57 protein-coding genes and 2 pseudogenes (1 of these 59 running past the window's edge) are annotated in these 55391 nt (G+C 69.0%); 22 read left to right on the forward strand and 37 right to left on the reverse strand.

From position 1 onward, the window contains the following. Positions 1–50: 50 nt before the first annotated feature. The 14 genes and pseudogenes from ACFQ9K_RS29560 to ACFQ9K_RS29625 all read right to left on the reverse strand — a co-directional run bounded on the left by ACFQ9K_RS29560 (position 51) and on the right by ACFQ9K_RS29625 (position 16126). Positions 51–809, reverse strand: coding sequence for an SDR family NAD(P)-dependent oxidoreductase (locus ACFQ9K_RS29560; RefSeq protein ID WP_378726512.1), 759 nt, complete (start codon positions 807–809; stop codon positions 51–53). Between the two features lie 177 nt (positions 810–986). Further along, a complete protein-coding gene (locus tag ACFQ9K_RS29565) occupies positions 987–1637 on the reverse strand; it encodes a DUF305 domain-containing protein (RefSeq protein ID WP_378726514.1) in 651 nt (216 codons plus the stop codon). 2 nt (positions 1638–1639) lie between these two features. Further along, positions 1640–3214, reverse strand: coding sequence for an LVIVD repeat-containing protein (locus ACFQ9K_RS29570; RefSeq protein ID WP_378726516.1), 1575 nt, complete (start codon positions 3212–3214; stop codon positions 1640–1642). A gap of 182 nt (positions 3215–3396) precedes the next feature. Continuing rightward, positions 3397–4308: a 3-methyladenine DNA glycosylase gene (locus ACFQ9K_RS29575; RefSeq protein WP_378726518.1), complete on the reverse strand. Its 912-nt coding sequence runs from the start codon at positions 4306–4308 to the stop codon at positions 3397–3399. Further along, positions 4305–5369 (reverse strand): hemolysin family protein, encoded by a 1065-nt coding sequence (locus tag ACFQ9K_RS29580; protein ID WP_378726520.1) that lies wholly within the window; start codon positions 5367–5369, stop codon positions 4305–4307. Before ACFQ9K_RS29580 ends, ACFQ9K_RS29575 begins: the two co-directional genes overlap by 4 nt. Beyond that, entirely contained in the window at positions 5362–6768 is a 1407-nt protein-coding gene (locus tag ACFQ9K_RS29585) for a hemolysin family protein (protein ID WP_378726522.1), read from the reverse strand. The genes ACFQ9K_RS29580 and ACFQ9K_RS29585 overlap by 8 nt, the downstream gene beginning before the upstream one ends. Before the next feature lie 352 nt (positions 6769–7120). After that, a complete protein-coding gene (locus tag ACFQ9K_RS29590) occupies positions 7121–8560 on the reverse strand; it encodes a GuaB1 family IMP dehydrogenase-related protein (RefSeq protein WP_378725676.1) in 1440 nt (479 codons plus the stop codon). Between the two features lie 374 nt (positions 8561–8934). Continuing rightward, complete coding sequence (locus ACFQ9K_RS29595) at positions 8935–9780, reverse strand: DMT family transporter (protein WP_378725677.1); 846 nt, start codon at positions 9778–9780, stop codon at positions 8935–8937. Positions 9781–10154: 374 nt separating this feature from the next. Further along, a pseudogene (locus tag ACFQ9K_RS29600) lies at positions 10155–11474 on the reverse strand (DEAD/DEAH box helicase); the annotation flags it as partial. A 216-nt stretch (positions 11475–11690) separates the two neighbouring features. Further along, the gene (locus ACFQ9K_RS29605) at positions 11691–12629 is read right to left on the reverse strand and encodes a M48 family metalloprotease (RefSeq protein ID WP_378725679.1); all 939 of its coding nucleotides are present in this window, start codon (positions 12627–12629) and stop codon (positions 11691–11693) included. Between the two features lie 40 nt (positions 12630–12669). Then, on the reverse strand, positions 12670–13059 hold the full coding sequence (locus ACFQ9K_RS29610; RefSeq protein ID WP_378725681.1) for a BlaI/MecI/CopY family transcriptional regulator: 390 nt from the start codon (positions 13057–13059) through the stop codon (positions 12670–12672). 78 nt (positions 13060–13137) lie between these two features. Further along, a complete protein-coding gene (locus tag ACFQ9K_RS29615) occupies positions 13138–14010 on the reverse strand; it encodes an ABC transporter ATP-binding protein (RefSeq protein WP_378725683.1) in 873 nt (290 codons plus the stop codon). Continuing rightward, positions 14007–15089: a FecCD family ABC transporter permease gene (locus ACFQ9K_RS29620; protein WP_378725685.1), complete on the reverse strand. Its 1083-nt coding sequence runs from the start codon at positions 15087–15089 to the stop codon at positions 14007–14009. Before ACFQ9K_RS29620 ends, ACFQ9K_RS29615 begins: the two co-directional genes overlap by 4 nt. Continuing rightward, positions 15086–16126, reverse strand: coding sequence for a FecCD family ABC transporter permease (locus tag ACFQ9K_RS29625; protein ID WP_378725689.1), 1041 nt, complete (start codon positions 16124–16126; stop codon positions 15086–15088). Before ACFQ9K_RS29625 ends, ACFQ9K_RS29620 begins: the two co-directional genes overlap by 4 nt. Before the next feature lie 113 nt (positions 16127–16239). Between ACFQ9K_RS29625 and ACFQ9K_RS29630 the strand changes: the two genes are divergently transcribed. The 5 genes from ACFQ9K_RS29630 to ACFQ9K_RS29650 all read left to right on the forward strand — a co-directional run bounded on the left by ACFQ9K_RS29630 (position 16240) and on the right by ACFQ9K_RS29650 (position 20186). Further along, entirely contained in the window at positions 16240–16950 is a 711-nt protein-coding gene (locus ACFQ9K_RS29630; RefSeq protein WP_378725687.1) for a hypothetical protein, read from the forward strand. A gap of 185 nt (positions 16951–17135) precedes the next feature. Next, positions 17136–17582 (forward strand): PaaI family thioesterase, encoded by a 447-nt coding sequence (locus tag ACFQ9K_RS29635; protein ID WP_378720132.1) that lies wholly within the window; start codon positions 17136–17138, stop codon positions 17580–17582. 81 nt (positions 17583–17663) lie between these two features. After that, on the forward strand, positions 17664–17966 hold the full coding sequence (locus ACFQ9K_RS29640) for an urease subunit gamma (protein WP_107656465.1): 303 nt from the start codon (positions 17664–17666) through the stop codon (positions 17964–17966). 78 nt (positions 17967–18044) lie between these two features. Continuing rightward, positions 18045–18362 carry an urease subunit beta gene (locus tag ACFQ9K_RS29645; protein WP_378720141.1) on the forward strand — a complete coding sequence of 106 codons (318 nt, stop codon included), beginning with the start codon at positions 18045–18047 and terminating at the stop codon, positions 18360–18362. A 102-nt stretch (positions 18363–18464) separates the two neighbouring features. Then, positions 18465–20186 carry an urease subunit alpha gene (locus ACFQ9K_RS29650; RefSeq protein WP_378720129.1) on the forward strand — a complete coding sequence of 574 codons (1722 nt, stop codon included), beginning with the start codon at positions 18465–18467 and terminating at the stop codon, positions 20184–20186. A 3-nt stretch (positions 20187–20189) separates the two neighbouring features. On the opposite strand, the gene ACFQ9K_RS29655 is transcribed toward ACFQ9K_RS29650, so the two are convergent. Then, positions 20190–20720, reverse strand: coding sequence for a DUF3558 family protein (locus ACFQ9K_RS29655; protein ID WP_378720127.1), 531 nt, complete (start codon positions 20718–20720; stop codon positions 20190–20192). 93 nt (positions 20721–20813) lie between these two features. Then, positions 20814–21152, reverse strand: coding sequence for an ArsR/SmtB family transcription factor (locus ACFQ9K_RS29660; RefSeq protein ID WP_378720125.1), 339 nt, complete (start codon positions 21150–21152; stop codon positions 20814–20816). Between the two features lie 494 nt (positions 21153–21646). Here ACFQ9K_RS29660 and ACFQ9K_RS29665 point away from each other — a divergent pair, with 494 nt between their 5' ends. Genes ACFQ9K_RS29665 through ACFQ9K_RS29675 form a run of 3 tightly spaced genes read left to right on the forward strand, consistent with a single transcriptional unit; the run spans position 21647 to position 23562 of the window. After that, positions 21647–21835, forward strand: coding sequence for a hypothetical protein (locus ACFQ9K_RS29665; protein ID WP_378720123.1), 189 nt, complete (start codon positions 21647–21649; stop codon positions 21833–21835). A 2-nt stretch (positions 21836–21837) separates the two neighbouring features. Continuing rightward, positions 21838–22776 (forward strand): magnesium transporter CorA family protein, encoded by a 939-nt coding sequence (locus tag ACFQ9K_RS29670; RefSeq protein ID WP_378720121.1) that lies wholly within the window; start codon positions 21838–21840, stop codon positions 22774–22776. A 57-nt stretch (positions 22777–22833) separates the two neighbouring features. Further along, positions 22834–23562 (forward strand): TetR/AcrR family transcriptional regulator, encoded by a 729-nt coding sequence (locus tag ACFQ9K_RS29675; RefSeq protein ID WP_378720119.1) that lies wholly within the window; start codon positions 22834–22836, stop codon positions 23560–23562. Here ACFQ9K_RS29675 and ACFQ9K_RS29680 read toward each other — a convergent pair whose 3' ends face one another. From ACFQ9K_RS29680 to ACFQ9K_RS29705, 6 genes are all read right to left on the reverse strand, one after another. Next, positions 23563–24606, reverse strand: coding sequence for a 2Fe-2S iron-sulfur cluster-binding protein (locus ACFQ9K_RS29680; RefSeq protein WP_378720117.1), 1044 nt, complete (start codon positions 24604–24606; stop codon positions 23563–23565). 11 nt (positions 24607–24617) lie between these two features. Continuing rightward, positions 24618–25559: an SDR family NAD(P)-dependent oxidoreductase gene (locus ACFQ9K_RS29685; protein ID WP_378720115.1), complete on the reverse strand. Its 942-nt coding sequence runs from the start codon at positions 25557–25559 to the stop codon at positions 24618–24620. Beyond that, positions 25556–27094, reverse strand: coding sequence for a flavin-containing monooxygenase (locus ACFQ9K_RS29690; protein WP_378720113.1), 1539 nt, complete (start codon positions 27092–27094; stop codon positions 25556–25558). The genes ACFQ9K_RS29685 and ACFQ9K_RS29690 overlap by 4 nt, the downstream gene beginning before the upstream one ends. After that, positions 27091–27954: a metal-dependent hydrolase gene (locus ACFQ9K_RS29695; RefSeq protein WP_378720111.1), complete on the reverse strand. Its 864-nt coding sequence runs from the start codon at positions 27952–27954 to the stop codon at positions 27091–27093. The genes ACFQ9K_RS29690 and ACFQ9K_RS29695 overlap by 4 nt, the downstream gene beginning before the upstream one ends. Before the next feature lie 42 nt (positions 27955–27996). Beyond that, on the reverse strand, positions 27997–28875 hold the full coding sequence (locus ACFQ9K_RS29700; RefSeq protein ID WP_378720109.1) for a metal-dependent hydrolase: 879 nt from the start codon (positions 28873–28875) through the stop codon (positions 27997–27999). Between the two features lie 124 nt (positions 28876–28999). Beyond that, positions 29000–29824: an amino acid-binding protein gene (locus ACFQ9K_RS29705; protein ID WP_378720107.1), complete on the reverse strand. Its 825-nt coding sequence runs from the start codon at positions 29822–29824 to the stop codon at positions 29000–29002. Between the two features lie 167 nt (positions 29825–29991). Here ACFQ9K_RS29705 and ACFQ9K_RS29710 point away from each other — a divergent pair, with 167 nt between their 5' ends. From ACFQ9K_RS29710 to ACFQ9K_RS29720, 3 genes are all read left to right on the forward strand, one after another. Next, positions 29992–30372, forward strand: coding sequence for a VOC family protein (locus tag ACFQ9K_RS29710; RefSeq protein ID WP_378720105.1), 381 nt, complete (start codon positions 29992–29994; stop codon positions 30370–30372). A gap of 224 nt (positions 30373–30596) precedes the next feature. Further along, on the forward strand, positions 30597–30881 hold the full coding sequence (locus tag ACFQ9K_RS29715; RefSeq protein ID WP_378720103.1) for a hypothetical protein: 285 nt from the start codon (positions 30597–30599) through the stop codon (positions 30879–30881). Positions 30882–31057: 176 nt separating this feature from the next. Then, complete coding sequence (locus ACFQ9K_RS29720) at positions 31058–31960, forward strand: S1C family serine protease (protein ID WP_378720138.1); 903 nt, start codon at positions 31058–31060, stop codon at positions 31958–31960. A gap of 84 nt (positions 31961–32044) precedes the next feature. On the opposite strand, the gene ACFQ9K_RS29725 is transcribed toward ACFQ9K_RS29720, so the two are convergent. Then, positions 32045–32725 carry a TVP38/TMEM64 family protein gene (locus ACFQ9K_RS29725; RefSeq protein ID WP_378720101.1) on the reverse strand — a complete coding sequence of 227 codons (681 nt, stop codon included), beginning with the start codon at positions 32723–32725 and terminating at the stop codon, positions 32045–32047. Positions 32726–32906: 181 nt separating this feature from the next. On the opposite strand from ACFQ9K_RS29725, the gene ACFQ9K_RS29730 reads away from it, so the two are divergent. The 3 genes from ACFQ9K_RS29730 to meaB are packed head-to-tail and all read left to right on the forward strand — an operon-like array spanning position 32907 to position 38184. Continuing rightward, positions 32907–34784: a methylmalonyl-CoA mutase family protein gene (locus tag ACFQ9K_RS29730; RefSeq protein WP_378720099.1), complete on the forward strand. Its 1878-nt coding sequence runs from the start codon at positions 32907–32909 to the stop codon at positions 34782–34784. Then, the gene (scpA, locus tag ACFQ9K_RS29735) at positions 34784–37078 is read left to right on the forward strand and encodes a methylmalonyl-CoA mutase (protein ID WP_378720097.1); all 2295 of its coding nucleotides are present in this window, start codon (positions 34784–34786) and stop codon (positions 37076–37078) included. The genes ACFQ9K_RS29730 and scpA overlap by 1 nt, the downstream gene beginning before the upstream one ends. After that, positions 37075–38184, forward strand: a complete 1110-nt coding sequence (meaB, locus tag ACFQ9K_RS29740; RefSeq protein ID WP_378720096.1) for a methylmalonyl Co-A mutase-associated GTPase MeaB — start codon at positions 37075–37077, stop codon at positions 38182–38184. The genes scpA and meaB overlap by 4 nt, the downstream gene beginning before the upstream one ends. Positions 38185–38194: 10 nt before the next feature. Here the strand turns inward: meaB and ACFQ9K_RS29745 are convergent, their stop codons facing one another. After that, a complete protein-coding gene (locus tag ACFQ9K_RS29745) occupies positions 38195–38545 on the reverse strand; it encodes a hypothetical protein (protein ID WP_378720095.1) in 351 nt (116 codons plus the stop codon). 277 nt (positions 38546–38822) lie between these two features. On the opposite strand from ACFQ9K_RS29745, the gene ACFQ9K_RS29750 reads away from it, so the two are divergent. After that, the gene (locus ACFQ9K_RS29750; protein WP_378720094.1) at positions 38823–39278 is read left to right on the forward strand and encodes a hypothetical protein; all 456 of its coding nucleotides are present in this window, start codon (positions 38823–38825) and stop codon (positions 39276–39278) included. 67 nt (positions 39279–39345) lie between these two features. Here the strand turns inward: ACFQ9K_RS29750 and ACFQ9K_RS29755 are convergent, their stop codons facing one another. Beyond that, on the reverse strand, positions 39346–39840 hold the full coding sequence (locus ACFQ9K_RS29755; protein WP_378720092.1) for a MarR family winged helix-turn-helix transcriptional regulator: 495 nt from the start codon (positions 39838–39840) through the stop codon (positions 39346–39348). A 117-nt stretch (positions 39841–39957) separates the two neighbouring features. Between ACFQ9K_RS29755 and ACFQ9K_RS29760 the strand changes: the two genes are divergently transcribed. After that, positions 39958–40599, forward strand: coding sequence for an NAD(P)-dependent oxidoreductase (locus tag ACFQ9K_RS29760; RefSeq protein WP_378720091.1), 642 nt, complete (start codon positions 39958–39960; stop codon positions 40597–40599). 31 nt (positions 40600–40630) lie between these two features. Next, on the forward strand, positions 40631–40915 hold the full coding sequence (locus ACFQ9K_RS29765) for a hypothetical protein (protein WP_378720090.1): 285 nt from the start codon (positions 40631–40633) through the stop codon (positions 40913–40915). On the opposite strand, the gene ACFQ9K_RS29770 is transcribed toward ACFQ9K_RS29765, so the two are convergent. From ACFQ9K_RS29770 to ACFQ9K_RS29780, 3 genes are all read right to left on the reverse strand, one after another. Further along, positions 40912–41826, reverse strand: coding sequence for an amidohydrolase family protein (locus tag ACFQ9K_RS29770; protein WP_378720088.1), 915 nt, complete (start codon positions 41824–41826; stop codon positions 40912–40914). The genes ACFQ9K_RS29765 and ACFQ9K_RS29770 overlap by 4 nt on opposite strands. Beyond that, complete coding sequence (locus ACFQ9K_RS29775) at positions 41819–42841, reverse strand: nucleoside hydrolase (protein ID WP_378720136.1); 1023 nt, start codon at positions 42839–42841, stop codon at positions 41819–41821. Before ACFQ9K_RS29775 ends, ACFQ9K_RS29770 begins: the two co-directional genes overlap by 8 nt. Positions 42842–42903: 62 nt before the next feature. After that, positions 42904–44250: a CoA transferase gene (locus tag ACFQ9K_RS29780; RefSeq protein ID WP_378720087.1), complete on the reverse strand. Its 1347-nt coding sequence runs from the start codon at positions 44248–44250 to the stop codon at positions 42904–42906. A gap of 40 nt (positions 44251–44290) precedes the next feature. On the opposite strand from ACFQ9K_RS29780, the gene ACFQ9K_RS29785 reads away from it, so the two are divergent. After that, entirely contained in the window at positions 44291–45064 is a 774-nt protein-coding gene (locus ACFQ9K_RS29785; protein ID WP_378720085.1) for a thioesterase II family protein, read from the forward strand. A 34-nt stretch (positions 45065–45098) separates the two neighbouring features. Here ACFQ9K_RS29785 and ACFQ9K_RS29790 read toward each other — a convergent pair whose 3' ends face one another. From ACFQ9K_RS29790 to ACFQ9K_RS29820, 7 genes and pseudogenes are all read right to left on the reverse strand, one after another. Further along, positions 45099–45488, reverse strand: a complete 390-nt coding sequence (locus tag ACFQ9K_RS29790) for a DUF2784 domain-containing protein (protein WP_378720083.1) — start codon at positions 45486–45488, stop codon at positions 45099–45101. A gap of 16 nt (positions 45489–45504) precedes the next feature. Further along, positions 45505–45888: pseudogene (locus ACFQ9K_RS29795) on the reverse strand (O-methyltransferase); the annotation flags it as partial. Between the two features lie 119 nt (positions 45889–46007). Continuing rightward, positions 46008–47438 (reverse strand): SDR family NAD(P)-dependent oxidoreductase, encoded by a 1431-nt coding sequence (locus ACFQ9K_RS29800; RefSeq protein ID WP_378720081.1) that lies wholly within the window; start codon positions 47436–47438, stop codon positions 46008–46010. 95 nt (positions 47439–47533) lie between these two features. Further along, entirely contained in the window at positions 47534–48244 is a 711-nt protein-coding gene (locus tag ACFQ9K_RS29805; protein WP_378720080.1) for a hypothetical protein, read from the reverse strand. A gap of 126 nt (positions 48245–48370) precedes the next feature. Beyond that, complete coding sequence (locus tag ACFQ9K_RS29810) at positions 48371–49894, reverse strand: hypothetical protein (RefSeq protein ID WP_378720078.1); 1524 nt, start codon at positions 49892–49894, stop codon at positions 48371–48373. Further along, on the reverse strand, positions 49891–50106 hold the full coding sequence (locus ACFQ9K_RS29815) for a hypothetical protein (protein ID WP_378720076.1): 216 nt from the start codon (positions 50104–50106) through the stop codon (positions 49891–49893). Before ACFQ9K_RS29815 ends, ACFQ9K_RS29810 begins: the two co-directional genes overlap by 4 nt. 27 nt (positions 50107–50133) lie before the next feature. After that, positions 50134–51063 carry an alpha/beta fold hydrolase gene (locus ACFQ9K_RS29820; protein WP_378720074.1) on the reverse strand — a complete coding sequence of 310 codons (930 nt, stop codon included), beginning with the start codon at positions 51061–51063 and terminating at the stop codon, positions 50134–50136. A gap of 218 nt (positions 51064–51281) precedes the next feature. Between ACFQ9K_RS29820 and ACFQ9K_RS29825 the strand changes: the two genes are divergently transcribed. The 3 genes from ACFQ9K_RS29825 (at position 51282) to ACFQ9K_RS29835 (ending at position 53935) form a co-directional block, all read left to right on the forward strand. Next, the gene (locus ACFQ9K_RS29825; protein ID WP_378720073.1) at positions 51282–51971 is read left to right on the forward strand and encodes a TetR/AcrR family transcriptional regulator; all 690 of its coding nucleotides are present in this window, start codon (positions 51282–51284) and stop codon (positions 51969–51971) included. A gap of 133 nt (positions 51972–52104) precedes the next feature. After that, positions 52105–53250, forward strand: coding sequence for an acyl-CoA dehydrogenase family protein (locus ACFQ9K_RS29830; RefSeq protein WP_378720072.1), 1146 nt, complete (start codon positions 52105–52107; stop codon positions 53248–53250). Continuing rightward, positions 53234–53935 (forward strand): TetR/AcrR family transcriptional regulator, encoded by a 702-nt coding sequence (locus ACFQ9K_RS29835; RefSeq protein ID WP_378720070.1) that lies wholly within the window; start codon positions 53234–53236, stop codon positions 53933–53935. The genes ACFQ9K_RS29830 and ACFQ9K_RS29835 overlap by 17 nt, the downstream gene beginning before the upstream one ends. A 21-nt stretch (positions 53936–53956) precedes the next feature. Here ACFQ9K_RS29835 and ACFQ9K_RS29840 read toward each other — a convergent pair whose 3' ends face one another. After that, positions 53957–54310: a hypothetical protein gene (locus ACFQ9K_RS29840; RefSeq protein ID WP_378720069.1), complete on the reverse strand. Its 354-nt coding sequence runs from the start codon at positions 54308–54310 to the stop codon at positions 53957–53959. Between the two features lie 195 nt (positions 54311–54505). Between ACFQ9K_RS29840 and ACFQ9K_RS29845 the strand changes: the two genes are divergently transcribed. Beyond that, positions 54506–55270: a hypothetical protein gene (locus ACFQ9K_RS29845; RefSeq protein ID WP_378720067.1), complete on the forward strand. Its 765-nt coding sequence runs from the start codon at positions 54506–54508 to the stop codon at positions 55268–55270. A gap of 5 nt (positions 55271–55275) precedes the next feature. On the opposite strand, the gene ligD is transcribed toward ACFQ9K_RS29845, so the two are convergent. Further along, positions 55276–55391, reverse strand: partial view of a non-homologous end-joining DNA ligase gene (ligD, locus tag ACFQ9K_RS29850; RefSeq protein ID WP_378720066.1) — the 3' end only. The gene runs 886 nt beyond the window's last position; 116 of the gene's 1002 nt are visible here — the last part of the coding sequence; its start codon lies off the right edge, out of view; the stop codon is at positions 55276–55278.

A 55391-nucleotide genomic window follows, 5' to 3' on the forward strand; every position in this document is an offset into this window, starting at 1 on the left:
CCCTCGAGGTGACGGCCGGCCCGTCATCGGTCGGTCGCGTCGAGATCGGATCAGGCGACCAGCATGCCGCCGTCTACGACGATGATCTCGCCGGTTACCCAGGAGCTGGCGGGTTCGGCCAGGCGGGTTATCCAGGGGATTACGTCGGAGACCTGACCGATGCGACCGGCGGGGGCCTTGCCGGCATAGCCGGTGCGCCATTCGTCGATGTCCTCGGGGGAGACCCCGCCGGTGGCGAGAATGGGGGTTTGCACGTTGCCGGGCGCCACGCCGTTCACCCGGATCCCCTTGGGGCCCAGTTCTACCGCGGCACTGCGGACGAAGCTGTCGATGGCGGCCTTGCTGGCGCCGTAGACGGCTTGATGCGGATTGGCCAGACGGGCCGAGATGCTGGAGACCACGACGATGTTGCCGCCGGGGGAACGCAGGTGCGGAAGTAACTTGGCGGTCAACAGGATCGGGCCGAAGACGTTGACTTCGAACTGGTGGCGGACGGCCGCGGGGTCGAGGTCGTCGAGTGGGGTGGTACTGAAGACGCCGGCGTTGTGGACGAGGACGTCGAGTTTGTCACCACGCGCCCGCACGGCCGCGGCGATGGCGTCGGTGCCCGCCTCGGTGGCGACGTCGGCGACCAGCGGAATCACCGCGGGATGCAGCGCGGCGACCGCATCGAGCGGCTCGGGGCGCCGACCGGTGATGATCACGCCGGCCGCGCCCTGCTCGGCGAACGCCAGCGCCGCCGCCCGCCCGATTCCGGTCCCGCCGCCGGTGACGACGATGTGCTGGTCCGCGAACGTTTTGTCCGACACTGGCCTGCCTCTCTGTCGCGGCCGGATCCTGCTCACCGACCCTCGTTGTCGGCAACACGGCATAGCCGCCGCGCATTCCGGCCGGCCGACGCTCCCCGGTCGGAGCCGGGTTCGCGGAAGTGCGCTCGGCGGACGGCCGGGAGTGGGCGGGGGCGACGGACTTGGGCGGCAGGTCGGCTAGGGGAGCGGTGCGGCGCCACGCTGGGTGAGCAGGATGCCCATGAGCCCGGCCTCCTGGCCCTGGGCATGGATCATCGAACGCGCCGTCTCCTTGACCGGGCCCGACGGCAGCAGCCGGTCGGCCTCCTGCGCCATGGCGATCCCACCCTGGTGGTGCCGGAACATGAGCTGGAGGAACCGGATCTCGGCATCGCGACCACGGGCGGCGGCGAGGGCATCGAGTTCCGCCATCGTCGCCATTCCCGGCATCGAGGTCCCCGTCGTCGGCTGACTCGGTTGCGCGACCGAATGGTCGTGTGGCGCAGCGTCTCCGGTGTGCATCCAGGCCATCGGACGGGCGGGCACCGGCGACGCGTCGGCCAGCCGCAACCACCCGAGCATGGTGCCGATCTCTAGCCGCTGCGTGTCGTCGAGTTGCTGGGCCAGCAGCAGCACCCCGGGGTCGACGTTGCGGTCGAGCCGCTGCACCATGATCAACGCCTGCTGGTGGTGCGCGGTCATGTCCTGCACGAAACCGATCTCGACCGGGTTGAGAATCGGTGTGGCCGTGTGCGTTTCCGGCAGGACGAGCGGGCGTAGCGCCGCACCGAGCACCAGCAGGGCGAAGCCGAGGGAGACGAGCGCGCCGCCGCGGAACCAACGAGGCATGGTCAGGACCCGACGATCGATTCTTGGTCCGCCGGCGGCGAATACACGTCGTTGTCCAGCTGCAGCACCATGAATCCGTTGTCCGAGCACGTGACATACAGTTGCGAGCCACGCCACTCCGGCGGCGACAGGCACCAGTCGGTGGAGACGTCACCGAAGGCCAGCCTGCCGGTGCGCGGGGTGAGCGCGTCCAACGGGTTGAACTGTCCCTCCAGCACCGAGCGGATCGCCGGCGGCGCGCTCATCAGCGGCACCCCGATGATCGATGCCAGCGCGTGCGGCGAGTTCCACAGGCTCAGGTTCTGGCCGGTTCGGGCGGGCGGGTTGTAGTAGGCGATCTCGTGGATGGCGAACGGGTCCCGCACGTCGAAAACCCTTATGCCGGAAGAGATCCAGCCGCAGGCGAGCGCCGTCGGGTTGTCCCTGCGGTCGGCGGTGCAGTAGTGCGACTCGTAGGCGAACGCCGAACCGCCCATGGACGAACCGATATTGCTGTCGATGTGCTGCGGCAGATTGATCTCCAGCTTGATCTTCGCCGCCACCTTCGGGTTGGTGTCGTCGGCGATATCGATGAGTTTCACTCCGCCGGATCCGCCTTCGTCGACGGTGTACAGGTAGGGCTTGCCGTCGTAGGTCACCGGGATGCTGTGCTGAGTCGCCCAGCCGTCGGTCCAGAAGACGCGGCCGATGTGCAGCACCTGTGGGTTCGGATCGCGACGCTGCACCGCGCTGATGTCGAGCACGGTGAAACCGCCGAGCGCGGACAGGTACATGCGGTTGCCGTCCGCGCTCACGCCGAACCCGTGTGCCTCGATGCCGGTCAGTCCCTGCCAGATGACGTGCGGATTGGCCGGATCGGTGAGATCGACGGCGCTGACGAAGCCGGGCGCGATGCCCGAGGCCCAATACGTGTTGCCGTCGGGGGAGAAGCCGCCCTCGTGCGTCGTGATCGGCAGCGGCATCAGCATATTCGTGCCCGGACCTGGATTGAGCAGGCGCGGATGCGCGCAGTCGGAGATGTCGTAGACCGACAGGTAGCCGACGCCGGTGCCGACCGGGACGCCGGTGCCGACCAGCAGCTTGCGCGCGGTGTTGACCTTCAGGCTCTCCCAGGTGCCGGCGAGCATCGCGGGTTCGGTGAGCGTGGCGGTCGGGCGCGGGTTCGCCGGGTCCGACACGTCCAGGACCTGGACGCCGCGGCCCTCGCTGATCAGGTCGCCGGGGAAGAAGGAACCCATGTACGAGCAATGCTCGAAGCTGGTCGAGGTGATGCCCGCGCCGCGGCCGGCGAACCCGCCGACGAACGACATGTTGCAGCGGTAACCCTGGGTGCTGCGGCCACTGTCTCGGTCGGCGGCGGTGACGTCGCCCTGCATGCCGTTCTCCGGCATCGAGCCGGGTCCGCAGTCGGCGCGTGGAACCGAGGTGCGGCCGACGTCGAGGAATTCCCGCACGGCGTTCTGGAGGTCGGACTGTAGATCGGCCGATGCGCTGCTCGGCAGCATCAGCACGGCGGCGAGGCCGACCGTGACCAGGGCCAGCGGTTTGAAACGGCGCAAGCTCGTCAATGAGCGCATCGTCGGTTCCCCAACCTTCATCATTAGTTGATCCGTCATCCCTTCGCTGACTGGGACAGCTAAGGGAACTGACTGCATGGTAGTAACAGCCGTTAACTTATGTGAAGGGTTTCGCGGAAATCCGATCAAGTCGGCAGTTCAGTGGCAGTGCACGTGGAAGATCTACGCCTCGCCCGGCGTGGTCAGGCGGGGGATCGCGCCGCGTCGACGGCGAGCAGCCCGGTGCAGGCGTCGAGCAGAATGCGCCGTAACTCCGCCGAACGCTCGGCCAGCGCGGACTGCGCGCGTACGTATTCCGCACGTCCGGAGGGCGTTTCGATCGGCACCGGTGCGTACCCGTACTCGGACAGATCGTAGGGACTGGCCCGCATGTCGAGTTCGCGTGCGGCGCAGGCCAGTTCGAAGCAGTCCAGGATGAGCGCCGAGGGGATCAGCGGAACCAGCTTGAAACTCCACTTGTAGAGGTCCATGTTGGCGTGCAGGCAGCCCGGCTGTTCCCGGGCGACCTGATCGGCGCGGGTCAGCGGCTCGGCGTTGCGGCCGACCGCGTCGGGGGTGAAGAAGCGGAACGCGTCGAAGTGGGTGCAGCGCAGCGACATCGACTCGACCACCGCGTCGGTGCCGGTCCGGCCCAGGCGCAGCGGAACCTGCTGGTGCCGGACATCGTCGGTGCGATACACCATCGCCCACTCGTGCAACCCGAAGCAGGACAGCTGCGCGGGGCGGGACGCGGTGGCGCGCAACAGTTTCGCCACGAACTCGACGGTGTCGCGCCGGCGAGCGAGGTAGGCCGGGTCCGCGGTGTAACCGGCGACCGAGTCCGCATCGGCCGGGATCCGGTGGTATCCGCGCGCACCGTCGTATTCGCGCGCGCCGGCCATCCCGATCCCGAACCCGGGATGCCAGCGCCGCAACTGAGCGGGCTTGTGCCCGTAATAGGTGAACAGGAAATCGATCACCGGATGCGTCGAACCCGCGGCTCGCCGTTCGACATACGGCCCGACCAGCCGATCGACCCGCGCCAGGTGCTCGGCCGCCGCTGCCCGCCACCGCTGTTCGGGCAGCACGGTGACCGCGGCGCCGTACTCGTTCATTCGATGATCCGGTGCGTCCCGTCGCGGACGGTGCCGACGAACTCTTCCACCAGATCCTCCAACGCCACGATGCCCGTGGTGTTGCCGCGGGTATCCACGACGCGACCAAGATGGCTGTTGGTCCGCCGCAGCCGCGCCAGCGCCTCGTACAGCGGTGTGTGCATGCTGACGGTCGGCAACGGGCGAATATCGGTGCGCGGGATGGGCGTTCCCGGACCGGCGCTGTCGTCGGCGACCTTGTCGAGCACGTCCTTCACATGCAGGTAGCCGACCAGCGACCCGTCGCTCGCCTGCACCGGATAACGCGAGAAACCGGTTTCGGCGACGGCGGTTTCGATGTCGCCGAGGGTGGTTCCGTTGCCGCGCAACGGAACTGTGCGCGTCGTCGCCAACGGCACCATCACGTCGGCCACCACCCGATCGCTGGTGCCCAGCGCCTGGGTGAGCCTGCGGTGCTCCTCCTCGTCGAGTAGGCCCTCCGAGCGCGACTCGCCGATCATCTCCGCGAGTTCCACCGACGAGACGGTCGCCTGCAACTCGTCCTTGGGTTCGATCCGCATCAACCGCAGGGTGAGGTTCGCGGCGAGGTTGTAGACCGCGATGAGCGGGCGGGCCAGGCGCAACCACATGAGGTGCACCGGAACCAGCAGCAGCGCACTGCGTTCCGGACCGGCCAGCGCGATGTTCTTCGGGATCATCTCGCCGAACAGGATGTGCAGGATCACCACGATGGCCAGGGCGATCGCGAAAGCGACCGGATGCAGCAGCTGTTCGGGCATGCCGAGGAATTCGAACGGCCCCTCCAGCAGGTGCGCCACCGCGGGTTCGGCGACCCGGCCGAGCAGGATCGAGCAGATGGTGATGCCGAGCTGCGCGGCGGCCAGCATCATCGACAGGTTCTCGCCCGCGCGAATCACCAGGTCGGCGTTGCGTTTTCCCTGCGCGGCGAGCGCCTCGAGCCGGTCGCGCCGGGCCGAGATCAGCGCGAATTCGGCCGCGACGAAGAAGGCGTTGCCCAGCAGCAGCACCACGGTGAGCAGCACACCGAAGAGGTCACCCATGGCTGTGCTCCTGCTCGGGTTCGGCTTGCAGCTGGCGGAACGCGAGATCGTCCGGGGCGACCGGAAGCAGGCGAACCCGGTCGATCCGGCGACCGTCCATGCGTTCCACCCGCGCGATCCAGCCGCCGGTGGTCGGCTGGTCATTCGAAGACCATTGCTGCGAGCGCGGATTCGGCAGGACGACCTCGTCGCCGGCCACCGGGATGCGGCCGAGCCGGGTGAGCACGAGCCCGCCGAGCGTCTCGTATTCGCCCTCGGGGGCGTCGTAGCCGGTGGCGCGGGAGACCTCGTCGATGCGCAGCAGGCCGGAGCAGTCCCAGCCGTCGGACACCCGGCGCACGTCGAGTTCCTCCTCGTCGTGCTCGTCACGGACGTCGCCGAGGATCTCCTCGATGATGTCCTCCATGGTGACGATGCCCGCGGTGCCGCCGTATTCGTCGACGACCAGCGCGACCTGCATGCCGTCGGCGCGGATCCGTTCCAGCACCGCATCGCCGTCCAGGCTGGCCGGCACGATCGGGACCGGATGGGCCAGCATCTGGAGCGGAATGGTGCGGCGCACGTTCGCGGGGTGGGTGAACGCCTGCTTGATGTGCACGACGCCGAGGGTGTTGTCCAGGTCGCCGTCGATCACCGGAAACCGGGAGTAGCCGGTCCGGCGGGCCGCGTCGATGAGGTCGGCGATGGTGTCGAGCTTGTCCAGCGCCTCGATCTTCACCCGCGGGGTCATCAGTTCCTCGGCGCTGCGCTCACCGAATTGCAGCGAGCGGTCGATCACCAGGGCCGTGCGCTGGTCCAGCGCGCCGCGCAGGGCGGAGGTACGGACCAGCGATCCGAGTTCCTGCGGCGAGCGCGCGGACCGCAGTTCCTCGGCCGGTTCCACCCCGAGCCGGCGAACGACCCAGTTGGCGGTGTTGTTGAGGAAATGGATGAGCCACTTGAAGATGACCGAGAACGCGACCATCGGGGGCGCCGTGGTGCGCGCGGTGGCCAGCGGCTTGGCGATGGCGATGTTCTTCGGCACCAATTCGCCGTAGATCATCGACAGCGAGGTGGCCAGGACCAGGGCGAGCGCGAGCGAGATGCCGTGCGCCGCGCCCTCGCTCAATCCGACGCCGCTGAACAGCGGGTCCAGCAGCCGGGCCAGCACCGGTTCGGCGATGTAACCGGTGATCAGCGTGGTGATGGTGATGCCGAGCTGGGCGCCGGACAGCTGAAACGACAGCGTCCGATGGGCCTGCCGGACCATCCTGGCGCGAACGTCACCGTCGCGCGCGTGCGCCTCGACGGTGCTGCGTTCCAGCGCGGTGAGCGAGAATTCGGCGGCGACGAAGAGGGCTGTGCCTGCCGTGAGAGCGATGAATCCCAGCAGGCTGAGCACCGTGAGCGTGACGGACATCGTCAGCACCCGCCGAACGGTATGCGGAACTGGCCGGTGGGAAGTGGGGCTGGGGGAAGGAGGACGCCGGGTTTGTCACCCGGCTCGGTAGAGGAGCCCTCCTGTGCTGCGCCCTCGGACGCGGGTGACAACTGGATCCTTTCGCAAGCCGAAGATGTTGGGCCGGAAGACCGGCAACCACTATGTTACCGGCCCGAGCGCCGGGTGGCGTCGGCCGGTGGCCGTGCCGTCGCGGGCGTGTCGGAACCGGATCGCGCCGCGTGTCGGCGGTCGAAGAGGCGACGAGCGCAACGGCCGCTCGGTCGACAGACCGAGCGGCCGTGAACTCATCAGTGCGGCAACCGGTTACGGCTCACCAGCCGCTGGGCAGCGGGCGGCCCTCGGCGAAACCGGCCGCCGACTGGACGCCGAGCACGGCCTTGTCGTGTAACTCGGCCAGGCTGCGCGCGCCGGCGTAGGTGCACGCGCTGCGCACGCCGGAGCAGATGTGGTCGATGAGGTCCTCCACGCCGGGCCGCTCGGGGTCCAGGCGCATACGCGAGCTGGAGATGCCCTCCTCGAACAGGGCCTTGCGGGCCCGGTCGAAGGCGCTGTCGGTGGCGGTGCGGGCGGCGACGGCGCGCTTGGACGCCATGCCGAAGCTTTCCTTGTAGGCGTTGCCGTCGCGGTCGGTGCGCAGGTCGCCGGGGGATTCGTAGGTGCCGGCGAACCACGAGCCGATCATCACGTTGGACGCGCCCGCGGCCAGCGCGAGGGCCACGTCGCGCGGATGCCGCACGCCGCCGTCGGCCCAGATGTGCACGCCGAGTTCCTTGGCGGCGGCGGCGCACTCGGCGACCGCGGAGAACTGCGGGCGGCCGACGCCGGTCATCATGCGGGTGGTGCACATAGCGCCGGGGCCGACGCCGACCTTGATGATGTCGGCGCCCGCGGCGGCCAGGTCGCGGGTGCCCTGGGCGGACACCACATTGCCCGCCACCAGCGGCACGCCGAGGCCGAGATCGCGCACGGCGCTGAGCGATTCGAGCATCTTGGCCTGGTGGCCGTGCGCGGTGTCCATGACCAGGACGTCGGCGCCGGCGTCGACGAGCGCCTTCGCCTTGGCCACCACGTCACCGTTGATGCCGACCGCGGCGGCGACCCGCAACTGGTGCTTGGCGTCGACGGCGGGCTGGTAGATCCCGGCGCGGACCGAGCCGGTGCGGGTCATCACGCCGGCCAGGGTGCCGTCCTCGGCGGTGAGCACCGCGAGCTTGGCCCGCCTGGTCTCCAGCAGTTCGAAGATGTCGCGCGGGGAGGTGCTGGCCGGGGCCTGCACGAAATCGGTGATCGCGACGTCGCGCAGCCGGGCGAACCGGTCGACATCGGTGCACGAGGCCTCGGTGACCACGCCGATCGGGCGTCCGGTCTCGTCCACGACGACGACGGCGCCGTGGGCGCGCTTGTGCATCAGGGCGACGGCCTCGGACACCGAATGGTCCGGGCCGAGGATGACCGGGGTGTCGGCGGTGAGCGAGCGGCTCTTGACGAACGCGATGGTGTCGGCGGCCGCGCTGATCGGCAGATCCTGCGGGAGCACCACGATGCCGCCGCGCCGGGCGACCGTCTCGGCCATCCGGCGACCCGCGACCGCGGTCATGTTGGCCACGACGATGGGAATGGTGGTGCCGGACCCGTCGACGGTGGAGAGGTCGACGTCGAACCGCGAGGCGACTTCCGTCCGGTTGGGGACGAGGAAGAGGTCGTCGTAGGTCAGGTCATACGGCGGCTGATGGCCAGGGAGAAACTGCACTTAACCGATGATAACCAAGTCCGGGCGGTAGCGCGCAATTCTCCAGCACTCACCGGAGACGAAGTTCACAGTGGGCGAGGCCGCGGCCGACTGCCCTAACGGGGTAGCGCGCCGGTCGGCCGTACCATTGCCGCCCTCCGCGTCGCCACAGCGAACCAAGGGCGGACCGCGCACGAATCCGCCTACTGCGAGCGAAACGGTCGGATATCGCGCGCGCCACGCGAGACAGTGCGCGGCGGCCAATTGCGCTGTAATACCCGGGCAGGTGGCCACGGTGACGAGCTCGGCAAAGCGAGTCGCTCGCTATTTCGCTTGCCGCGCAGTGATTTGCCCGCAGATTCGTGTGCGGCGGACGAATCGTTGCGCGGGGAGGGTCAGGTGGCGGCTTGGGCGCGGGAGAGGCGGATTGTGGTGGCGCACATGATGATTACGGCGAGAGCGGTGATGGCCAGGCCGAAGGTGTCGGTGCGGAAGCGTTCGTCGAGGACGGTGACGCCGATGAAGGCCGCGGCGAGGGGCTCGGCGATGGTGACGGCCGGCAGGGAAGCCGCGAGCGGGCCTGCTTGGAAGGCGCGTTGTTGCAGGTAGACGCCGGTGATTCCGGCGGCGACGAGCGCCCAGGTCTGCCAGCTGGCGAGTACTTCGCCGAGGCCGTGTTCGAAGAGCGAGGTGACGTAGGAGGTGAGGGCGGCGGCCAGGCCGTAGAGGGAACCGCTTGCGGTGCCGAGGAGCAAGGCGCGTCGGCCGGGGTCGGCGGTGCTGCCGCCGACGATGGTCGCCACGGCGATGAGGGCGACCAGGATGATCAGGGGTAGCAGCCAATCATCCAGTGGCGCATTCGTATTGCCCTCGGAGGGATTGCCGACGACGAGGAAGCAGACGAGTGCGCCGACGAGTGCCAGCGCGGTGGCCCAGGTGCGGGCGCTGATCCGGCGGCCGTTGAGCCGGGCCGCCAGCGGCAGCGCGAACACCAACGCGCTCACCAGGATCGGCTGGACCAGCAGCACCGCGCCCAGCGCGAGCGCGGCGACCTGCATCGCGTAACCGCCGACATCGCCGACGATTCCGGCCCACCAGCGCGGGTTGCGCAGTAGGGCCCGAACGAGCGAATCATCCTCGGGGACGGCCGCCGCGGCGCGCTGCTGCGCGACCGCCGCGACCGCGAAGAACAGCGCCGCCAGCAGTGCGCAGGCGATCGCGCCCACGGGATGGTTGGACACGTCCGTCAGTTTGCCCCACGATTGCGGGTCCCCGGCGTGTGCTCCGGGCGCACGGCGCGTCGCCGTGCATTCCCGGGCGTGTCGCCGCTGGTCGCGCCACCGGCGCGGCCGCCGGAACCGGTTGAGCGACCGGTGAATCCCGCCACACCCGCACCACGCCCCGAACTGTTCGCGCCGCCGGAACCCGAACGCCCTGATCCGCGTGCGGCACCCGATGGACCGACCTTCGCGGCGCCCGCTCCCCGTGCTCCGGTGCCGCCGCTTGCCGCACCCGCCCCGCGCGCATCGCCGGCTCCCGAATTACCCTTCGCGGCACCGCGCCCGCCCGCGGCGGACTTCGATGAACCCGTATCCCGTGACGACCCCTTGATCGACCCGTCCTTGCGTCGCTCACTCGCCGAAGCCTCGGCCCGCACCGGCGCACCGCCACCGCGAGTGTCCGCCGACCGCCGCCCCGATCCGCCACGTCGCCGTCCGGTCCCTGCCTTCGAAGTCCCCTCCGCCACCTGCTGTTTCGGCGGCGCGGGCGCGGCCACCGGCACCCCGGACGGCCTTCGCGCACCGGTGATCTCGATCAACCGGCGATCCCCTGGCCGCACCTCGACGCCCACGATCTCGACGCCCGCCTTGCGGGTCATCGCCTCGACCTCGCGCCGCTCCTCGTCCATCACCAGCGTGACGACCACACCGTCCTCACCGGCCCGCGCGGTCCGCCCGGCCCGATGCAGATACGCCTTGGGTTCCGCGGGCGGATCGACGTGCACCACAAGGGAAATGTTGTCCACGTGGATGCCGCGCGCCGCGACGTCGGTGGTCACCAGCACCGGGACCGAGCCGTCCGCGAACGCCGCCAGCGTGCGGGTCCGATTGTTCTGCGCCTTGCCGCCGTGCAGCGCGCCGGTCGCGATTCCGGCCGTGCGCAGTTGCTTCGCCAACCGGTCGGCCCCGTGCTTGGTGCGCACGAACATGATGGTCAGGCCGTCTCGCGCGGCGATCTCGGCCGCCACGGCCCGCTTGGCCAGTTTGTCGCGGACGAAGAGCAGGTGGTGGGTCATCGTGGTGACCGACGCGGACGCGGGCGCGGTGGAATGGGTGACCGGGTCGCGCAGGTAGCGCTTGACCAGCTTGTCCACCTCGCCGTCGAGCGTGGCCGAGAACAGCAGGCGCTGACCGTCTTTCGGCGTCTGGTCGAGCAGCTTGGTGACCTGCGGCAGGAACCCCATGTCGGCCATGTGGTCGGCCTCGTCCAGCGCGGTGATCCGCACGTCGCCGAGCGCCGCCGAGCCCTGTGCGATCAGGTCGGCGAGTCGTCCCGGCGTGGCGATCAGCAGGTCCACGCCGCGGGCGAGCCGTTCGGCCTGTCGCCGGATCGGCGCGCCGCCGACCACGGAGGCGACCCGGAGTCCGAGGGCGAGCGCGGGTGCGTCCAGTGCACGTTCGATCTGCGCGGCCAATTCACGGGTCGGCACCAGCACCAGGCCGCGCGGCCGGCCCGGCTTGGTCGAGCCGCTGGCCAGGCGGGTCAGCATGGGCAGGCCGAAGGCCAGCGTCTTGCCGGAACCCGTCGGCCCGCGGCCGAGCACGTCCTTGCCCGCCAGCACATCCGGAATGGTCGCGGCCTGGATCGGGAACGGTGCCTCGATGCCGTCGTTGCGCAGTGCCTGCACGAGCACGGCGGGCAGGCCCAGGTCCATGAAGGTCACGGGCGCAGCGGCGACAGGCGTCGAGGGGGTCACGGGTGGTGTGTGCCTTTCGTAAGACGACACGCTCGGGCTGGTGAGCGCGTGGTTCGGTGGTTCGGCGACCGGCTCGGTGCGCCGCGCGCCGCGACGAGATCAGGGTGCGGCGCGACAAGGCGAGGAGGCCCGCCGGGTAGCAGGCCAAGTGTTCAGGATACGTCCTACGACTGTCTAGCCGCGGAAGAGTCGGCCCAGCTCGACCAGCCAGGGCACCGCGACGGCCATGGTCGGCACGACGAGAATGGCGGCCGAGCCGAGGTAGGCGGCGCTGGCGACGCGGACGTCACCGATCCGCCCGGTCAGCCGCTGGATGCGGATCAGGGTGGTCGGCCCGCCCGCGGCGAGCGCACCCTGCGGCGCGGTAGATTTCGAGCAGGCGACCAAGGCGCGTGCCAGCGGCTTCGGCCCGGTCACCTTCACCGCGGAGTCGTCGGCGAGCAATTCGATGAGCAGCTTGACCGAACCGAGCGCGGCCTTGCTGCGGACGAACCGCGGAAACGCTTCGTGCACCGCGGTGAACGCCTCGAGCACCAGGTCGTGCCTGGCGCGCAGGTGCGAGCGCTCATGGCTGACGATCGCGGTGATCTCGGCGTCGTCGAGGTTGGTCAACGTGCCCTCGCTGATCACCACGCGCTGGCGCAGGCCGGGCAGGCAGTAGGCGATCGGCTCGGTCGCGGCGAGCACCCGGATGTCGGAGGCGCGCCGGCGCGGCCCGCCCTGATCCAGCAGATCGACCAGCATCCGATGCCGCGCCCGGCGCCGCCGCGTGTGCACGCCGACCCGGACGATGGCATAGCAGAGCCGCGCGCCGACCAGCAGCGTCAACGCGAACACGAAGACATAGGCCAACCACAGCGGCAACCCGAGCGCGTCGATCTCGCGGGTGGGCTGGGTGGTCGGCCGTCCGTCGGGACCGGGCACCAGCAGTTCCGCGGCGATGGCCAATCCGGACCCGAACGCGCTGAGCACGGCGGCCAGCGCGATGGCCTGCCAGAGCACGAGCGCGGCGCGGGGCGTCCGGTAGGTCCAGGTCGCCCGGCTGAGCAGGGCCGGGGCAGGCCCCGCGAGAAGCAATGCGAGTCCGGCGAATACCGGCGCGGTTGCGTTCATCGACTCAGCTCACTGCGTTGGGGGCAAGGTCGCGAGGAGTCTACTGCGGGGGCGGTGTGTCCTCGGTAGCTTCGAGCTTAGCGAGTGCCTCCCGCAATGCGTCAGCCTCATCCTTGCCGACCTGTTCCACGAAGTGCACCAGCGCGGCGGCGCGACTGCCCGCGGCGTCGGCCTGTTGCAGTGCGTCCACCATGAGGCTGGCGACCAATTCGTCCCGCGTGTGTACCGGCGCGTAGCGATGAGCCCGGTCGTCGCGCTGCTGGACCACGAGGTTCTTCTTCGCGAGTCGTTGCAGCACCGTCATCACCGTGGTGTACGCGAGCTCGCGGCGTGCGGCCAATGCCTCGTGCACCTGCCGGACTGTCTGCGGTTCTTCGGTCGACCACAACTGGTCCATGACCGCTTTCTCGAGTTCACCAAGTCCTGCCATCCCACAATTTTACGGACTCAACGACGCGCATGCGTACTACAGGGTGTCGTAACTATGGAATAGCTGGTGTGTCATTTGTCATAGCGGCCCGGATTCGGGCATGACGGGCCCTCCTGCCTTACCCAGAACATGGCGGGTGCCGATCGGTACCACCAGCGGGCGGCCGGACACCGGATCCTCCAGCACCGCGGCGTCGAGGTCGAAGACCTCGCGCAGCAACCCGACGTCGATGATGTCGGCGGGCCTGCCCTGCGCGATGATCCGGCCGTCCCGCATGACGATCAGTTCGTCGCTGTAGCGGATGGCCAGATTCAGGTCGTGCAGCACCATCACCACGGTGCGGCCGAGCTCGGCGTGCAGCCGATCGACCAGGTCGAGCACGTCGACGGCGTGTGCGAGGTCGAGGTAGGTGGTCGGCTCGTCGAGCAGCAGGATGTCGGTGCCCTGGGCCAGCGCCATGGAGATCCAGGCGCGCTGGCGTTGTCCGCCGGACAGTTCGTCGAGCGCGCGGTCGGCCAGGTCGGCGATGCCGGTCTGGGCGAGCGCGGACATCACCTCGTCCTCGTCGGTGGCCGACCACTGGCGGAACCACGACTGATGCGGGTGCCGCCCGCGCGCGACGAGATCGGCGACGGTGAGCCCCTCCGGCGCGACCGGGGACTGCGGCAGGATGCCGATCACCCGGGCCACGTCCTTGGTCTTCATCGTCGAAATGGCCTTGCCGTCCAACAACACTCGGCCCTGCTGCGGGCGCAGCAGCCGGCCGAGCGAGCGCAGCAGCGTGGACTTGCCGCAGCCGTTCGGGCCGATCACCGTGGTGATCACGCCGGGCGCGATGTCGAGCGTGAGTCCGTCGATGATCACCCGGTCGCCGTAGGCGAGCCGGACGCCGTCGGCGGCGAGCCGGCTGGGCGCCGGCGTCGCGGTGGTCGCGGTGTCCGTGGTCGTCACAGCGTCGCCTTCCGATTCATTCGCACGAGCAGATAGAGCAGGAACGGCCCGCCGAACGCCGCGGTCACGATGCCCACCGGCAGGTCGGCCGGGAAGATCGTGCGCGACGCGACGTCGGCGCCGACCACCAGGATCGCGCCGGCGAGGGCCGAACCGACGAGCGGTTCGCCGGGGGTGCGCAGCAGTCGCCGGGCGATCTGCGGCGCGGCCAGCGCGACGAAACTCACCGGGCCGACCGCCGCGGTCGCCACCGACGCGCCGACTACGGCCGCGCTGATCAGGATCGCCTGTTGGGTCTGGATCTTCACGCCCAGCGAGCGCGTGGTATCGGCGCCGAGCCGCAGCGCGGCCAAGGTGCGCGCCGAACCCAGTGCGACGACCACGACCACGACGAGCGCGAATGTCGCTGGGAGCAGACCGGATCGATCGGCGTTGTCGAGTGATCCGTTGAGCCACAACTGCGCTCGTTGCGCGTCCGGCAATGTCGCACGGGTGAGCAGCCAGCTGATGGCGGCGATCAGCACCGCGTTCAGGCCCACTCCGATCAGCACCAGCCGCAGACCGGTGACGCCGCGATCGCCGGTCGGACTGCGCCCCCAGGCGAGCAGATAGATCGCCGCCGCGGTGAGCAGCCCGCCCGCCAGCGCCGCCAGCGGGGCGCCGAGGGTCGCGAGCAACCCGGTTCCGCCGCCGCCGACGACCACCGCGACCGCGCCGAGGCTCGCGCCGGAGGTGATGCCGAGCATGTCCGGCGCGGCCAGCGGGTTGTGCAGGATGGACTGGGTGATCGCGCCCGCGAGTCCGAGCGCCGCGCCGACCACCACCGCGGTGAGCGCGCGCGGCAGCCGCGAGTCGAGCACGATGAACCGCTGGGATCTGGTTCCGCCGCCGGTCAATACGTCGATCACCCGGCCGAGCGGGATGTGCGATTCGCCGGTGGCGATGTCCAGGCAGAACAGCAGCAGCAACAGTGCGGCGAGTGCAATAACGATGACCACCATCGCCGGACGCAACACCACCGACACCGGCCCCACCCGCAGCGCGGGCCGCACACCCTCGGTCTTCAGCAACGCGGTCACAGGCTCACCAGCTTCCGCCGTCGCACGAACGCGATGAAGAACGGCGCGCCGATCACCGCCAGCATCACCCCGACCTGCAATTCGCCGGGCTTGGCCACCACCCGTCCGGCGATGTCGGCGAGCATCAGCAGAATCGCGCCGATCAGGCCGGAATAGGGGACCAGCCAGCGAAAGTCCGGTCCGGTGACGAACCGCGCGACGTGCGGCACCACCAGGCCGAGGAACGCGATCGGCCCGACCGCCGCGGTCGCCGCGCCGGACAGCAGCACGATCGAGGCCAGCCCGAGCGCGCGGCTGCGGCCGATGTCGACGCCGAGCCCGCGCGCCACGTCGTCGCCGAGACTGAGCAGATTCAACCCGGGCGAGGCGATCGCCGCGAGCAGCACGCCGAGCGCCAGGAATGGCAGTACCTGCCAGAAAACCGTGACATCGCGCCCGGCGACGGTGCCGACCACCCAGAACCGATAGGTGTCCAGCGCCGCCGGATCCAGCAGCACAATGGCATTCGTCATCGCCTGCAAAAATGCGGTGACTGCCGCGCCGGCCAGCACCAGGCTCAGCGGACTCGCCTTCCCGCCGCCGACGGCCGACGCGCTGAACACCACGATGCCCGCGATCAGCGCCCCGGCGAAGGCGAACCAGATGTACTGCTCGGGTGTGGTGAACGCGAACAGGTACATGCTCAGCGCCGCGAGAAAGGCCGCGCCCGCGTTCAATCCGAGCAGTCCGGCGTCGGCGAGCGGGTTGCGCGTGTAGCCCTGGATCAGCGCGCCGGCGATGCCCAGCGCGAGCCCGGTGACCAGCGCGAGTGCCGTGCGGGGCAGCCGAAGGCCACGTACGATCTCCTCGGCGGTGGATCCGGCCGGGCAGCTGAACGGTCCGCCTCGGCAGGCGAGCGCGTGGTGCACGGCGTCGTAGACGGTGCCCGGCGCGAGCGACCTGGTCCCGATCGCGACGCTCGCGACCACGGTGAACAGCAGCAGGACGGTCAACGCGAGTAGGCCGGACAGGCGTCGCCGCCGCAGGTTGCCGAGCATGGTCACGGTGGCGAACTACTCCTGAGATTCGTTGTAGCAGAGAACCGGTTGGTCTGGTAAGCCTAACCTATCTTGCGGTACGCACCGCTACGGCCAATCCTCGAGGAGGTTCAATGCCCGAGCTCGTGACCACCCGCCCGCCGCGCCATACCCAGCTGGCGTTCGACCGCACATGTGCCAGGTTGCGCGCGCTGCAACCCGAGCATCCGCGGGTGTATGCGGTGGCGGCGATGGTCGAGCAGGGCAAGCGCCGATGGTGGCGACTGGCCGACGGGGTGCGGGAGGGCCGCATCGAACGGATGTACCGCAGGCACGCCGCGGAGATGATCCGCGCCGATGTCGCCGCGGAGGTGGTGGCCACCGCGCTGATCCACGCCGTCGTCGGGCGCGTGATCGCCCTGCTGGTGGCCGAGGGGCGGGCCTGGGATCCGGGCCTGGAGAACCTCTGGATCCACACCGACAACGACGGCGGCATCGACTGGGCGGGCTTGGGCGACACCACGATTCGCGTGCTCGACGGCGATCCGCTGGCGGCGGAGCCCGGCGCGGTGAGCCTGCCGTGCGAGGGCGCGATGTACGTCTGGCTCGCGCACCGCTGCGAGCCGTCACTGACGCTGATCCAGTCGAGTATGGCTCGCTACTCAGGCCTGAGCGCGCGCCGGTTCTGGTTGTTCGTCGGCGAATCCATCGCGGGCGCTTCGACTTACGTGCCGGACCTGGCCGGCACCGACGCGGTGGTCGGCACTCGCCGTGGTCAAGGGCTGTTGGCGGCGCTGGAACAGCGCGGGTTGCCGGTTCGGCGCGCGACGGTCTTGCTTAGTTAGGTAAGCCTGACCTATACTCATAACCGGCGTACGGATTGGTCGAGAGTCCCGAGGGCTGCGGTGACCCCCGATCCATGCCGCGGTGGGCCCCACTTCTAGCAGTGGGGCCCACCGCTTTGTCTGCCGGGCCGGATCAACCGAACCAGCGGTAATCGGCCGCGGGGCGCTGTGCAAAAGTGGACCACATGACAGATCAGCAGACCCCGCCCGCCGACTGGCTGGCGACGATCACGCCCGAGCAGATGACCAAGGTCAGCGAGGGCACGTTCAGCGACCTGATCGGCCTGCGCTACACCGAGATCGGTCCGGACCGGGTGCGCGGCGAGTGGACCGTCAAGCCGCATCTGTACCAGCCCGCGGGTCTGCAGAACGGCGGCGTCTGCTGCACCGTCGTCGAAACGCTCGCCAGCGTCGGCGGCGGGGTCTGGTACGGCGAGCGCGGTTCGGTCGTCGGGGTGAACAACAACACCGACTTCCTGCGCGCGGTCCGCGACGGCAACCTCTACGGCGAGGCGACCCCGATCCATCGCGGCGGCATGCAACAGCTGTGGCAGGTGGTGATCACCGACGAGCAGGAACGGGTGATCGCGCGCGGCCAGGTTCGGTTGCAGAACCTGCCCGTCCGGCGCTGACCAGCCGCTCGTCCCGCGTTCCAGGAACGGTCGTGCCAGAATGACCGTCACCCGTTCACCCCGACCCGGCGAGGAGCCCGGATGCGATTGTCGCCGCATGAGCAGGAACGCCTGCTGCTGAGCTACGCGGCCGAGCTGGCCAGGCGCAGGCAGGCGCGCGGACTCAAGCTCAACCATCCGGAAGCCGTGGCGCTGATCAGCGATCACGTGCTCGAGGGCGCGCGCGACGGCCGTTCGGTCGCCGAGCTGATGTCCTCGGGGCGAACGGTTCTCACCCGGGCCGACGTGATGGAGGGGGTGCCGGAGATGATCCACGACGTTCAGGTCGAGGCGACGTTTCCGGACGGCACCAAGCTGGTCACCGTCCATCATCCGATCGGCTAGGGGAACCGGATGAGCGAGCAGCACGCAGCGGCCGAGGTGGCGCGCGAGGCGCAGGTGCGCGACGACCGCGGACCGCGCCTGATTCCCGGTGAATACCTTTGTGCCGAGGGCACTATCGAGCTGAACGCCGGCGCCGAGCGGATCGAACTCGACGTGGTCAACACCGGCGACCGCCCCGTGCAGGTCGGCAGCCACGTGCACTTCCCGCAGTCCAACGCCGCGCTGCGCTTCGACCGCGCCGCCGCGCACGGTCACCGGCTCGACATCCCCGCCGGCACCGCCGTGCGTTTCGAACCCGGCCTGGGCCAACGTGTTTCACTCGTCCCCCTCGGCGGCACCCGCGAGGTCCACGGCATCAGCCTGACCCCGCCCGGCCGTCTGGACGAGCCGCAGTGACCGAGCACACCCGCACCACTCCTGATTTCCCGCACCTGGAATCGCATGCGAATTTCGGTGCGGGAAATCAGAAGTGGTGCGGCGCAAACCAGGAGGCCCCCAGTGAGTGAGTTGAGCCGGGCGCGGTACGCGGAGCTGTTCGGGCCGACCACGGGTGACCGAATTCGGTTGGCGGACACCGATCTGTTGGTCGAGATCACCGAGGATCGCAGCGGCGGACCGGGACTCGCGGGCGAGGAGGCCGTGTTCGGCGGCGGTAAGGTGCTGCGCGAGTCCATGGGGCAGGCCCGCGCGACCCGTGCCGACGGCGCCCCGGACACGGTGATCACCGGTGCGGTCATCATCGACCACTGGGGAATCATCAAGGCCGACATCGGCATTCGGGACGGACGCATCTGCGCCATCGGCAAGGCGGGCAACCCGGACACGATGAACGGGGTGCACCCGGACCTGGTGGTCGGCCCGTCCACCGAGATCATCTCGGGCAACGGACGCATCCTCACCGCCGGCGCCATCGACTGCCACGTGCACTTCATCTGCCCGCAGCTGATGGACGAGGCGCTCGGCGGCGGCATCACCACCCTGATCGGCGGCGGCACCGGCCCGGCCGAGGGCAGCAAGGCGACCACCGTCACCCCTGGCGCCTGGCATCTGGCCAGGATGCTGGAGGCGACCGACGGCTGGCCGCTGAACATCGTCCTGCTGGGCAAGGGCAACACGGTCAGTGCCGAGGCGATGTGGGAGCAATTGCGCGGCGGCGCAGCGGGATTCAAGCTGCACGAGGATTGGGGCTCCACCCCGGCGGCGATCGACGCGTGCCTCACCGTCGCCGACGCGGCCGGCGTTCAGGTGGCGCTGCACTCGGATACGTTGAACGAGGCCGGTTTCGTCGAGGACACCCTCGGCGCCATTGCCGGTCGCGGCATCCACGCCTATCACACCGAGGGCGCGGGTGGCGGGCACGCGCCCGACATCATCACCGTCGCAGCACATCTCAACGTGCTGCCCAGCTCGACCAACCCGACCCGCCCGCACACCGTCAACACCCTCGACGAGCACCTCGACATGCTCATGGTGTGTCATCACCTCAGCGCGTCCATTCCGGAGGATCTCGCGTTCGCGGAGAGCCGGATCCGCCCGTCCACCATCGCGGCCGAGGACCTGCTGCACGACCTCGGCGCGATCTCCATGATCGGCAGCGACTCGCAGGCCATGGGCCGCATCGGCGAGGTGGTCATGCGCACCTGGCAGACCGCGCACGTGATGAAGCGCCGCCGCGGCGCGCTACCCGGCGACGGCGCCGCCGACAACGCCAGGGTCCAGCGCTACATCGCGAAGTACACCATCTGCCCGGCCGTCGCGCACGGCCTGGACCACGAGATCGGTTCGGTCGAGGTCGGCAAGCTGGCCGACCTCGTGCTGTGGGAGCCCGCGTTCTTCGGCGTCCGCCCGCACGCGGTGCTCAAGGGCGGCGCCATCGCCTGGGCCGCGATGGGCGACGCCAACGCGTCCATCCCCACTCCGCAGCCGGTCCTGCCCCGTCCGATGTTCGGCGCCGCCCCCCTCGCCGCGGCCGCCACCTCCCTGCACTTCGTCTCCGAACAAGCCATCGACGACGGCCTCGCCGACCGCCTCCGAATCAACCGAAAACTGGCCCCCGTCAGGAACGTTCGCGACCGCAACAAAACCGACATGCCCCACAACGACGCCATGCCCCACATCGAAGTAGACCCCGACACCTTCACCGTCCGCATCGACGGCGAAGTCTGGACCGAACAACCCGCCACCGAACTCCCCATGGCCCAACGCTATTTCCTGTTCTGAGGATTAGGGCGAGAGGTCGACCATCATGGTGGCCAGGGTTAGGGAGGCGGCGCAGGGGTCGAAGGGTGGTGTGGGGGAACGGGTTTGGACGCGCCAGGTGATGGCGCCGTTGGCGGCGGCGGTGACGGCGCAGTCGGCGGGGTCGTGGGGGTTGCGGATGTAGAAGGCGGTCGCGGTGACGGTGCCGAGGACGTGCTTGGTGATCACCATGTGCTCGGTCTGGAAGCCGTCGGCGCGGGCGCGGTCCCACAGCTGTTGCAGCGAGTCCTGTGCCGAGTAGGTGAAGCTGACGGTGGCGTCGCCGTCGCCGACCTGCGCCTCCCAGTAGCAGACCTGTGGCGTGTGGTGCGTGGTGAGGCTGCCGGCCATGACCGCGTCGCCGATCTGCTGGCTGGTCAGCGGCGCACAGTCGGCATACGGGTTCGCGGGCGCCCCGGGGGCGGCGTCCGGCGTGCTCGCGCTGCTACATCCCGTCACCAATCCGGCCAGGGCAATAACGGCAAGTCCGGCATTACGGACAGAGAACGGGTGCATCACCGCTCCCTTTCTGGATCATTAACGGGTCAGACCAGGTCACGCTACCCAGTGACCTGCTGAAATGCGACCTGAGCAGGGGCGATCTTGCTCTCAGTCGAGCCCATCGGGCAGTCGGCCGCCGTGCAGCCGGTGATGCCGGAACGCCAGGCGCACGATGTCGGCGATGCCGGGATCGGCGATCCGGTAGACATTGCGCCGGCCGGCTTTGCGCACATGGACCAGGCCGGCCAGCTTGAGCTTGGCCAGATGCTGACTGACCGCGGGCACCGTTTGGCCGATCTCCGTCGCCAGCGTGCCGACGTCGCGCTCGCCCTGGCTGAGCAGCCAGAGGATCTGTAGCCGGGCGGTAGCCGCGAGCATGCCGAAAACCGTTGCCGCGTTCTGTAGTTGAGCCGCCGGGATGGGACCCGGCCCGCCGTCGTCGGTCACGCCCGCCTCCTCCACAAGCAGCGCTTGCGAGCCGCGAACGCGCGAGGCCGCCCTGACCGTAGCGTGGCACGCAGTCGAATACTTGCGCAACTGATTGACGAACGCCGGGCGGCGGGTTTCTAATTATGGGTGCGCAATTCTGCGCGGATGAGCAACCAACGAAGCGGGGTGAGCGGCTGATGCCGGTTGACAGTATCGACGTCTCTAGCCGGACCGCCAAAGCGAAACGGGTTGTGCCGGTTCGTCGTTGATCTGCCGGCGCGATCCGCGGCCGCGCTGAGCGGCCGACCGATCGCCTGACGCGGCACCATTTGTCGACATTCTCCGACCCGAGGGACCGGCGCACGTCGCGTCGGTCCGGGTAAGTCGGTGCGATCGTTCCGGACGGCCGCGCCGGCGTCCGGGCGCGGCTGCCTGCTGTGCGTGTCCGGACCCCTGCCCCGCGGTAGCGGGCGCTGTCACCACCAGACGCTACGAAGCATTGGAGTTCCGCCATGGCGATCATGTTCAAGAGGGCCGAAACACCGCACCGCGCACCGAATCTGGAGCGGCAGGCGATCTGGTTCACGGTCGGGCTCTATCTGCTGATCAGCGCGGGACTGCTGACCATGCACTACGCCCACCCGCAGGCGCCCGTCGGCTCCTCGTCGGTCTCGCCCGCCCACGCCTCCTACGGCCGGTAGCGATGCGTGCCACCGCCGTGCCCGCCGACCGGTTCGATACCGAAGTCCTGCAACAACATTGGATTCCCCTGGCGGCCGAGGACGCGGACACCGCCGCGGTGCTGCGCGAGCGGCTCGGCGTCGACTTCGCCGCCGCCCGCAACCGAGTCTGGGAGACCGACAACTTCCTCTACCTCCCGGTGGTCGCCAACTACAAGCGCGGGGACGCCATCGAGCGCGAAACCATCGTGTTCGCACTGGGTTCGGAGTTCCTGGTGACCCTGCAACCGGACGAGCACTTCGTCCCGTTCGACAAGGCGATCGCGAAGATGCGCCGCAACCCGACCCTCACCGGTTCCGCGCACGGGGTGATGTACGCGCTGCTGTGGGCGCTGAACGAGGCGTCCGAGCGGGTCATCTACTACGCCAGCGACGCGCTGGAGGCGATGAACGACGAAATCGAGATGGCCACCAACGGTTACGACGCTCGCGGCCGCGAGATCGGCGTCGCCGACATGCGCGGCACCATGTCCCGGATGAACGCGGCCGAGGAGATCGTCTCCCGCACCCAGGAGACGCAACTCCAATTGGCTCGTGCCGCAAGACATCTGATGGCCGACCTGACCGTGCACAGCGCCGATCTGGAGAGCCTGCTGGCCATCCTCGTCGCCGACATCGACGGCGTGAAACAGCACGCGGGCTTCGAACACGACAAGGTCCGCTACCTTCAGCAATCGGTGATGACCTGGCTCGACGTCAAACAGAACCAGATCGTCAAGGTGTTCACCATCATCACCGCGGTGTTCCTGCCGCCCACCCTGATCGCCACCTTCTACGGCATGAACTTCACCTGGATGCCGGAACTGGAATGGCAGCACGGTTTCCTGGCCACCACCCTCATGACCCTGGTCGCCGCCGTCATCCCGCTGGCCTACATCAAACGAAAGGGCTGGCTGCGCTGACCGCGGGGGTGGGCCCGAACCGCGTGGCCGGGGTCGGGATTCAATATCATGACTGGCATGACGGCCGCCGGTAGCAGCTCGCCCGCTCCTGCCGCGCAGCCGCGTCCGGACGCCAGGACCGAGCGGTGGCGCGCGCACCGGGAGCAGGTGCGTGCGGAATTCGTGGACGCGGCGTTCCGCGCGCTGGCCGAGCACGGACCCGACGTGAGCATGGACGACATCGCGCGGGCCGCGGGCTGCGCCAAGCCCAAGCTGTATCGGCACTTCGCGGACAAGACCGACCTGTACCTGGCGATCCTGGAGCGGGTGCAGAGCATGCTGTGGGAGCGGGTGCTGGCGAAGATCAGCCTGACCACCGATCCGGTGGCCGAGCTGATCCGCACCGCCATCGCGGAGTACGTCGCCGTGGTGGAGGAACAGCCCGACGTGTTCCGCTTCCTGGTGCACAGCAGGCTGGCCCAGCAGGCCGAGCAGCCGGAACGGGCGATCGAGGTGGCGCAGCGGTCGGCGCTGCTGGCCGCGCAGCTGATCGAGGAGCGGCTCGAAGGGCAGAACGTCGACACCGGCAGCCTGGAGCTGACCGCCTACGCGATCTTCGGCGCGGTCGGCTCGGCCACCGACTGGTGGCTCGGCGCGAACCGGACCAAGGCCGAGCCGATGTCGACCGAGCGATTCGCCCAGCACGTGAGCATCATCGCCAGGAACATGCTCGACGGGGTCGCCGAGCTCAACGATCTGCCGCTCGACGTGCAGAAGCCGGCCCACCTCGCGTTCGAGCCGGAGTGATCACTGGTCGAAGGCGATGCGCACCCGGGGCGACTCCGGGAGGGTTTGGCAGGCGAGGGTCAACCCGAGGGCGATCTCGTCGTCGATGAGCGCCTCGTTCTGCCGCATCCGGGTCCGCCCGTCCTGCACCGAGCAGACACAGGTCCCGCAGGCCGATTCGCGGCACACGTAGGGTGCGTCGATTCCGTTGTCCAGCAGCACATCCAGCAGGGGAGTCTGCCTGGGCCAGTTCAGGACGTGGGTCTCGCCGTCGATATCCACCTCGACGACCGCGGTATCGCCCAATGGTGTTGCGGGCGTGGCGCGGACGGGTTCGTCGAACGGATTGTGCTGTAGCGAGCGGTATTCCTCGGTGTGGACGCGGGGGACCCGCAACCTGGTCGCCGCGGCTTCGGCGACCGCCATGAATCCGGCGGGCCCGCAGAGGAACCACTCCCGGTCGCGATACCGGCGCACCAGGTCGGTGAGCGAATCCGCGGTCGGCAGCCCGCGTTCCGATTCGAGCCAATGCAGCACCTGTAACCGATAGGGGAAGCGGCGCGCCAAGTCGTCCAGCGTCTCCGCGAAGATCACCGACCGGCGATCCCGATTCGCGTACAGCACAACGATATTCCCGGTCCCGCCGACCATCGCGGATTTGACGATCGACAGGATCGGGGTGATGCCGCTGCCCGCCGCGCAGAGCAGGACATCCGCGTCCAGATCCCGCGGACCGAACGCGCCCGAGGGCTCCAGCACCGTGATCAGGTCGCCGACCGCGACGGTATCGCAGATCAGGTTCGAGGCGTACCCGCCCGCGGTCCGCTTGACCGTCACCGCGATTCGGTCATCGCAATGCGGGCTGCTGCACAGCGAATAGCACCGTGCCACCGAACCCGTCCGCGCGCTGGGCACCCGGAGGGTGAGGAACTGACCGGGCCGATACCGGAATCGCTCGGTCAGCTCATCGGGCACCTCGAAGACCAGCGTGCGGGCGTCGGCGGTTTCCTCGATGACCGCACCCACCTTCAGCACATGGACGCGCACCCCGTTGTCCGCGTTCATCGTCCTACCCCTCACACCTCGATCGGCGCCGACACCGGCTGCGCCGCGACCTGATTCGCCGCAGCGGGATCGAGCAACCGGAGCACCCGCCGCCCGAGCCGCTCGATCCGCTCGACGTCCAGCGGCTGGGTTATCCGCCGATTCACGCCCGGCGCGATGCGCAGCATGAAATACCCCAGCCACGCCTCGGCCCGCACCGGCACCACCGCGAGGTCGTAGCGCACCGCGCGTTCGGCCGCCCGCGCCACCAGGTCCGGGCTCAGCGGGGAGAACGGCAGCCGCGCGGCGACGTCCTGCACCCGCCGCGCCAGTTCCTTACCCCGCGCGACCAACTCCTGATCGACCCCGACCGTCACCGCGTGCTCGCCGATATTGGTGTTGATCACCCCGGGGCAGATCGCGCTGACCCCGATTCCCTTGGGCCCGAACTCGAGTCGCAGGCACTCGGTGAGCATCTTCACCCCGGCCTTGGATACCGAATACGCCGACATCACCGGCGTCGGCGTGAATGCCGCCGCCGAAGCGATATTCACGATGTGCCCGCGCCTGCGGTTGTCGATCATCTGCTGCCCGAACACCCGGCAGCCGTGCACCACGCCGAGCAGGTTCACGCTCAGCTGCCGATCCCAGTCGGCCGGGGTCAGATCCACGAACGCGCCGCTGACCAGCAGGCCGGCATTGTTGACCAGCACATCCGGCACGCCGTGGTCGGCAAGCACGTCCCTGGCGAATCCCGTCCACGCATTCGGATCGGTCACGTCGAGCCGCGCCGCCGAGGCCCGCAGCCCGCGGGCGTGGATCATCGCCTCGGTGGCCAGCGCCGAATCCAGATCCAGATCCGAGACCACCACGTGCGCACCGGCTTTGGCGAACCGGATGGCGATCGCCCGGCCGATGCCGCTGCCCGCGCCGGTCACCACCACCAGTCCGGGGCGGATGTTGGTGAGTTTCATACCGATTCCTCGAGGATCGCGCCGGGCCGCCGGGTGGGAGCCGGCCGCCGGTAGTGGTAGTCGTCGAGATCGAAATGCCGGTTCTGCCAGTACATCTCGCCGTGCGTGGACGGCCGGAACGGCGAATCGCCGTGACTGTTGATGTAGTAGGTGTTCGACCCGGCGCACGCGGAGGTGAACAGGAAGTTCTTCTCTTGGCGGCGCAGACATTTGGCGAAGTACTCGTCGTGCGCGCGCCTGCTGATCTCGCACTCGGTCGCGCCGCGCCGTTTGGTCTCGGCGATGGCCCGGCTCAGATGCGCGGCCGTCGCCTCGATCATCCAGATGTAGGAACCGAGCACGAAGCCGTAGGGTCCGGTGATGGTGAACATATTCGGGAACCCGGGCACCGAGACACCGTGGTAGGCCTGGAACCGATTCTGGTCCCAGAACTCGCCGAGATCGAGCCCGTCGCGACCGGTTACCGGGAACGGCGGTATCGAATCCTTCTCCCACAGTTTGAATCCCGTGGCGCAGATCAGCACGTCGACCGGATGCTCCACCCCGTCCTCGGTGACGACGCCGCGCTCACCGATGAAGCCGATCGGGTCGGTGACCAGGCTGACGTCGGGCCGGTTGAACGTGGCCAGGTACTCGTTCGACATCGACGGACGCTTGCAGCCGAGCCCGTAGGACGGGATCAGCTTCTCCCGAACGATCGGATCGTGCACCTGCTTACGCATCCATCGCCGGGCCGGGATCTCGGCCAGCCGACGGCCGGCGTCGGAGAGCCAGGTGGGACCGGCCACCATGCCGCCCATCCCGATCTCGGTGGCGAGGGTGCCGACCATGCGGATACCGGAGCGCACCCACGGGCGTTCGAGCACGGCGCGACCCAACGGCCCGACCGCGGCATCGGTTTTCGGGAACACCCAGATCGGCGTCCGCTGGAACACGCTCAGGTGCTCGACCTCGTCGACGATGGCGGGCACCAGCTGCAACGCGGTCGCACCGGTCCCGATCACCGCGACCCGCTTACCGGCCAGCGCGACATCGTCGTCCCACAGCGCCGTGTGGATCAAGGTGCCGCCGAAATCGTGCAGGCCCGGAATGTCGGGCAGCTTCGGCCGTTCCAGCCCGCCGATCGCCATCACCACGTAGCGCGCGGTGAGCGTGCGGCCGCCGTCGGTGCCGAGCAGCCACAGGCTGTCCTCGGCATCGAACACCGCCGAGACGATCGTGGTGTTCAACCGCAGCTTCGGCCGCAGGCCGTACTTGTCCACCAGGTCCTCGGCATAGTCGCGCAGTTCGCTGCCGGGGGCGAAGATTCGTGACCAGTCGCCACGCTGCTCGTAGGAGAAGCTGTAGATGAACGACGGGATATCGACGGCCACACCGGGATAGGTGTTGGCGTGCCAGGTTCCGCCGACCCGATCCCACTTGTCCACGATGACGAAATCGTGGACGCCCTTGCGTTGCAGGGCGATCGCGGCGCCGATCCCGCCGAATCCCGCACCGACCACGATCACCTCGTGGTCGGGCTGCGCCGCGCTCATCGGACGCGATCCACGAGTGCGCCCTCGGCGCCGAACAATTCGGTCTGCCACCGGCGTAGCAGGGAGCCGGTGTCCACGTCGTCCGGGTGGAAGCCCGGCTTCAGATACACCTGGATCTCGCCGAGCAGGCCGCGCACGATGGGTCCGCGGATCAGCCGATAGGACTGCCGCGTCACCGTGATCGGCCGCCAGCCCTGCGGATCGGCGAGGATCGAGGCGAGCACCCCGAGGCCGACCACCGGGATCGTGAACGCGTAGAGCACCGACATGATCGCGATCCGCAGCCACTCCGGGCCGCCGACCGCGCGATACACGTCGAACGCCACCGACTTGTGTTCCAGCTCTTCGAGCGCGTGCCAGTTGAGCAGGTTGCGTACCTCCGGATCGCCCGCCAGTTCCTGGATTTCGGGACTGGACAGCACGCGCGCGGCCAGTACAGCGGTGTAGTGCTCGGCGGCGGCCGTGATGGCCAGGTGCGCGGCCGGCGGGGCCAGCCGCTCGGCCCGCCGCACGAGGTCCCCGCGCTGACTCACGAACCGGGGCAGGGGATAACCGAGCGCGAACAGCTGCTCGTTCAGCCTGCCGTGCTGCTGGCCGTGCACCGCCTCCTGGCCGATGAACGCGGCGACCCGCTTCTTCAGCACCGGATCGGTGATCTGCTCGGCGAATCGGCGCACGGATCGGATGAACGATTCCTCGCCGGGCGGAAAGACCGCCGAGAGCAGCGCGACCAGGTGGCTGAGCACGATGTCGTCGCCGGCGTAGTACTTGGTCATCGGTTCGGGTTCGCCGAAGCGGAATTTCATCCGCCGTACCTTCGGGTAGCCGCCCGCGCCGGTCTGCTGCACGCTGGAAGTCATGTGAATCTCCATTGATTCCGGGGTATTTCGGTGGGGGATCGGTTACTTCAGGTGATCGACGAGGCTGCCCTCGGTGCCGAACAGCTCTTTCTGCCAGCGCTGCAGCAACTCTCGTGAGTCGATGTCGTCGGGATGGAAGCCCGGCCGCAGATACAGCACCAGTTCGCGGCCGATGCCGCGGAACACCGGCCCGCGGAACAGTGTGTACGCCTCCCTGGCCAGGCTCAGCGGGTAGCGCCGGGCGTCCGGGTCGCGGCTGATCGACGCGGTGAGCGAGACCGCGGTGAGCGGCAGGGTCAGCGCGACCAGGGTCGCCATCGTGAGGATGCGCATCGTCTCCGTGCCGCCCACCGCGCGATACACGTCGAAGGCCACCGACTTGTGCTCGAGTTCCTCGAAAGCGTGCCAGTTCAACAGGTTTCGGACCTCGTCGTCACCGGCCAGCGCCTGGATCTCCGGACTCGACAGCACGCGCTCGGCCAGCACCGCCGTGTAGTGCTCGGCCGCCGCGGTGGCGGCCAGATGCAGGCGGGCGGGGAGGCGCTGTTCGAACCGCTTCTGCCGTTCGATGACGTCCGGCGCGTCCAGCCACTCGATGGCGTAGCCCAGCTCGATCAGCTTCTCGTTGAGCCGCCGGTGTTCCTGGCCGTGCATCGCCTCCTGGCCGATGAACCCGGCGACCCGCTTCTTCAGCACCGGGTCGGTGATCTGGTCGGCGAACCGGCGCACGGATCGGATGAACGACTCCTCGCCGGGCGGGAATCCGGCGGACAATCCGGCGATGAAGTGGCTGAACACCATGTCGCCGCCGGCGTAGTACTTCGACATGGGCACCGGCTCGCCGAAGCGGAATCTGATTCGCCTCGCCCTCGGGTATCCGCTGCCCGTGCGTTCCTTGCTACGCACACTCTGCTCGGTCATCTCGCACCTCATTGAGCTCGGTACCGTCAGTATGCGGTACTACTAGTACGATACCGTCTCAGACGGATAGGGCAAGAGGCGTTTGCGATACCGCAGGTAGGCGGAATTCTGTTGCGACTGTTGGTCAGCGGTGTCTGGTGACGCTGCGGGCCAGATCGGTCAGGCGATGTGCGCGGGCGTTCTCGGCCGGTGTGAACGGCTCGTCGGGACGGGTGAAGATCAGCGGGCGATCCGCCTGCCAGGGCACGACCAGGGTGGTTCCGTCGAATGTGAGGTCGCGGTGACCGAAGCTACCGGGCGCGAGGTAGCGGGCGCCGAGCAATTCGGCGATGGCGAGGGGGAGTTCGTCGGGGTCGGCGGCGACCCGGGCGGCGATGCCGAGCGCCTTGGTCTGGCCGTCGATCAGGGCGAAGGCGGAGGCAGGCCAGATGCGGACCGACGAGCCGCCGCCGTGCACGATCGCCGAGGTCAGCGCGTCCGGGGTGACGCCGGCCGGCGCGGCGACGACCAGTTCGTCCAGCACGGCCGATTCGAGCTGGTGCACATGGACATTGAGAATGTTCGCGCCGCGGCGGGCGAGGTGTCCGGTGAGCGCCTCCAGCTGTCCGGGACGGTCGTCGACCCGGACCCGGATGCGCCACAGGGCGGGCGCACGGTCGACGTCGTCGCGGCTGCGGAGTTCTGGGGCGTGCAACCACGCGCCGAGCACGCGGGTGGCGGAGGGTTCGACGACCCAGATGACGAGCACGGTCGTGCTGATCGTCAGCAAGGCGACGGTCAGCAGATAAGGCGGGTGGTAATACACGACGAGGGCGTGCAACCCGAGTTCGACCGGGAACACCGCGGCCAATTTGGCCAGCGTCAATCGCGCCCGGCGCGGGTGCGGCAACCGGCCGCACACGTCGCAGGCCAGCACGTGGACGCGATGTCGTGCTCGGATCGGGCGCATGCGCTCAGGGTCGGCGATGATCATTTCCGATCCCGTGCCGAATGTGTAACGCCGCAGTGAAATAGGAACGGAAAGCCGTTGAGCGGCAAGTGTTTACGGCGTGATGCCGGACACAGAACGGGCGCTGCGTGGCCGGGGGCACAGTGCCGGATACGTACACTGACGCCATGGCTGCCCGCATAACCGAATTGGTCCTCGACGTCGCCGACCCCGAACGGCTCGCCGCTTTCTGGAGTGCCGTTCTCGGTTATGTCGAACTCGATCGAGACAGCGACGGAAGCATCGAGATCGGGCCCGCCGAAGGTTTCGGCGGACCGCAGCCCACGATCATTCTCAGCCCGAGCGACGAGCCGCGGAACGGGAAACTCCGGCTGCACATCGACATCAATCCCACCGACCGCGATCAAGCCGCCGAGTTGGCGCGGTTACTGGCGCTCGGCGCCGAGCCGGTCGATATCGGCCAGGGCGACGACGTCAGCTGGCATGTGCTTGCCGATCCGGAAGGCAATGAATTCTGCCTGCTGCGGCGCCGGTTGCCGGAACTCTGAGCTGCTCGGGCGGGCGGCCGACGCGCCGGGGTGCGCGCGGTTTCCGCCCGGTGAGCGCCGACCGTGACAAAATGTTTGCTCAAATGTTGCGGAGTTACGACTATCGGGTTAGATTCGTGCCAAACCGATAGTCGTAAGTGCCCTGCCTGTTGAGTAATACCGGGAGCATCCGATGCGGAACCGACTTGTAGCTGCAACATTGCCTGTGATGGGACGTGCGTGAAATGACCATAATGATCACGCCGGACGACAATCTGCTGGCCACGAACGAGTTCCTCCGGGATGGCGTGCGCATGAGCGTCGCCATCGACCGACCCCAGCCCTACCCGACCGGCTCCGGCTGGCGCTGCCGGGTCCGCGTCGAATGCGGCACCCGCCTCGAACAGTCGCAGGTGGTGGCCCCCACCGCGCAGGAAGTCCTGCGACTCGCCCTCGAACTCATCACCACGCGCCTCGGTATGACCGAGTCCGAGTTCTTCGAGGGCGCCACCATGAGCCCTGCCGCCTGACCTCGAATAGCGTTGATTCCCACGCTCTTCCGGTAGTCGTCGAGGTGACGGCCGGCGGTCGATTCGGTTGCGCCTGCGGTGAACACGGTGCGCCGCCCCCGGAGTGCGGGCATGCTGGAGGGGTTGGTGCAAACGCGTAATCAGGGGTGGTGGTCGACGTGGCCGATGACGCCGCGATGGATGCCTATTCGCGCACGGTGATTCGGGTTGCCGCGTCGGTCACGCCGCACGTCGCCAGCGTGCGCACCAGGCGGGGGAGCGGGTCGGCGGTGGTGTTCACCGATGACGGATTCATGCTGACGAACGCGCACGTCATCGGGTCGGCCACGAACGGCGAGGTGGTGTTCGCGGACGGGGTGGAAGCCAAGTTCGATGTCGTCGGTATCGATCCGCTGTCGGATCTCGCGGTGCTGCGTTCGCGCAACGGCGCGCCCGGCGCGGTCACGCTGGGCGACGCGGACGAACTCGTCGTCGGTCAACTGGTGGTGGCCGTGGGCAGCCCGCTGGGCCTGGCCGGTTCGGTCACCGCGGGCGTGGTGAGCGCGCTGGGCCGCGCGGTACCCGTCGCGTCGCGCCGCGCAGGCCGGGTGATCGAAGACGTGATCCAAACCGACGCCGCCCTCAACCCCGGCAATTCCGGTGGCGCGCTGTCGGATTCGGCGGGCCGCGTGGTCGGCATCAATACCGCCGTCGCGGGAATCGGCCTCGGCCTTGCGATTCCGATCAACGCCACCACCCGCCGCATCATCGGCACCCTGCACACCGACGGCCGCGTCCGCCGCGCCTACCTCGGCCTGGTCGGCATGCCCGCCCCGCTCCCCGCCACCGTCGCCGCCCGCACCGGGCAGGCCGCCGGCGTCCGCATCATGGAGGTCGTGCGCGGCGGCCCCGCCGAGCAGGCCGGCCTGCGCCGCGGCGACCTGGTGCTCAGCGTCGCGCGCGCGGAAGTCCGTGATGCCCAGGGCATTCAACGCCAACTCTTCGCCGACGCCATCGGCATCGAACTCCCCGTCACCGTCCTGCGCAACGGCGCCATGGTCGACGTCGTCGCCGTCCCCATCGAACTGACCGTCGACTGACCACCTCGCCGCACACCTCCTGACCCGCCGCACATCGATTCGCATGCCATTGCGTGTGCGGGAAATCGAAGGGTGTGCGGCGGGTTACTCGGGGACCGTTGCGGGTGCTTCGGGGTGGAGGGTGGTTTCGGTGGTGAGGCGGGCGTCGAGAACGAGCCCGATCAGGCCGATGGCGATCAGGACGGCGGAGAAGACGATCAAGGCGGGGTGGGTGGTGCCGGTGAGGGCGTCGCCGAGGATGACCGTGCCGATGGTGCCGGGGAGGACGCCGATCAGGGTGGCGATCATGTACGGCCAGAAGCGGATCGAGGACAGTCCGCAGCAGTAGTTGATCACCGAGAACGGGACGGCCGCGATCAGCCGCAGCGAGCCGACGGCCAGCCAGCCGCGCCGCCGCAGGCGTTCGTCGACGGCGCGTACGGCGGGATGGGTGAGGCGGGAGGCGACCTGTTCGCGGTCCAGCGCGCGCACCAGCAGCAGCGCGAGGGCCGCGCTGACCGTGGTCGCGCCCACGGCGAGCGCGATGCCGAGCACCGGCCCGAACAGCAGCCCGGCGCTCACCGTGAACACCGTGCGCGGAATCGGCGCGACCGTCACCAGCGCGTGCACCACGAAGAACAGCAACGGAAAGATCGGGCCGACCGAGGTGGCCCAGTCCTGGATCTGGCGCGGGCTGGGTAGCGGGACCAGCACCGCGGCGACGAACAACACGACGAGGCCGGCGATCAACGCCAGCACGCGCGGGTCACGGATCAGCCTGGTCACCGGGGCCAGGTTACCGGGTGGTACTGGTACTAGGGGACAACACGTTGCCGAGCTCCCGCTAGCATCAGAAGAAACGGGACGAATGCTCGTTAACCAAAGTAGTCGCTGAACTGGGCGAATGCGGCGGTTTCGGCACACATGACGGGTGCGCCTGCAGTCGAGTGGAAGAGGAAAGCAAGCTATGCCGATTGCTTCAGAGCCCGGACCGGGATCGGCGCCCACGGGCGCGGATCCGGTGCCGCAGTTCGCCGAGTGGCGTAAGGGCGTGGCCGGGGTGCTGGCGAAGGTCCGGCGGGTCGAGATCGCCGATCTGCCGGCGGAACCAGAGCATCTGCTCGATGAGACGACGTACGACGGGCTGACCATCGCCCCGCTGTACACGCGCCGGGACGAACTTCCCGAGCAGCCGCTGCCGGGTGCGTATCCGTTCGTGCGCGGTGGCGACGCCACCCGCGACGTGCATCGCGGCTGGCACGTGAGCGCGCGCTTCGACGGTCGCGATGCGGCCGCGGTGAACCGGGAGATCATGGCGGGCCTGGGCAACGGCGTCAGCGCCGTGTGGCTCGGGGTCGGCGACAACGGCGTGCCCGCGGCGGAATTGCCCGCCGCGCTGTCGGGACTCCTGTTCGACCTCGCCCCGGTGACCTTGGACGCGGGAACCGCGACCGCTGACGCGGCTGCGCAGCTGTACGCCGCACTCGACGGGTATGAGGCGAACTCCCGCAAGGATATTCATGTCTGGCTGGGGGCTGCCCCGCTCACCAGCCGGTTCGCCGGCGTCGCCGATATCGAGCTCGCCGACACGGTGACCCTGGCCGCCAACGCGGTGGCGCGGGCCGAGGCGGTGCGCGCGATCACCGTGGACGGCACGGTATTCCACAACGCGGGCGCCTCCGACGCCCAGGAACTCGGCGCCGCCGTCGCCGCGGGCCTGGCCTACCTGCGCGCCCTCAGCGAGGGACTCGACATCGCGGATGCGTTGGAGCAGCTGAGCTTCCGCTTCGCCGCCACCGACGATCAATTCGCCACGGTCGCCAAGTTCCGGGCCGCCCGCCGGCTCTGGGCCCGCGTCGCGCACGTCTGCGGCGCACCGGATTTCGGCGGCGCACCGCAGCACGCGGTCACCTCCGCGGCCATGATGACCCAGCGCGACCCGTGGGTGAACCTGCTGCGCACCACCCTCGCGGCGTTCGGCGCGGGGGTCGGGGGTGCGGACGCGGTGACCGTGCTGACCTTCGATTCGGCCTTGCCCGCGGGCGAACTCGGCGTCTCGAAGTCGTTCGCGGACCGCATGGCGCGCAATACCCAGCTGCTGCTGCTCGAGGAATCCCATCTGGGTTTCGTGCAGGACCCGGCCGCCGGTTCCTGGTTCGTCGAGGACCTGACCGGCGCGCTCGCCGCGAAGGCGTGGGAGTTCATGCAGGAGATCGAGGCGGCGGGTGGCTATCTCGCCGCGCTCGAGTCCGGCCTGCTCGCCGAGCGCATCGCGGCGACCAAGGCCGCCCGCGATTCCGATGTCGCACACCGGAAGACGTCGGTGACCGGGGTGAACGAGTTCCCGAACCTGGCCGAGCCCCCGCTGTCCGAGGCGGCGCGCGCGGACGGCCGGGTGGCGCGCTACGGCGCCACCTTCGAGGCGTTGCGCAACCGGTCCGACGCCTACCTGGCCGAGCACGGCGCGCGGCCGAAGGCGCTGCTGGTGCCGCTCGGTTCGGTGGCCGAACACAACGTTCGGGTGACCTTCATCGCAAACCTGTTGGCCTCCGGTGGAATCGAGTCCGTCAATCCCGGACCATTGACCGTGGACGCGATCGCCGCGGCGGCCACCGAGGCCGGTGCGCCGATCGCGGTCCTGTGTGGTTCGGACAAGCGCTACGGCGTGGAAGCCGGTGCGGCGGTGGAGCAGCTGCGCGCCGCCGGCGTGGAAACGGTGTTGCTGGCCGGTGCCGCGAAGGCGGTGGCCGAGCTGACCGACGCGCAGCGTCCGGACGGATTCCTCGCGGCGAAGATCGATGCGGTCGCCGCGTTGTCCGGCCTGTTGGAGAAGGTGGGAGCCTGATGACTACTCGTGAAATCAAGCACGTGATAGGCAATTTCGCCGAGGTGCCGCTCACCGAGCGGGCGCCGGAGCCGGCCGCCGTGGACTCCGCGCAGGTCGAGGCCTTCGTCGCCGAGGCCGCGAAGGCGAATCACTATGCGCCCGAGCAGCTGGTGTGGTCGACGCCCGAGGGCATCGACGTGCCACCGGTGTTCACCAGGGCCGATCGGGATGCGGTTGTGGCCGAGGGCTATCCGCTCGACAGCGTGCCCGGCGTCGCGCCGTTCGTCCGCGGTCCCTACCCGACGATGTACGTCAACCAGCCGTGGACCATCCGCCAGTACGCGGGCTTCTCCACCGCCGCGGACTCGAATGCCTTCTACCGCCGCAATCTTCAGGCCGGGCAGAAGGGTCTGTCGGTCGCCTTCGACCTCGCCACGCATCGCGGTTACGACTCCGATCATCCGCGGGTGCAGGGTGACGTCGGCATGGCCGGGGTGGCCATCGACTCCATCCTCGACATGCGTCAGCTCTTCGACCACATCCCGCTCGACCAGGTCAGCGTGTCGATGACGATGAACGGCGCGGTGCTGCCGATCCTCGCGCTGTATGTCGTTGCGGCAGAAGAGCAGGGCGTCGGACCGGAGCAGCTGGCCGGAACCATTCAGAACGACATTCTGAAGGAGTTCATGGTCCGCAACACCTACATCTACCCGCCGAAGCCCTCGATGCGGATCATCTCCGATATCTTCGCGTTCACCAGCGCGAAGATGCCGAAGTTCAACTCGATCTCCATCTCCGGCTACCACATTCAGGAAGCCGGCGCGACCGCCGACCTGGAGCTGGCCTACACCCTCGCCGACGGCGTCGAGTACATCCGGGCCGGCATCGACGCGGGCATGGCGGTGGACAAGTTCGCGCCGCGGCTGTCGTTCTTCTGGGCCATCGGCATGAACTTCTTCATGGAGGTGGCCAAGCTGCGCGCCGGGCGGCTGCTGTGGAGCGAGCTGGTCGCGAAGTTCGAGCCGAAGAGCTCGAAATCGCTGTCGCTGCGCACCCATTCGCAGACCTCCGGCTGGTCGCTCACCGCGCAGGACGCGTACAACAACGTCGCGCGCACCTGCATCGAGGCGATGGCCGCGACCCAGGGGCACACCCAGTCGCTGCACACCAACGCGCTGGACGAGGCGCTCGCCCTGCCGACCGACTTCTCCGCCCGCATCGCGCGCAACACCCAGCTGCTCATCCAGCAGGAGTCCAAGACCACCCGGCCCGTTGACCCGTGGGGCGGTTCGTATTACGTCGAGTGGCTGACCCATCAGCTGGCCAACCGGGCACGCGCGCACATCGCCGAGGTGGAGGCGCACGGCGGGATGGCGCAGGCGATCGGCGAGGGCATTCCGAAGCTGCGCATCGAGGAGGCCGCCGCGCGCACGCAGGCGCGGATCGACACCGGGCAGCAGCCGGTGATCGGCATCAACAAGTATCAGGCCGAGGAGGACCAGCAGGTCGAGGTCCTCAAGGTGGAGAACTCGCGGGTGCGCGCGGAGCAGATCGAGAAGCTGCGTCAGCTGCGCGCCGACCGGGATTCGGCCGAGGTCGAACGCGCGCTGGCCGCATTGACCCGTGCCGCGGCCGCTTCCGCGGGCGGCATGGAGAACAACCTGCTGGCCCTCGCCATCGACGCCGCGCGCGCCAAGGCGACCGTCGGCGAGATCTCCGACGCGCTGGAGCAGGTCTACGGCCGCCACCAGGCCGAGATCCGTACCCTCTCCGGTGTGTACCGCGACGAGGCAGGGAAGGTCAGCAACATCACCAAGGCGAGCGATCTGGTCGAGGAGTTCGCCGAGGCGGAAGGCCGTCGCCCGCGTATCCTCGTCGCGAAAATGGGGCAGGACGGTCACGACCGCGGCCAGAAGGTGATCGCCACCGCCTTCGCCGATCTCGGCTTCGACGTGGACGTGGGCCCGCTGTTCCAGACCCCCGAGGAGGTGGCCCAGCAGGCGGCGGACAACGACGTGCACGTTGTCGGTGTGTCCTCGCTGGCGGCAGGCCACCTCACGCTGGTGCCCGCCTTGCGGCAGGCACTGGCCGATGCGGGGCGACCGGACATCATGGTCATCGTCGGCGGCGTCATCCCGCCCGGCGACTTCGACGCGCTGTACGAGGCGGGCGCGGCGGCGATCTTCCCGCCGGGCACCGTCATCGCGGACGCCGCGATCGATCTGCTGAAGAAGCTGGCCACCGAGCTCGGTCATCCCGAGCTGGGGTCCGAAAGCGGCAGCGGTGCCGGGGATTCCGCCGAGGGCGAATGAGCGAGCACAACTCTGTCGCTCCCTCGGCCGGCGGCGACCTTCGATCGGATTCGTCCGATGAGGGTCGCCCCGGTGCGCCGGCCGACCGCGGCCGCCGGTCGGCGAGCCGGACGATCGACGTCGACGCGATGGCGGAGGCCGTGCGCGCGGGGGAGCGGGCCGCGCTCGCGCGCGCGATCACCCTGGTCGAATCGACCCGCGCGGATCACCGGGACCTCGCGCAGCAGCTGCTGCTGAAGCTGACGCCGGACCGGCACAGCTCCGCGAACGCCGTGGTGTCGAATCGGGTTGGCATCACCGGTGTTCCTGGCGTCGGCAAGTCGACGTTCATCGACGCGCTCGGCATGGATCTGATCGGCAAGGGCCATCGGGTCGCGGTGCTCGCGGTCGATCCGTCGTCCACCCGCACCGGCGGTTCCATCCTCGGCGACAAGACCCGGATGGCTCGACTGTCGGTGGAGCGCAACGCCTATATCCGCCCCTCGCCCACCGCGGGCACGCTCGGCGGCGTGGCCAAGGCGACCCGTGAGACCATCGTGCTGCTCGAGGCCGCCGGTTACGACGTGATCCTGGTGGAGACGGTCGGCGTCGGCCAATCCGAGGTCACCGTCGCGAACATGGTCGACGTGTTCTGCTTCCTCACCCTGGCCCGCACCGGAGATCAGTTGCAGGGCATCAAGAAAGGCGTGCTCGAGCTCGCCGACCTGGTGGCGGTCAACAAGGCCGACGGCAAGCACGAGCTGGAGGCGAAGTCCGCCGCCCGCGAACTGGCCGGCGCGCTGCGCCTGATCCATCCGCACGACGCGCTGTGGCGCCCGCCGGTGCTCACCATGAGCGGTCTGGAGGGCACCGGCCTGGACAAGTTCTGGTCCACCGTGCTCGAACACCGCCGAGTCCTCACCGACGCGGGCGAATTCGACGAGAAGCGCCGTCGTCAGCAGGTCAACTGGACCTGGACCATGGTGCACGACCAGCTCCTGCGCCGCCTGGCCGACAATCCCAACGTGAAAGCCATTCGCGCCCAGGTGGAAAGCCAGGTCCGCGACGGAACCCTCACCGCCGCCCTCGCCGCCGAGGAACTGCTCCGCGCCTTCGATACGCACTGAGCTGCGGTGCTCACCCGAGCGGGTCGAGCACCGCGGCCCCCGTCTCTTGGAAGTGCTGCACATTCCGAGTGACCACGGCGACTCCATGTACTAGCGCGGTCGCCGCGATGAGCCCGCCGGCCATGTCGGTCGGCCGGATGCTGATCCGCGTCCACACCGGCACGACCTCGGTGGTGACGGGCAGAATCCGGTCGCCGTGCCGAGTTTCGATGTCCGCGATCGCCTGCTCGAACTTGTCCGCGCGCCCACTGCCGCCGCGGTGCCGCAGCAGTGCGACGCCGCGCCGTGGCTCGCCGAGGGGGATGACGCTCAGCCATGGCTCGGCGCGGTGGGTCTGACCGAACCAATCGACGACCCGCATATCGACCCCCGCGCGCACGAGCGCATGGAGCGCTGATCGGTCGCCCGTTGGTCGGAGTTGGTCTTCAGCTGGCTCGCCTGTTGCCTGATGCATGCCGTCTACCTGCGCAGTTCTCGGCTCCGGTCGATATTTGCCGAGTATCTGCTAGTTGTCGAGCGGCGTTGACGAGTAGTAAATTGGAAGGTTCCTCGGCTGGCGATGACGCGGCGACGAGGACTCGCCGGCCGATCTGTGCGGGGGGATCCTTCCCTCGGCGACGGCGAAGGAGGTGCTGGTGATGTCCGATGAGGCTATCGCTCGGCCGTCCGAATCCGGCATGGTGCGGCCGCAGTGGGTGTCCGGTCCGGAACCGCCTCCGCCGCAATGGAATCCGGAGCCGGTGCTGGTCACCGTCGGAGACATCGGGTGCACCGGAACGCAGGTGCTGACGCCGTCCGGGCAGCATCCGCTGGCGGGCACCACGTGGATCGTCACCAATCAGACGACCGTCGATCAGCGCATTCCGTCGTACGCGATCGTGCTCGCCGTGCTGCTGATGGTCTTCTGCCTGCTCGGACTGGTGTTCCTGGCGGTCAAGGAGGAGAAGATCCAGGGTTTCGTGCAGGTGAGTGTGCAGGGGACCGGGTTCTACTACGCGACCCAGGTGAAGATCACCGATCGCGCGCAGGTCTTCGATACCGAGCAGCGCGTCAACTACATTCGCGGTCTGGTCGCCGCATTGCCGCACGCCTGACCGGCGTGCTCATGGTGGGCATGCGAGGATCGGCCTGCGCCTGGGCATAGACCGGCGTGGCGTCGAATCAGGGTGCGTCGCCGAGGGATTCGAGCAGTACCCGTAGCGTGTCGGCGAGTGCCGCGCGCTGCTTCGGGGTGAGCGGGTCGAGCAACCGCTCCTCGGTGGCGACATGGTCGGGGAGCGCGTCGTCGATGAGCTCACGGCCGGCCTCGGTGAGCGACACGTGAATGCCGCGGCCGTCCGATTCGTTGGGTGACCGGCGCACCAGGCCGCGTTCTTCGAGGCGATCCAGGCGTTGCGTGATCGCGCCGGACGTGACCATCGATGAGTGCATCAGCTCGGTCGGGGTCAGCCGGTGCGGCGGCTCGCTGCGCCGCAGCGTGGCCAGGACGTCGAAGGATGCGGCGTCGAGGCCGTGTGCGGCAAAGGTCTTGCGCAGTTCGGTGCCGGTGATCTGACTCAGCCTGGACAGCCGCCCGAACACGGCCATGGGGGAGACGTCCAGGTCGGGGCGTTGAGCCTGCCATTGCGCCAGAACGCGGTCGACGTGATCGGTCACCACCGCACTCTAACGAATATCTCAGTGGTGAGGTATCTCATGGACGGAATTGCTCAGCGCTAAGTTAAGTTACTTAGAGCTAAGCAACTCGATACCGAGTCCGGAGGAGGACGAATCATGCGCATCACGGTGTTCGGCGCGACAGGGGACGTGGGCAGCAGGGTGGTGGCCGAGGCGTTGGCGCGCGGTCACGAGGTCGTCGCGGTGGTCCGCGACCCGGCCCGCGCGGCCGCCGTGCCCGCCGGGGCGGCGGTGCGGATCGGCGACGCGGCCGACCTCGACGACGTCGTAACGCTCAGTGCCGGACAGGATCTCGTGATCACCGCGACCCGGCCGCCGTCCGGTCGGGAACACGAACTGCCGGAGCTTACCTCGGTACTATTGAAAGCGTTGGCGCACAACGGCGTCCGCCTGTTGGTCGTCGGCGGTGCGGCGACGCTGCTGGTGCCGGACGCCGACGGTGCGACGTTGCACGAAACCCCGGACTTCCCGGCGGAATTGCGTCCGATCGCCCAGGCCTGCGCGGATCAGCTCGCACTGTGCCGCGCCGAAACCGTCGCGGACTGGACGTATTTGAGCCCACCGGCCGAGTTGGTGCCGGGGGAGCGGACCGGTACCTACCGCCGCGGCGTCGACGAGCTGCTCATCCGCGCCGACGGCGCCTCGACGATCTCGATCGAGGACTTCGCGGTCGCGCTGCTCGACGAGGCCGAACGTCCCGTGCATCGGCGCACCAGATTCACCGTGGGTGCGGCCTGAGCGCCGCCCACCGGAAGCAGAGGAAGTGCAGATGACCGAATCGGAGCGCACCTGCTGGCAGGCGATCGTGCGCAGCGGCGTGATCGAGCGACTGGACCAGGCCGGCTCGCTCGTCGCCTGGGAGTGGCGGCCGCGCGGCGTCACCAACTGGTACACCGCGGAATGCCGCGAGGACCTGGTGCGGATCGTGCACGCGTTGTCCCCGGGTGGTCGCGTCAGCTTCTATTTCGGCTCACTGCAGGACAATGCCGGTATCGACACCATCACCGTGGCCCTGCCGGATGCCGACGGCCGCACCCGCGCGGACCTGGACTAGCCCTGCGCGATACCGAAGAGGTCTGCGGCGTTCCGGTAGCAGACCTTGCGCATCCACTCGTCCCCGAGGTCGAGTCGCTCCAGCGCGTAGACGGCGTGGTCGTAGGTGTACGGGATGTTCGGGAAGTCGCTGCCGAACAGGATGCGGTCGGCGAAGGAACGCAGCCGACCGCGTTCACCGGGCGGGAACGGGTCGACCTCTTCGAAGAAGTCGGTGAACGTCATGGTGGTGTCGAAGCGGACGTCGGGGTATTTCTCGGCCAGATCGAAGAATTCGCCGTACTCGGGAGCGCCCATGTGCGCGACGATCAGCCGCAACCGCGGAAACCGCCGCAGCAGTGCGGCAATGGGTCCTGGTCCGGTGAATTCCCCGGCCACCGGCCCGGATCCGCAGTGGATCACCACCGGTGTCCGCGCGTCCTGGACCAGCCCCCACACCGGGTCGAGCAGCGGATCACCGGGATCGAACCCGCCGACCTGGATGTGCACCTTGAACAGCCGCGCACCACGCCGAATCGCTTCCGCGACATAGTCGTCGGCGCCCGGCTCGGGATAGAACGTCGCGGTGTGCAGGCAATCGGTGGTCCGCTCGGCGAACTCGGCCGTCCATTCGTTGAGCCAGGCGCCCATGCCGGGCTTGTGCGGATAGACCAGCGCGCTGAACGCGCGAACGCCGAAGCCGCGCAACGTCTTCAGCCGGACCTGCTCGTCGTCCCGATAGGTGATCGGCCAGGTGCGGGCGGTGAGCGGGCCGGCCGAATCGAAGTACGCCCACACCTTCCGCAGCACCTGCTCCGGCATGAAATGCGTGTGCACGTCGATGATTCCGGGCAGCCCGAGCCGATCGCGGAAGTCGGCGAGATAGGCGTTGTCGTCGTTGCCGCGGGTTGCGGTCGCTCCGGTCTCACACATGCGGCGGGTACACCTGTCGCGCGAAGTCGCCGACCCTGGTGATCAGCCGATCGAAGAACAGCTCCTGATCGGTGCCGATCACGATGTCCGCGTTGGGTTCCCGGCCCCACATGCCCGCCCAGTCGGCCACCGTGGTCGCGCGGGTCAACGTGCCGGCCAGCTCGACGTCGACCGTCGCCGGGCGGGTGACGGCAAGCGCGGGATCGAGCGCGACCGCCGCGGCGAACGGATCGTGCATGTGCGCGAGGTAACCGAGGTCGTAGTGGCGATGGAAGTCGAAGTAGAACCGCACCGCGTCGGTGGCGTAGCGGACGATCGGATTGCTCGCCGCCGACCGGGCCTCGGGCGGATCGGTCTCCGAAACCGTCTCCACCGGAACGCTGCCCGCGCGCTCGGCCAGCCGCGCCAGATGCTTCGGCCGCATCTCGATGGTCTCGGTGATGTCGAGCGCGCAGACGATCGGCCTGCGGTCGGCGGGCGCGGCGGAAAACGCGTCGAAGACCTCCTTGGCGGCCTCCGGATCGACGTGCACGTTCCACTCGTTGGTGGGCGTGGTGTTTCCGGGATGGTTGAACGCGCCACCCATGATCACCAGCCGGCGCAACAGCGTCGGCAACTCGGGTTCGAGCCGCAGGGCCAACGCCAGATTGGTCAGCGGCCCCGTGCACAGACCAACGATCGCCCCTGGCTGCGCGCGCACCAGATCGACCCACAGCTGCGCGGCCGACCGGGACGACAGCGTGCGCGAGGACTGCGGCAGCTCGGCATAGCCGACCCCCTGCGGCCCGTGCGTGTCCTCGGTGGTGCGCAGCGGGATCGCCAGCGGCTCGGCGGCCCCGAGCGCCACCTCGATCTCCGGCGCCCGGCACACGTCCAGCCAGGCGAGATTGTTCGCCGCCACCTGCGGGGCGGGCACGTTGCCCGCGGTCGACGCGATCCCGACGATCTCGGCCTCCGGCGACGCGAGGAGGTAGAGCAGCGCGAGGGAATCGTCGACCCCGGTATCGACATCCATGATGATCTTCTGCCGCACCCGACGAGACTAACCGCCGGTCTCGCCTCGGCTCCGCGCGGTGGTCAGTGGGTCTTCAGCGGCCAGGCCGGGCGATCACCGCCGTAAGCGGGGGCGGGCCAGCTGTAGGCCGGGTACTCCGCGATGGCGGGCGTCGCGGTGATGACGTCCCCGTACGACATGACCTCGGTGGGGTCGGGCAGGGCGGCGGGTGGGTGGCGGGGCGTGCGATCCGGCGCGGCGAGCAGCCAGGAGGCGGTGCGCGCCAAGGAGACTCGCACGTCACGGCCGATGCCGTCGGACGCGCGCGCGGCCAGCGCGTCGATGACGCCCGCGGCGAGCAGGTAGCCGGAGGCGTGGTCCAGCGCTTGCGCGGGCAGCGCGCTCGGCACCGACGGCGCGCCCTCGGCGATCGAAATCCCGGACGCCGCTTGCACGATGCTGTCGAATCCACGTCGCTCGGCCCAGGGCCCCGCCTCACCCCAGGCGCTCACCCGGCCGTGCACCATGCCCGGCCGGATCGCGGCGGTCAGCCCCGCGCGTTCCAGCGACCCCGGCCGATACCCGGTGACCAGCACATCGGCCGAGGCCAGCAGATCCCGGATCAGCGGCAGCTGCGCCCACAGATCGACCAGGGTCGACCGCTTGCCCTGCCCCGTATCCGCGTACTGCCAGGCGATTTCGGGCAGCCCCGGCGGATCCACCCGCAGCACGTCCGCGCCGAGCAACGCCAATGTCCGCGTCGCCACCGGCCCGGCGATCACCCTGGTCAGGTCGAGCACCCGCAGCCCGCGCAACGGCTGGAACGGCGCCGCCCCGACCGGCAATCCGGGCTCCCCGCGGTCGGCGCGCTGATCGATCGCGACCAGCGGCCCCATCGTGGCGGCCCACCCCTCGGCGCTGCCCAGCCACTCCTGCTCGGTGCGCACCCGCACCGCGATCGCACCGTGCGCGGCAGCATGATCCTCGATGTCGGCCGCGCGACTCATCGCCATCTGGGCGACCGCCAGATCGAACGGCGCGTCGAGCGGCAGCCCGAGCGCGGTGAGCAGCCGGTCGCGATGGTGCGGGTAGTTGGCGTGCGTGCGCACCCAGCCGTCGAAGGTGGGGAAGAATCCGGAGAGGTCGCCGAACATCGTCGCGGGGCGACCGCCGATGCTGAGCAGCCGTTCGCTACAGAATGCCGCGGTGATGCGCGCGGGATCGATGCGGTGCGGCACGGGGTCGAGCCCGCGCACGCCGCGGATTCGGTTGGCGGCGGCGATCAGCGCGGCGACCGACCCGGCGGCCAGCGACCAGACCGGAAGTGTCGCAGCCAGATTGCTGCCGGGGTCGGGCGAGGGCGTAATGGCAGAGGGGGTGACACCGATTCCGGCTTCGTAGTCGTGGACCAGCCGTGTGTGCGCGTTCACGCGAAAGAGCGTAATAGTTCCGTCTGAGAAGGAGTTATACATGGGCAGATCGATCGCGTCCGGTGACTGGCTGCGGAGCCTGCGCTCCGACGCGACTCCCCGACACCACCTGCTGTGTTTCCCGCCGGGCGGCGGTCCGGCGACCGCCTATCGCGATGTGGCCAAACAGTTCGGTTCGGGCATCGAGGTGGCCGCGGTGCAGTATCCGGGGCGGCAGGATCGGCTCGGCGAGGCGCCGATCACCGAACTCGAGACGCTCGCCGAACGGGTTGCCGAAGAAGTGCTGAAGCTCGGAATCCTCGATGGGCTAGCGTTATTCGGTCATAGCATGGGCGCAACAGTCGCGTTCGAAACCGCGCGCCGGCTGGAGCGTAAGGGGCAGGCGTTGACGACGCTGTTCGTCTCCGGCCGTCCCGCACCGACTTTCGTCGAGACCCAGCGCGTCCACGAGGGTTCCGACGCCGACCTGATCGCGGAGCTGGAGCGGTTGGCCGCCGATCCCGCGCCGATCCAGATGCTGCGCGACGAACCGAGTCTCGCGGAATTGGTGCTGCCCGCCGTGCGCGGCGACTATCAGGCCGTGGAGACCTATCGGTACACCCCCGGCGCTCCGCTGGCCGCCGACATCGTCGCGCTCGTCAGCACCGAGGACCCGACGATGACTCCGGACCAGGCCGACGAGTGGCGCGACTTCACCACCGGAACCTTCGACCGCGCAACGTTTCCCGGCGGTCATTTCTATCTGGACGAGCGCCCCGCCGAGGTGGCGAAGGTGGTCACCGAGCGGCTCGCGCGCGACCGATCACGTGCTTGAAATCGGCTGTCGGGCAATCTATTCCGACATGTAGCTAAGGGGATGCCGGAAGGCGGGTGGTCGTTCCGGCTGCCCGCCGCCGCTGCCATGCGTATCCCGCCCAGGACGTCACGACACACACCGCGACAAGTACCCGCACCAGCCCGAGCGCGTTGTCCGGATAGATCACCCCGGTGATGTAGTGGTCGATGAACCCGGTCGGCGGCAGCCCGGCCACACCGGCTCGATGTCGCGCCCAATTCTCCGCATTGGTCAGCGGGCATTCCTGCCCGAACAGAATCGTGCTGAAGCCCCAGCCGACCGCGATCAGGTGCAGCCAGATGCTGCGCGGCCGGCGCCACGCGAGGAAACCGCCGACGACCACGTAGGCCACGAATCCGAAGTGCGCCGCGGCGATGGCGTCGGCAAGCAGCCGGTACAGCATTGTCCCAGCGTAGCCGTCAGCCGAGGTATTCGGATTCGAGCACGAGATCGGCGACCAGGGATTGGTATTCGAGGTGGGTCTTGTGCTCGATGGTGCGCCAGCGCGAACCTTCGTGTTCGCGCAGGTAGCGCCGATACCCGGGCGCGCCGGGAATCCTGACGTTGTCGGCCACCACGACGGTGCCCGGGTGCAACCAACCCGCCGCCAGGATCGCCTTCAGATCGGGCAGGTACGCGGTCTCCAGATGATCGATGAACACGAAATCGACTGCGCCGGGCCCGAAGTCGTGCTCGATGGCCAGGCACCGCATGGTCGCCCCGCCATCGCCGATCATGCCGACCACCACGGTGATCCGGTCGGCCAGGCCCGCGTGTTCGATCACCGCACGGGCGATTCCGGCATAGTCGACCACCGCAAAAACGGCAGCCGATCACGCACCACCGCCCCCAGCCCACCCTGATTCGACACGCCGCTCCTCGAACTCGATCTGCGGCCGATTCTGCTCGGAGCGCCTGCGGACTACCAGGGGGACGGGCGGTAGTCCTTGAGGAAGCAGCCGTGGAGGTCTATGCCGTTCTCGCCCTGGACGATCGGGTCGTAGACGCGGGCGGCGCCGTCGACCAGGTCGAGGGGGGCGTGGAAGCCTTCCTCGGCGAGGCGGACCTTGGTGTAGTGGGGGCGCTCGTCGGTGATCCAGCCGGTGTCGACGGCGGTCATCAGGATGCCGTCGGCTTCGAGCATCTCGCCCGCGCTGGTGCGGGTCAGCATGTTGAGCGCGGCCTTGGCCATGTTGGTGTGCGGGTGGCCGGGGCCCTTGTAGGCGCGGGAGAACTGGCCCTCCATCGCCGAGACGTTGACGATGTACTTGCGCCGGGCCGCCGCGGCCGCCATGGCCGGGCGCAGCCGCGAGACGAGGATGAACGGCGCGACCGAATTGCACAGCTGCACTTCGAGCAGTTCGGTCGGGTCCACCTCGGCGACGGTCTGCACCCAGCTGTTGGTGTGCGCGAGATCCGGCACCAGGCCGCCGGCGTCGATCGCGATGCCGCGCGAAATGCGTTCGGGCGTGGCCGATCCCGCGACCAGCGCGAGTTCGGCGATGTCGGCCGCGGACAGCGTCGGGGTGAGCGAGGCGGTGAGCGCGGTGGGGTGCGCCTGCATCGTCTTGCCGAAGGTCACCACGTCGGGCAGCGCGCCGGCGGGCAGCGGACCGGACTCGGCGTCGATCAGCGCGCTGTACGAGCCGGGGGAGCGGCGCACGGTCTGGGCGGCGTTGTTGATCAGGATGTCGAGCGGGCCCTGCGCCGCGACATCGTCGGCGAGCGCGACCACCTGCGCCGGATCGCGCAGATCGATGCCGACCACGCGCAGCCGGTGCAGCCAGTCCGCGCTGTCGTCCATGGCGGCGAAGCGGCGGATGGCGTCGTTCGGGAAGCGGGTGGTGATGGTGGTGTGCGCGCCGTCGCGCAGCAGCCGCAGGGCGATGTACATGCCGATCTTGGCACGCCCGCCGGTGAGCAGGGCGCGGCGGCCGGTCAGATCGGTACGAGCGTCCCGCTTGCCGTGGCTGCTCGCGGCGCACTCCGGGCACAGCTGGTGGTAGAACGCGTCGACCTGCGTGTACGGCTGCTTGCAGATGTAGCAGGGCCGTGCTCGGATCAGCGTGCCCGCGGTCGCCCCGCGCGCGTTCGAGGCGAGCGGGATGCCCGCGGTCTCGTCGTCGATCCGCTGCGGTGACCCGGTGGCCGTCGCGGCGATGACCTCGCGGTCCGCCGCGGCCACCGCCGTCCTGGCCTCGATCCGGCGGCGCTGCTTGAGCTTTTTGAACATGTGGCCGACCGCGCGCTGCACCGCCACCGAGTCGGGATGCTCCTTTTCCAGCTGCCCGGCCTGGTCCAGTACCCGCAGACAGGTCGCGAGCTCGTCCGGATCGATCATGCTTTCGGCCATCGGTGGTACAGGCATCCTTCGGTGAGCTGGGAAATCGACCCGACCATTGTCGCAAACTCCGCGACCTGGTCGCCGCCCGGTTACCTCTCGGCGGCCTAGGCGCGCAGCAGGGCCATGGTGGTGGCCGCGGTGTGCTTCAGCAATTCGACGACTTCCGGCACCTTGATGTCGGTGGTGGTGACCACCGACGGCGGGTGCAGCCAGCTGATCTCGAAGGTGGTCCAGCCGTCCCGGATGGCCAGGGTGACGCCGGTGTTCTGCGCGTGCTGGGTCTCCTTGCGCACCAGATAGGCCTCGTCGCCGAGCCCGTCGACCTTGCTGACCCGGTCAGCCTCGGCGAGCGCGGCCTGCGTCCAGGTCTCGAACCGGGCGGTGAACTCGGGCCCCGGATCGGCGCGCTTGTGCACCGCCGCGTTCACCAGGAGCGTGGTGTCGTCGGCGCGCTCGCTCGGTCCGGGCGGGGCGAGCCGGATCGTGCAGTTCATCGTGTCGAGGGCGGGGTGCAGGCGGGTCTGATGCAGCGGGTAGCGCAGCGTCGCCGAACTGGACGGCGCCAGCACGAATCCGGCGCGCAGATAGGGCGCGGTGTCGGTGATCGCGCAGAGATTGTCGACGTAGTGATAGCCGCGCAGGTCCGGCTCCGGCGCCGCGGGATGGCTGTCGGACACGCCGAGCACCGCGACCACCACGAGCGTCGAGACGCCGGCCAGCGTGCCGAGGGTCCAGAGCCGACCTCGGTTGCCGCCCGGCTGTTTCCAGCGGCGCAGCGGTTGCGGCGGCACCCGCCCGTCCGGGTATGGCCGCATCGCGCCGACCGGCGTCAACGGTTCGTGCAGCCATCCGGCGTTGCTGAGGCTAGGGGGCCTCTGACCAGCCGGTCCCATCATGGGGCGAAAGTATCACCTCGGCGCGGGCGTCGCCCGGCGTTCGAGTCAGGCGGGATCCGCGCGCAGCCCGGCGGCCGCGGCGGTGCGGCCGCAGGTGTCCGCGCGGTCGGCGAGCCGGGTGCGCAGGGATTCGGGTATCTCGGCGCGCACCTCGATCAGCCCCTGCCACACCACATCTGGGGTGTCCGGGGTCAATGCCGCGAGGAACTCGTCGAGATCGTCCATCCCGTCGATGAGATCGAGCACCCGCGCCCGGCCCGCGGGATCCTGCGCGAGCGCGATATCGACCAGGGTGTCGATGGTGTCGCTGCGCGCGGCGGCGAGCACCGCGGCCAGCAGCTGCTCCCGGCCGAGTTCGCCGATGCACGACGCGAGGATCGGCGTCGCGGACGCGGGCAGCGCGTCCACCAAAGGCAGTGCCTGCGACCAGAGTTCGTGCTCGGCGGTGGTGTCGATCACCGCGCGCAGCACGTCGGGATTCCGCATGATCGGCAGGCCGGCCATGCGGCGGCGATCGGTGTCGGTCATGGCGAGCGCGATCGGCAGCATGGAATCCCACAGGCCCGCCGTATCCGCCTGGGCGACAAGTTCACCGAGTTCCTCGTCGGACTTGTCCGCCAGCCGGGCGGCCAGAATGGACAGCTGCGCCGGCCGCAGATGCACGACCAGCGGCAGCAGATCGAGCCAGAACCCCTTGTTCAGCGCGGCATTCATGATCGAGGCGAGCACCGATTCCTCCTGTACCGCAGGCCGTTCGGCGAAGACGCGCAGGCTGTCCGCGTTCATCGCGCTGGTCACCGGCAGCAGGGAATCCCAGGCGTCGAGCGTGCGGACCGCCTCGATGAGGCCGTCGAGCACCTCGCCGCCGAGCCCGGCCGCGATATCGCCCAGGGCGGCGCGGTTCTCGTGGCCGACGCTGTCGAGCAGGTCGATTCCCTCGGCCCAGAGGTCTTCTTCGTGCGCGGTGCGGATGACCCCGGCGAGCCGGTCGGTGACCAGTGCCAGCAGCCGGTCCAGCGCGGATTTGTCTTCCATGAGAAAGCCGACGCGCAGCAGGTCCGCGTCGCCGAGCACCGGCACCGCGGCCCGCATCGATTTCTCCGGGACCACGCCGACGAAACGGCTCATCGTCACATGGTCGTTCTGGCGCAACAGTTCTCGCGCCACCTCGACGACCAGCGTCGCGGGCACCGCGGCGATGATGTCGGCGGTCCGGCGCGGGTCGAGCTGGATCGCGGTCTCGGCGAGGAACCGGGCGGGTAATGCCTTGGCGATGTCGACCGCACGGGACGGTTCGACCGAACCCGCGACGGCCGCGCACAGGACCGGGCCGAACGCACGCTCGGCTGCCTTGGCGCTGATCGCGGTCGGCACCAGCTTCGTCGCCGCGGCAACGCGTTTCATCCGGGCGGCGTCGCGGTCGAACAGCAGATCGGTCGCGCGTTCGCGAAAGCTCCGAATCGCCTCCGGCGAAAGGCCGTCCAGGAAGTCGAGCGCGGCGGGATCGGAAAGGTCGAGCAGGCGAGCGAGTTTGATGGTCTCCGCTCTGGCCATCAGTCGTGTGCTCACAGCCCCAACGCTCGCTTCACCGTCGGGCGCAGCAGCCGGGGGATGAGCTGGAGCGAGGATTCGACCGCCGCGCCGAGTCGTTCGCCGCGGGCAGTCACGGCGTGGCGCAGCAGGCGGTCGAGCTCGGCGAGGTCGGAGTCGGTGAGCCGGTCGAATTCGTCGGGCAGGGGTGCGCCGAGGGTGCGGATCAGCGGCTGGGCTGCGTCCGGCATGGGATCTCCGTATCGATGAAGGTGAGGTCAGCTGCTGCGCGGGGTGATCGCGGCGTGGTCGGCGCGCATGTCGTCGACGAAGTTGGCGATCGCCTCGGCGACCAGCAGCGGCTCGGTGACCGGCAGCCAGTGATCGGCCGGTACGGCACAGCGCCACAGCCGGTCCACCCAGCGGGTGGAGGTGTCGTAGATGGCGGCGGGCACGAACGGGTCGGTCGTGTCGACGAGCAACTGCACCGGCACCGCGGTGCGCCGAACCCGCGGCTTGCGCAGATGGTGCAGCAGGTTGGCCTGGGCGATTCGCCCGCCGGCGAGCAGATCCGTGCGCCAGGTGCGCGCGATCCGCGCGGGCACGGGCGAGAGGCCGCCGAGTCGTTCCACCACCAGCGTGCGCACCCGCGGCGGGTAGAGCCTGCGCGCCACCGGAATCGGGCGCAGCGTCGCGCGCACCCCGCTCGCCCACCAGTCGAGATCGCCCGCGCGCAGTTTGGCGTGCGGCGCGACGGCCCGCAGCCACAGGCCGAGATGATCGAGGTTCGGCCCGGAAATCGCGGTGAACGAGGCGACCCGGGTGTTCGCCCGCGGATCGCACACCGCCTCCCACAGTTGCACCGCGCCCCAGCCGTGCCCGCAGGTGTGCACCGGGCGATTCGGGCTGGCCGCGTCGATCACCGCGAAGAAGTCGGCGGCGAGCCGGTCGAGCCGGAAGTCCGCGAGCAGCGCGGGAGTGGCCGAACGGCCATGGCCGCGCACGTCGTAGGTGATCACCCGGAACCCGTCGGACAGCAGCGCGGCGACCGTGGCCCACACGCGATGGGTGTCGGTGAGGCCGTGCACCAGGACCAGGGGCGCGGCGGCGGGGTTGCCCCATTCGTAGACGGCGAGTTCGGTGCCGTCGGCGGTCACCGTCCACTGCCGATCCGGGCGGGGCGTATCGGTGTCGAGCTGGTTGGTCATGTTCTTGCCTCGTTCGGGTGCGGGCTGCCGGACGGTCACGCGCTGGCCGGCCGGGCACTCGCGACCGTGCGCGGAATGCTGGAACGCTCGACCCGTACCGCTAGTACGTTTTCCGCTCCTGACAGTACGAAGAAATTCGCGAATGCGGGAGAGCTCGCCCCAGACTATGGCGTACCTCACGCTAATTTCCGTACCAGCGGTACGTGTATGCTGCGGTCGTGCCCCGTCCCAGCGTCCGTTCGACGACCTTCCGCGCGGAGATCGTCGACGCCGCGATCCGGGTGATCGACCGGGACGGGCCGCGGCCGAGCATGGACGACATCGCCCGCGAGGCCGGCATCACCAAGCCCCGCCTGTATCGGCAGTTCGCCGACAAGGCGGATCTCTACACCGAGATCGGCAACCGGATGGCCAAGGCCGCCGCGGCCGCCGCGGGCAACGATCTGACGCTCATGTTGCAACCGCCGCGGATCGCGCTGCGCCGGGTGCTCACCGGATACGCCGACAGTATTCTGCAGCATCCCAACGTTTTTCGCTTTCTGGGCCAGGCGCAGGTGACCCAGCAGTCCGACAAAGCGGTGTTGCAGTTCGACCTCGGCCGGGCCGCGTCGGATCGGTTCGCCAGGCAGGCCCGCGACATCGCCGAGTCCATCCCGATCGACACCGCGGGCATCGACTACCTCTCGCGCGCGGTGGTCGGCGTGGTCGTCTCGATCACCGACCTGTGGCTGGCCGACACCGCGGTGCCGCATCCGGCGCGCACCGCCGAGTTCGTCGATCAGGCCACCGAGTTCGTCTGGGGTCTGATCGACGGGTTCCTGCGCAGGCAGGGCATCTCGGCCGATCCGGAGACGCCGATCTTCACCTCGCTCGCCGCCGTCAATCAGGCGCGACAACCCGCAAGCTGACCGCTGCCAGGGCTTATCGGGCCGGGCGGTTCGACGCATGTCCGCCTTGTTGACACTCTGCCAATAGTGCGCCACTCTGATGACGAGGACCGGCACGGACGCCGGGAGAGAGCTGCGAGCAAAGGATTCGATGATGGCACGCGCCGCATGGAGTGACGACGAGGTCGAGGCGGTCCGCGACCTGGCCAGGGCGTTCTTCGAGAAGGAGGTGGTCCCGCACGAGGAGAAGTTCGTCGCGCAGGGCCACCCCGATCGCGCGCTGTACAACCGGGCGGGTGAACTCGGCCTGCTGTGTACCGCGATACCCACCGAATTCGGTGGGGGCGGCGGCACTTTCGCGCACGAGGCGGCGATCATCGAGGAGCAGTCCCTGGCCGGCGACGGCTCGATGGGCATGCCGGTGCACAGCTCGATCATCGCGCCGTACCTGAAGGAGTTCGGTTCCGCGGAACTCAAGCGGCGCGTGCTGCCCAAGGCGGCCAGCGGCGAGATGGTCCTCTCGATCGGCATGACCGAGCCCGGCACCGGCTCCGATCTGCAGAACATCAAGACCCGCGCGGTCCGCGAGGGCGACGAGTACGTCATCACCGGCTCGAAGATCTTCATCACCAACGGCTGGCTCTGCGACGGCATCATCATCGCCGCCAAGACCGATCCGACCAAGGGCGCGTCCGGCGTCTCGCTCATCTTCGCCGACGTCTCCGACGACACCCCTGGCTTCAAGCGCGGCCGCATCCTGAACAAGATCGGCGGCAAGGCCCAGGACACCGCCGAGTTGTTCTTCGACGGACTGCGGGTGCCCGCCTCGAACCTGCTCGGCGAAGCCGAGGGCCAGGGCTTCTATCAGATGATGCAGATGCTGGCCCAGGAACGCCTGGTCACCGGGATCATCGCGGTCGCCATGATGGAACAGGCCGTGCGGCTGACCATCGACTACACCAAGGGCCGCGAGGCCTTCGGCAAGCCGCTGTTCGCCATGCAGAACACCAAGTTCGAGCTGGCCGAGTGCGCCACCATCGCCAAGATCAGCCGGACGTTCCTCGACGACTGCATCGTCAAGCACCTGCGCGGCGAGCTGGACATTCCCACCGCGGCGATGTCGAAATACTGGCTCACCGACCAACTGGGTATCGTGGTTGACCGCTGCCTGCAACTGTTCGGCGGCTACGGCTACATGACGGAGTATCCGATTTCGCAGCTTTATACCGGCGCCCGCGTCCTGCGCATCCTCGCGGGTAGCAACGAGGTGATGAAGGATCTCATTGCCCGGTCTCTCTGATACGACGAGCGAACCCGCCGCTCGCCGGGACCCCGACGACGCCGTTATCGGCGCGCCCACTCCGCAGGCCGCAGGCCCGGTGGTGCGGCGCCGCAGGCTCGAACCCGACGAGCGGCGGGCGCAGATCCTCGCGTGCGCGATCGACATGTTCGGTGAGCGCCCGTACGCGGCCGTCTCGACCGCCGAGCTGGCCCAGCGCGCCGGCGTGGCCCGCGGGCTGATCAACCACTACTTCGGCAACAAGCGCGACCTCTACCTCGCGGTGGTGCGCCGGATGGTCACCCTGCCGAAGCTCGACGACATGATCGTGCCCACCGGTACCGAGCGCGAGCGGGTGGACGCGAGCGTGCACTGGCTGCTGGACACCATCGCCGAGCACGGCAGCACCTGGGTGAAGGTGACCAGCCACGAGGGTGTCGGCAACGATCCCGAGGTGCAGCAGATCCTCGACCAGGCCGACGACGCGGCCGCCGAACGGCTGCTGCTGATGGTCGGCCTCGCCGATTCGGCACGCAGTGCGGCATTGCGCGCGATGGTCCGTGCCTACGGCGGTCTGGTGAAAGTGGCCGGGCGCGAATGGATCACCCGCGGCACGCTGACCCGGCCGCAGGTACACGAGCTGCTCGCCGACATGCTGATGACGCTGGTCACCGAGTCGCTGCCGAAGGTGGACCGCCACACCTGAGCGGGTGGCGGTCCGTGCGCACTAGGTGAGCGCGTCCGGTGTGGTGTCGCCCGGTTCCATGCTGTAGCGCACCGGCCGGCGATGGCCGGGTGCGTGGCCGCGCCTGCCGTAGGTCCGCTCGATCACTTCCTCGCGCCGATGCTCGACCACCAGGGCGCCCAGCCCGAGAATCCACAGCACGGCGGTGATGATCGCGCCGGTCTGGGTCCAGTCGCTGAAGCCGTAGCCCGCGGCGGTGAGCGTGCAGGCCAGTGCGACAATGCCGAGCGCGCACAGAATGAGGCCGGGGACGTTGTAATTGTCGCCGAGCAGATCGCCGGCTTGAGCGTGCCAGGGCCGATTTTCCCGGCCATCGGAGTCGGTGCTACCGAACATGGATCCTCCTAGGAGTCAGCACAAGATCAGTGACACTTTCCGATCAGCATGAACCTCCGACGGGGAAAACGGCTAGTAATTGGACGTTTCAGATGATGTCGCGCCGTTCGGCCCCTATTGTTGGTCGGGATATCGGGGCGGGTCCGGGCAGTCCGAGGTTCCTGCACGGTGGTTTGGTGTGGAGAGGGACCTGGCATGGCACGGGCGGATCGCCGTGAAAATGAACGTTGGCCTGCGGCGCAGCCGGACGATCGGTGGCCGGCGGCGGGCGACGAGGAACAGTGGGTCGAGCCGGAGCCCGAGGAACGCTGGGCGGAACCGGCGCCCAGCCGGCGGCGGACCGGCCGGTTGCGGGTGGAGATTCCGCCGATCGTGAATCCGTACGCGATTGTCGCGTTGGTGGCGGCATTGATCGGATTGTTTCCGGTCGCCATCGTTTTCGGCTTCATCGCGTTCTCCCACCCGCGCGGACGGGTGATGGCGATGTTCGCGCTGCTGATCGGGGTCGCGGAGGTGACGGCGCTGGCCGGGCTGGTGGTGGTATCCGGAAACATGTTGCCCGACTCGCTGACTCGCGCGGACAAACCCGCGGCGAGTCTCACGGCGCAGTCGACCGCGGATCAGGTGCCCCAGCCGACCGCCCCGGCGGCGCCGAGCGCGGTGGTGACCACCACGGCGAGCCCGCCGACGACGAGTCAAAGCAACCTGAAAAAGGGTGCGGCGTGTACCGAGGGGCAGGTCGGGCAGATCGGCACCGCCGCGGACGGAACCACGCTCATCTGCTTACTCAGCTCCGGCACCTACCAGTGGGCCGGCCCGTATACGGTGTCCACCGTGGTCCAACAGGCCGGCGCGAAATGCGATGGGAGCGCGGCGAAAACCGGCCGCACCGCGGACGGCCGCGCGCTGGTCTGCGAGAGCGCGGGCCGCAGCGGCACCTGGGTGTTATGGACGGAGTAGTCGCGCTACTCCTCCTTCTTGGCTCTGCTCGGCTGAACGCGCGGCGGCTCGTTCGGCATCTTCGGATATTGCGGCGGCCACGGCGCGTCCATCAGGCCCGCGGCCATATCGCGTTCCGACA

The organism is Nocardia sp. NPDC056564 (assembly GCF_042793755.1).
Classification (GTDB): domain Bacteria; phylum Actinomycetota; class Actinomycetes; order Mycobacteriales; family Mycobacteriaceae; genus Nocardia.

Coding starts and splice junctions, on each gene's coding strand:
- ACFQ9K_RS29605 (WP_378725679.1), bottom strand. CDS start 12,629: ATGAACGCAACCGCGCCGGTATTCGCCGGACTCGCATTGCTTCTCGCG.
- ACFQ9K_RS29760 (WP_378720091.1), top strand. CDS start 39,958: ATGCGCATCACGGTGTTCGGCGCGACAGGGGACGTGGGCAGCAGGGTG.
- ACFQ9K_RS29770 (WP_378720088.1), bottom strand. CDS start 41,826: ATGTGTGAGACCGGAGCGACCGCAACCCGCGGCAACGACGACAACGCC.
- ACFQ9K_RS29790 (WP_378720083.1), bottom strand. CDS start 45,488: ATGCTGTACCGGCTGCTTGCCGACGCCATCGCCGCGGCGCACTTCGGA.
- ACFQ9K_RS29610 (WP_378725681.1), bottom strand. CDS start 13,059: ATGGCAGGACTTGGTGAACTCGAGAAAGCGGTCATGGACCAGTTGTGG.
- ACFQ9K_RS29570 (WP_378726516.1), bottom strand. CDS start 3,214: ATGCGCTCATTGACGAGCTTGCGCCGTTTCAAACCGCTGGCCCTGGTC.
- ACFQ9K_RS29845 (WP_378720067.1), top strand. CDS start 54,506: ATGGCACGGGCGGATCGCCGTGAAAATGAACGTTGGCCTGCGGCGCAG.
- ACFQ9K_RS29690 (WP_378720113.1), bottom strand. CDS start 27,094: ATGAGCGCGGCGCAGCCCGACCACGAGGTGATCGTGGTCGGTGCGGGA.
- ACFQ9K_RS29785 (WP_378720085.1), top strand. CDS start 44,291: ATGGGCAGATCGATCGCGTCCGGTGACTGGCTGCGGAGCCTGCGCTCC.
- ACFQ9K_RS29675 (WP_378720119.1), top strand. CDS start 22,834: ATGACGGCCGCCGGTAGCAGCTCGCCCGCTCCTGCCGCGCAGCCGCGT.
- ACFQ9K_RS29640 (WP_107656465.1), top strand. CDS start 17,664: ATGCGATTGTCGCCGCATGAGCAGGAACGCCTGCTGCTGAGCTACGCG.
- ACFQ9K_RS29745 (WP_378720095.1), bottom strand. CDS start 38,545: ATGCGGGTCGTCGATTGGTTCGGTCAGACCCACCGCGCCGAGCCATGG.
- ACFQ9K_RS29565 (WP_378726514.1), bottom strand. CDS start 1,637: ATGCCTCGTTGGTTCCGCGGCGGCGCGCTCGTCTCCCTCGGCTTCGCC.
- ACFQ9K_RS29805 (WP_378720080.1), bottom strand. CDS start 48,244: ATGCGGCCATACCCGGACGGGCGGGTGCCGCCGCAACCGCTGCGCCGC.
- ACFQ9K_RS29585 (WP_378726522.1), bottom strand. CDS start 6,768: ATGTCCGTCACGCTCACGGTGCTCAGCCTGCTGGGATTCATCGCTCTC.
- ACFQ9K_RS29680 (WP_378720117.1), bottom strand. CDS start 24,606: ATGAACGCGGACAACGGGGTGCGCGTCCATGTGCTGAAGGTGGGTGCG.
- ACFQ9K_RS29750 (WP_378720094.1), top strand. CDS start 38,823: ATGTCCGATGAGGCTATCGCTCGGCCGTCCGAATCCGGCATGGTGCGG.
- ACFQ9K_RS29715 (WP_378720103.1), top strand. CDS start 30,597: ATGACCATAATGATCACGCCGGACGACAATCTGCTGGCCACGAACGAG.
- ACFQ9K_RS29700 (WP_378720109.1), bottom strand. CDS start 28,875: ATGACCGAGCAGAGTGTGCGTAGCAAGGAACGCACGGGCAGCGGATAC.
- ACFQ9K_RS29815 (WP_378720076.1), bottom strand. CDS start 50,106: ATGCCGGACGCAGCCCAGCCGCTGATCCGCACCCTCGGCGCACCCCTG.
- scpA (WP_378720097.1), top strand. CDS start 34,784: ATGACTACTCGTGAAATCAAGCACGTGATAGGCAATTTCGCCGAGGTG.
- ACFQ9K_RS29720 (WP_378720138.1), top strand. CDS start 31,058: ATGGATGCCTATTCGCGCACGGTGATTCGGGTTGCCGCGTCGGTCACG.
- ACFQ9K_RS29575 (WP_378726518.1), bottom strand. CDS start 4,308: ATGAACGAGTACGGCGCCGCGGTCACCGTGCTGCCCGAACAGCGGTGG.
- ACFQ9K_RS29685 (WP_378720115.1), bottom strand. CDS start 25,559: ATGAAACTCACCAACATCCGCCCCGGACTGGTGGTGGTGACCGGCGCG.
- ACFQ9K_RS29840 (WP_378720069.1), bottom strand. CDS start 54,310: ATGTTCGGTAGCACCGACTCCGATGGCCGGGAAAATCGGCCCTGGCAC.
- ACFQ9K_RS29820 (WP_378720074.1), bottom strand. CDS start 51,063: ATGACCAACCAGCTCGACACCGATACGCCCCGCCCGGATCGGCAGTGG.
- ACFQ9K_RS29730 (WP_378720099.1), top strand. CDS start 32,907: ATGCCGATTGCTTCAGAGCCCGGACCGGGATCGGCGCCCACGGGCGCG.
- ACFQ9K_RS29630 (WP_378725687.1), top strand. CDS start 16,240: ATGCCCGAGCTCGTGACCACCCGCCCGCCGCGCCATACCCAGCTGGCG.
- ACFQ9K_RS29625 (WP_378725689.1), bottom strand. CDS start 16,126: ATGCTCGGCAACCTGCGGCGGCGACGCCTGTCCGGCCTACTCGCGTTG.
- ACFQ9K_RS29765 (WP_378720090.1), top strand. CDS start 40,631: ATGACCGAATCGGAGCGCACCTGCTGGCAGGCGATCGTGCGCAGCGGC.
- ACFQ9K_RS29705 (WP_378720107.1), bottom strand. CDS start 29,824: ATGCGCCCGATCCGAGCACGACATCGCGTCCACGTGCTGGCCTGCGAC.
- ACFQ9K_RS29800 (WP_378720081.1), bottom strand. CDS start 47,438: ATGGCCGAAAGCATGATCGATCCGGACGAGCTCGCGACCTGTCTGCGG.
- ACFQ9K_RS29695 (WP_378720111.1), bottom strand. CDS start 27,954: ATGACTTCCAGCGTGCAGCAGACCGGCGCGGGCGGCTACCCGAAGGTA.
- ACFQ9K_RS29665 (WP_378720123.1), top strand. CDS start 21,647: ATGGCGATCATGTTCAAGAGGGCCGAAACACCGCACCGCGCACCGAAT.
- ACFQ9K_RS29710 (WP_378720105.1), top strand. CDS start 29,992: ATGGCTGCCCGCATAACCGAATTGGTCCTCGACGTCGCCGACCCCGAA.
- ACFQ9K_RS29830 (WP_378720072.1), top strand. CDS start 52,105: ATGGCACGCGCCGCATGGAGTGACGACGAGGTCGAGGCGGTCCGCGAC.
- ACFQ9K_RS29670 (WP_378720121.1), top strand. CDS start 21,838: ATGCGTGCCACCGCCGTGCCCGCCGACCGGTTCGATACCGAAGTCCTG.
- ACFQ9K_RS29580 (WP_378726520.1), bottom strand. CDS start 5,369: ATGGGTGACCTCTTCGGTGTGCTGCTCACCGTGGTGCTGCTGCTGGGC.
- ACFQ9K_RS29635 (WP_378720132.1), top strand. CDS start 17,136: ATGACAGATCAGCAGACCCCGCCCGCCGACTGGCTGGCGACGATCACG.
- ACFQ9K_RS29775 (WP_378720136.1), bottom strand. CDS start 42,841: ATGGATGTCGATACCGGGGTCGACGATTCCCTCGCGCTGCTCTACCTC.
- ACFQ9K_RS29655 (WP_378720127.1), bottom strand. CDS start 20,720: ATGCACCCGTTCTCTGTCCGTAATGCCGGACTTGCCGTTATTGCCCTG.
- meaB (WP_378720096.1), top strand. CDS start 37,075: ATGAGCGAGCACAACTCTGTCGCTCCCTCGGCCGGCGGCGACCTTCGA.